We start from the raw sequence: 57,671 nt of genomic DNA on the forward strand, positions 1-57,671 counted from the left end.
TGGTGAACCTGCTCAACCCCGAAGCGATCATCTTGGGCGGGACGATTCCAAAGGAATGCCCTAGCTATGTGCAGACAGCCGTCAAAGTGATGCGACAGCGAGCCATGAGCCAGCTGTCGACGGCTACTGTCGTCCATATCGGCGAATTCAAGGAAATCGGCGGCGCATTGGGCGCGGCCAATATGGCACTCGACCGCCATATGTCGTTTTCTTTCTTCACCCAGCAGTCCAGCTTGGCCAAATAATGACAAAGGAGGCGCAACGGAAACGGAGGCGCACTCCTTTTTTTGTTGCCTCCAGAGCTTCGGATCTTGATACGAATTCGTTGAGACCAACGTCGTATAGTGTTGATTTCGCAGTACCCGTAGGGTAAGATTGGTAAAATTGTACGGCTGCTCATTGGGAGGACGACAGGGTGTCGAATGACATGGACATGAATTATCCCATGGTATTGATCCCGGCGGGAGAAGTGGCATTGCGGGACGATAGAAAGAAGACCGAATGGAGCGTACAAATCCAACCGTTCCTTCTTGCCCGTTACCCTGTAACTGCGGATTTCTACTATGCTGTTACTAATCAATCGCCTCATTCCATTGACGGAAACCGGAAACCGGCGGTTAACATTTCCTGGAATGATGCCATCCGCTTTTGCAATCTGCTGTCAAGGAAAGCCGGGCTGAAGGAGTGCTACTCCATAAGCAACGGCGGCGAATCTATACGGTGTCATTGGGAAGCAAACGGATATCGGCTTCCTGCGGAAGCGGAGTGGCAATATGCATGTAAGGCAGGAACCGTCGGTTATCGGTACGGCGAGCTTGATAAGATTGCCTGGTACAACGAGAATTCGGGGGACGGCACTCATGACGTTGGAACAAAGGAGCCTAATGCATGGGGACTGTACGATATGCTAGGTAATGTTTGGGAATGGTGCTGGGATTTATACGATGAACAAGAGTACGGCTCTTACCGGATTTTTCGGGGAGGCAGCTGGGCCGAGGAGGCCCGGGGCTGCGGGGCTACGGTTCGTCGCCGCAGCCATCCGACCTTTTGCATAGAGGACCTTGGCTTCCGCCTTGCCCGGTCGGTTTAAAGTTTATTTCGGTCAGCCGATAAGTAAAGAAAAAGCCCATGCTCCATAGAGGAGCATGGGCATAGGCCAATCAATTAAATAAAGCAGGAACGAAGAACAATGACTAGCAGAATAAAAAGAACCAAAATAATGGCACTGTTTGTAAACAATCCGCCTACTCCTACTCCACAGCCGCTCATAGTTGATATCTCCCTCCAATTTGACTTGAGGTGTTTACCTCAAAATCAAGTTATGCCGGATCCATGAATAATGTATGGACGTTTGCCATGGGGTTATATTTGTCATGCAGGAAAATCCTCACAGATTTTACTTTTTTCAGTTGCATCGGCACCCATCCTATAGGGAGTGGATATATTACATTGTACCGAAACCACACCTTCGCTTTTTGATTCCTCATATGAAGTGAAATGAAGCATTCTGCATCGGGCGGGTGCTTCATTTTTTTGAGATGATTTGCTTCGTTTGAAACGCTTGATGACGAAGCATTAAAATGTTCACAGACTGTTCACTTATGAGAAATTTCCGCCATCTCTATAATTACTAGAGTAGAAAGGATGATGGAAATTGCCGACAACGAAGAAAGAACAGGTTTATTTTGGACTGATGATGTGCTCCGGGATGGTCGTATTCATGACATTGTACAACCTCTATACCAACGGCTTGATAGGCACGATCACCTTGAAGGAAGTGTTGCTGCAGCTTATTCTTGTCTTTATCATTGCTTCCGTAGTGGAACTCTTTCTTGTCGGGCCGGTAGCCAAGAAACTCGCTTTTTCGTTACCGTACGACAAGTCCAGGAAGGGGCTGGTCATTGTGTCCCTTGCGTTTTTCATGGTGAGCGGAATGGTGCTCGTTATGTCCCTGTATGGATTGGGGACTGCATATGTTACCGGCAACTTGCATGGAGATTCTTTACTCGCGAGCTACTTTTCTTTTGTATTAAAAAATTTTGTATTTGCGTTCCCGCTTCAGCTCATCGTTGTGGGACCGACTATACGGTATGTATTTAATAGATTTGTTAAACATAGCGGACCGACTGCAGCCTTCAACGAGTAGTCCAACCTAACAGGTACAAAGATGCTGCAAAAATAAAACAGCCGCCGGCTTCAAAAAGCCGGACGGCTGTACATATCTTACTTGAGCTCGTTCAAGCGCTCTTCCAAACGGTCCCAAGTTTCGGTGATGCCCTGCAGCATGCCCATGTCCATAACCGTCTTAAGTGCTTCCGCGGATACATATTCCCCACGGTTAATCAGCTTCGTTTGGCCGCCCAGATCGACGAATTCCAGCGTAACATCGGTCGACGGCATTTCTTCGTTGGAATTGCCTTCGGCATCCGAGAAATAATCGGTGTAGGCGATTTTCTCCGGCTCTACAATGTCTTTGTAAACGCCTTTGCCCCAAGATTCCATACCGTAAAAATCGCCTTGGTTTTTGTCGACACACTTCATGCAGTAATGCCAAACGCCACCCGGACGGAAATCGATAGTACAAACCGGAATATCCCAGCCTCTTGGTCCCCACCAGTGCTTCAGATGCTCAGGCTCTTTAAACATCTTGAACACCAGCTCGCGCGGTGCATTGAACACACGCTCCAGTACCAGCACCCGATCGTTCTCTACTCTCGAAACCATTGCATTGTTAGACATTGTAAATCCTCCTCTTATTTGAATGATCTTATAATTTATCTTTACTCTGCAGCTCGTGCAAGTAACGTTCCAAACTTTCAAATCGGTCTTCCATATCAAGCCGAAAGGACTTCACCCATGAATCGAGTGCTTGGAAAGGCTCGGGTCGGAGCTTGTAAATTCGGCGGTTGGCTTCCGCCTTCACTTCCACAATTCCACTGTCGCCAAGCACCTTCAAGTGCTTCGAAACCTGGGGCTGGCGAAGTCCCAGCCGGTCTGCGATTTCCCCTACGGTCAAGGGACCGTTGCGCAAGAGCTCGACGATTTCTAACCGATTCGGTTCGGCTAAAGCGCTCAGCGTCGTCATATCCATGCCCGGATTCTTCCCTGACATGTCATTCACCTCGTTAAATTATGGTCTCTTGGTAAAACCATCTCCTTTATCTTTAGTTTATCTTCCTTTCGTTAACAATATACCCCAAAAGGAATATTCCTGTCAAGGAATATTGAAAAAAGTTTTTGTTCCGCCAATTTATCCCTACATGGTTCCTTGTTTATCATTTATTTATCAGCGCTAAAATATGGTAGATACAGGAAGACGGATGTATAATGATTCTGTTCGTGATGTACATATTCGAACCCTGAAAGATAGAAAGTCGAGGTGGATTCATGAAGCAAAAGCCGCAAATTCCCAAGGAACCTGAGGTTCCCAACCTGACTCAACAGCAAGTCGATAAGCTGACTGCTATTGTCTTTCTCGAACAACAGGAGCCTGTTCCTTGCGATGCCATTTTTGTATTTGGCGGCACCCATCCGGGGCACTGGGAAAAAGCAACCAAAGCCTACCATGCCGGTCTTGGAAAGACCATTATAGTAACCGGCGGAGTTAGTCCGACAGCTGTCAGGCATTCCGAATGGGAGAACGCCGCGTCTCCGGAATCCCATGTAATCGTCTCCAAGCTCCTGCAAGCCGGAATTCCTGAGAATGCTATCGTATATGAAGACCGTTCGAGAAACACCCTGGAAAACGTAAAATTCGCCAGAGATGTTTTCGATTTTAGCGCTATCCAAAGCTTGTTGTTTATATGCAAGGCGCACGGGGCCGGCCGTCAGTACCGTACCTTGGCAAACTATTTGCCGCAGACTGTACATTGCATCCCGTATGTTTTCGATACTGTCTATCAAAACGACCTGATAACAAGAAACAACTGGATGAACCTTGAAAAAGGCCGCTCTCGTGTATATGGAGAATATATTAGAATATGTACTTACGGCGATCGGGGGGATATAGCAGCCCTAACCGAAAAAATTGAAGGACTGTGACATGATACGGCCACTACAATGCCGGTTATAGCCGTTCGTACATACAGGGGGCCCATCAAATTCTACTTTCATTTAGTTCCGGAAATCGGGTTCTCAATCATCCCCCACTGGTTTATTGCCTGGATGATTTATAAGTCGGAATATTGCAAGCGCTTGAGGGCGGCAGGCATCCAGTAAGCACTCTGATTTCCTTCATCCCTTATTACGTGTACAGCAATAAAGTAAAGTCTCAACTGCAGCCACGGTAGCTGCCTTCACTCCCGTCGCTATCGCCGGCGAAGTGCCAATAAGGTCCAAGCCGCTCCAGCCAGGTCCATCAACGATAACCCGAAAAACAATGAAGGCATGAGCCCCATGAATACGAAGCTGACGATGCTCAAAAAAACAAGGACCCGCAGCACGACGGAGACATAAAAAAATTCCGTCCACCGTTTCCAAGCAGCCAAAACATAATACACCCCCAAGAAAAAAAGCAGCTCCCCGATAAACCGCAGCCATACGGTCGGCAAATCGGCCAAACGAAGCAGCTCCCGGAGAAATCCGGGGATAAGAAAGAGCGCTATGCCAAGCAAAGCAAGATAAGCCCCAAACACTCTCACACTCCTCGAAGCTTGAAACATCCATGATCCTCTCCCTTCCGTTTTAAAAAATGCTCTCATTAGGTAAGGTTTGACATGGCTCCTTTGTAAACCTGCTCTCGTAAATTTTTATTTCTTTTTGTTGAAAGCGACTGAAACAGGGAAAAAGGGGACATAAGAAAGCCCAGTCTTTTTCCAAACGCTGCACAAAGAAAAACAGGTACCGACCTCTCAAAAGAGGTCCGTACCTGCCTTGTTGCAGCGTATGCTTATGTTATTTTTTCTCGTCGAACAGCCCTGCAGGGATTTTGGCATCCCAATTGGACGGGATATCCAGGCGCAATGCGTGAGCTACGACAGCCGCCGTGTCGATGTTTCTCACTTCACCTGCCAGCACGGTACCGGGCTTGATCGAATTTCCTTTCGCCGCCCAGAATATCGTCTGTTCTTCCGGAGTACTGCCGCCATGGCCTGTCCCTTTACCGCCGTGATCCGCAGTAATGACAACCAGCGTATCCTCCGTCAGCCCTTTTTCTTCCAGTGCCTTAAGGATCCGGCCGACATATTGGTCCGCTTTTTGAACTTGCTCATAAAACTTCGGGGTGTAGTACCCATACGTATGGCCTGCGCCGTCCACCTCATCCAAATGGACAAAAATACTGCGGGCGTTCAAGCCCTCCGACTGGATGTAGTCCACTGTCTTTTGCGTTGTCGTCTCGTCTTTGCCGCCGTTGACCTTATAAGCGCCTGCCGAATCCTCGATGATCCCTTTGTTAATCGGCGACCATGTAGCGAACGAGGCCTGCTGGAGCATCGGACGCTCCTGCTTTAATAGCTTCATGAACGACGGGTAGTCGTTAACCTCCGGATAAGGAACGGCATCGGCGATTTCATTGGTCAGTTTATGCTTGGACGGATCGACGCCATGGAACATGGAGCCCCAGTTTTGCCCACTGATGGTCGGAAGCATCGCTTTCGCCTCATAAGTTGCAGCGCCTTCACTGATCAGCTTCTTGATGTTCGTTGCGTTGGCTTGCGGATCCTTGACTGCATTCCCGGCGCCATCGATTCCGATGAACACGACCCGCTTATACAGGAAATCCTTTTTATAAGGCTCCAGCTTGTCCTCCATGATTTTAACATCGGCGTGATCGACTTTTTTATCATCGTTCAGATCGGCCGTTTGCGCTTTGTCCCACCGCTTGTCGCCTTCGCTGCTGTTTTGATTTTTCAGCACTTCTTTCAAATCGTCTTTCGTTAACAAGCCGTCTCCGTCCACATCGATAGAGTTCGATACATGAACCTTTACGGAAGCGGTTTTGCCGCCGTCGGTCGTTTGCACCGTGATGGTTGCGTCGCCAGGCTTGCCCGCGATAACCGTCGGTCGGCCGTTGATCGTCTCCACCTTCGCTACCGCTTCGTTGCTGGAGGTCCATTTTACGTCCTTCACCGTCGCATCAGTTGGAGAAATCGTCACATTTAGCGGCATGGGAGCCCCGGCTTTCAAGTTGAGCGCAGTACGATCCAACGTAACGGATTGAACCGGAGTCGGCGGCAGCGGAGGCGCGCTATCGAATAAGCCGCGAACCTCCGAATCGCTAAGAGCCTTTCGGTACATTTGCAACTCGTCCACCTGTGCGGTCAACGTAGAGCCGTATTTGCCGGTGCCGTCCTGACCGATTTTGGTCGTATAAGGGGAATCCAGCGTTCCCTTCATTGCGGAAATATCGATGGTATTAATAAGGACGCCGTCTTTGTAAAAGCGGGCTTTCCCGTTGATCCGGTCATGCGAGACAACGATGTGATGCCACTTATTGTCGGCAACATTCGGCATGCAGTAATCCATCCGGCTGCTCTGCGACGTTTTGTAATTCCAAATCAGCGAACCCGAGCCGTTGACAGCCAGAATCCAACCGGTGTTGCTTCCCGAGTTCCAGTCTTTGTTGGAAATAACCGACGGATCGCCGACGATTCCTTCGGATTTAATCCAGAAGGCAACCGAAAAATCGGTGCTGTCCCCAAAACGGAACTCGCTGCGATTTCCCAAATCAACATACTGTCCCTTCGTTTTAAAGCGAATGGCTTGTCCGATACGTCCCTGCACAAACTCAGGATTTCCATAAACCGCAGCAGATACCGCGCTTGCTGAGCTGTCGACCGCATTATTGTCGAATTTCAGGTCCAACACGGCATTGGACAGGACGGCCGGCGCGACGGCCGTACCGGACAGGCTTCCTTGTACCGATGCCTCTTGCGCTTGTACGGTAGGTAAAGAGAGTGGTGCCGATGTGACGAGCGTAGCGGCGGAGATGGACGAAATGACCAACAGCTTCAGATGGTGCTTCATGATTTTCCTCCTTATTAGTTCAAATCTCCCAATAAAAAGCAATTAATTTCATTTCAATTTATACTTTTTACGTGGGATTAATTTCATCTTACAATACACTTGTAAAATGGAATCCATCATTTGGTGAAGATTTTATTAAGGAGGATGCAAAAAAAGAGCCCGTTTAAGACCGCACCCCATATGGAGGTTCATAGGTCCTTCCCGAGCTCGCGTCGATACCTGATAATGCAATAACCTTTAACTAGGCTTCGTATTCACTTCCAGCATCCATATTCTCCCTCTCGTATCTACACCGTAGTCGAAGCCCAGCTTGTCGATACCGGGAAAGGAGGCGGAAAGTATCCGCATGCTCCGATAAGATAATGCTCTCAGCTTCCGTACCTTCTTCTCGGGAGCAACGGATAACGATCGGCGAATCGCATCGCGTGCTTTAAGCAGAGTTCCTCCCTGGCATATGTTCGTGACGATCAAGCCGGGTCTGGCCCATTTGGCCACGATGGCTTTCGTAATCCACCGCCCATTGCGCACGATCAGCTTCACCCGAAAATCAATGGGACGGCCGTCGATTTGGGCCAGGCTGATGCCCCGCTGCACCAGATACGCCCTGCCTCGCCGCAGCCGGTTAATTTCTTTAAGCATTCCCCGAAGGGTCCGTTTCCTCGTAACGGATTGCTTATGATGAATCATATAGGATGTTCCTTGCTTGTATATGAGAATCACGCCGTGTCCTCCGGTCCCCAAGCTGGGCTTGATGACCACTCTGCCGTATTTGTTCAGCATGCGGGCCAGCTGCGGGCCGGTAAACTTTCTCGTTTCGGGAATATGTCTTGCTATTCCTTGGTGCTTGAGCAGCACATTCGTTTTCAGCCATTTGTCAGGAACCAATCTTGACATGGTGGAGCCCCCTTAACAGCCAGGAATGAAAATACTCTTCTTCTGCTGTTATAGTATTCATCCGGCCAAGACAACTCCTGTACCTTTGTCCTAAAAGGGCTAGTATTCAGGGAGGCCGTCTGCCCTCAAGTACGGACCGGCAGTATCGTCCTGCCGTCCGTTAAGACTTTGTCCACTGCAGCTCGATTTCTCGCTGCCCCCGGTACACCGTCAGCTTCCAGGCTTCCCCGGCCGTAATTCCCTCATACAGCTCCATCATCTGATCTACATGCTCGATTCGCCGGCCGTTGATAGTCCACAGGACATCGCCGACCTGTAGTCCCGCTTCAAGCTGCCAGCTGCCCCAAGAAATGGCTTCCATAACGACTCCCGACTCCTCGGGAAGTCCTGCTGCCGATACTTCGCCTAAGCCGACGATGTTCTTGGCCATCGCCTTGCCCCACCGCACCAGCTTCGCATCCCGGCCCGATCCCGACGATGCTGCGGGCGCCGCATAGGAAGGCAGCTTCGGCGTACGGGCCACAGCCTTCAGCTCCGGCTTGCGAACGCCGAACCGGTCCATGTCAAAATTGACGAAGCCGGTGCGCATCGCTGCGGAGTCCGGCGCCACCCGGTAATCCCCCGCCGCAGGGTCGATGAACCCGGCATCCCCTCTGACGGAATGCTCGTCTCTGCCGGATAGCTGCTGCAGCTGAGAAGCCGGCTGTGCACACCCAAGCCCCGGCACGTGCAGGAAGTTCCCGTCACATTCGAGCCCCCATGGCTGAGGAACGCGAATAGGCAAATAATCGGCGAATACGATGTTATGCCGGAACACATCCCGGCTCCCCTTGTACCACACATGGGGATGAAATGAATTGTTCACCATGATGTTGTTCTCGCATATACGGTAAAAGCCTTCTCGCAGCTTGATGCCGCCGGCGAGGCACAGATTGTTGTAAATGTGGTAGTTCGACGATCCGTCGTCCAGATCGATATCCCATCCGTTATCGCATCGCCATCGGTTATTGCGGATGATCGTCGTCTTCACCGCGTCCAGCAGAGGTAGCGAGCTGCGCTCCCTCTCCCGTTCCTCCTCCGCAGCATCCGCATTCAACTCGTTCAGGTCGTTCAGGTCGACATCGGTCAGCCCCCAATAGCGGTCTCTGCCCCATGAATTGAACGAGCCGTGATCTCCGGTTTCGAGCACGGTATCGAATATGTCGCAATGCTCGATCAGATGCCCGCCCCATGTCCCTTCAGATATGTTAATGCCGGCTCGGGGCGCATCATATATCGAGCAATGGCGCACCGTGATGTCCATCGCCATGGACAGCTGCACGGGTGCGGACTGCTTCTCCACCGTTCCGCAGCGGGTGATGAGGCAGTCCTCGACGAGACAATCCGCCGGATAGTCGTCCGAGAGCGGGCCCGGCTCCATGTCGAGCTGTCCGATGCTCTGGCGCTCCTCGTACTCGAACAGCGGGCTTCGCACTGCATCGGCGCGTCCGACAAATGCAATCCCGCTCGCTCCGATCTGGTCCAGATGGCAGCCCTGCACCGTCAAGCGGCGGTTGTATCCGTTGGCGAAGATCGCATTGCCTCCCAGCTGCTCCAGCCGGCAATCCGCTATAGCGCAGTCCTCGCTCCCCTGCACCGTGACGGCGCCGCCCCGGTAAATCGTCCAGTCGCTGCGCAGAAGCGGCTCCCGGTTGTCCATGAACGTCCGCGCCGCATGGCGAAACGTAATCCCGCGCAGCTCGACGTGACGTACTGGCTCCTGCCTGCTTCCTGCGAGCTCCACCAAATGAGGCAGCCGGACCGCCTCAATGACTGCGCCTGCCAAGTCCGTCGCTTCATCGGGGAATACGTACAGCATTCCTTCCTTGCTGTTCCAATACCATTCGCGTGGGGCATCCAGCTCCTCGAAAATATGCTCGACAAAACGGTATTTGTCGTGCATTCCTTTTTGCCGGTTATTTTGCCAGCCGCCTTCGTACAGCAAGCTCCCTTGCTCGTCCTTTCCCGTGATACGGTAATGATGGTCTCCCCATAGATGCTTGTGCATCACATGGAGATATCCTCCCCCCGGATCGTTCCATCGGCCCGCCCGCTCGGGGCTCACACAATCCGCCGCATAACCGTTAAAGATCCGCACATCCGGGTTGGCGTTAGGGTAGCGCGCCATATCCCACTTTTCTCCGTTCACAAACAGCTGATCGATAGGCAAGCCACGGGGCACACGTGCTTTGCGTAGGCTGCCCTCATGAGCCTCCCACTGCAAATCAAGGCGGATGCCTCCGTTGAGGACGACTTCCCCGCCATGCACCGCTTCATAGACGACAGGGGCTTCGGCGCTGCCTGAATCTTCCGCCGTAAATCGCAGCGGCTCCTCCAAATAGTAGACGCCTGGCTGAATGCGGACGTTCACCGCCGCACCGCCGGCTGAAGCCAGCCTGGCCGCTTGCTGCGCCCTGGCCAATGCAGCGAAGGGGTTCCTCTCGCTCCCGTCACCGTTGTCGTCTCCTCCATTCGAGACGTATATCGTTACCCCTTCCGACCGATTCATTCGCAATCGAGCTCCCTTCCTGATTCGCTGACGTACATTCTGTCTACATTGTAAGTCAGCGGCCGGCAAGGAACCATGCACATTCCTCCGCCAACTATGCACAATTCTACGATTGCGGTTGCAAACAAACCGCTAGGTTACATCCCGAAATGCATTTATGCTATGCTATACTGGACTCGGCGTCGTAACGCCCATTACGATCAAAAGCAGGGATATCCGATGAATGACGCATGGCTTGGGAACTACTTGAAGAAGCTGCAGCTGGAGGTCCTCACCGTAGGCCACAGCAGCGTCACGCCGCAATGGAGAAATTGGAACGTGGCGCCGCCCTTCAGCTGCCTGTACTATATCGAGGAAGGGAATGGGTGGTTTAAAATCAAGGGCCGTGAGCATGCACCCGAGGCCGGATATGTCGTACTGCTGCCCGCAGGCGTCGTCCATTCCTACTCTACTTCATCCGAACGGCCGTACACGAAATATTGGTGCCATTTTCAAGCGAAGGTCGGTGAAATGCATCTGTTTCATTTGATCTCTATGCCGATCAGCTTCCCGGTTCGTCATGCCGGGCGCTTTGCCGATACATTCAGAGAGCTGCTGCAAGCTTACCGGAGCACGGATGCACTTGCGCCCCTTCGCGCCAAAACGGCTCTAGCGGTACTGGTTACGCACTTGCTCGAGGAATGCTTGCCGGATGGGATCGAGCCTGCCTCCAATCCTTCGCTGCAAAAGCTGAATGAAATCATAAGCTATATCGAGGATCATCTGTCCGAGGACTTGTCGGTGGAAAAGCTGGCGGCCGTCGTCAATTACAGCCCCAATTATTTCATCCATTTTTTCAAATCCATGCAAGGCGTCTCGCCTATCCAGTACATCAACAACAGCCGGATCGAAAAAGCGAAGCGGCTTCTCATGACGACGGATCGGAGTCTGGCGCAAATCGCCTCCGAGCTTGGAATGGAGCCCCATTACTTGTCGCGGATGTTCAAGCGGCACGAGCAGTTTTCCCCGCAGCATTACCGCAATATGAACCGGGAGAAGGAGTAGTCACTTTAAACTACCGTTCCGCTGTACAAGCTCCGTGGCTCCACACTCTAGCTATCACTATAGGAATGGAGTGTAAAATTATGGTATATTGTTCTTTAAACGGATGTTAAAGGGGTAATGACCATGATTATTAAGGTAGTAGTGACCATTCTGTTCGCAATACTATTGAGCTGCTTCACGATAAAATACCGTTTATGGAAGCGGCTTTGATGAGAACACACGGTCTGGTTCACAATCCCTCATCATAGCGCCAAGCGAGGCTGCTTCCCTTCACTTGGAGTCCCCTTGTCCGTCCGGGCATAATATTCCGCGACGAAGTCTCTGAACTTGCGGGCTGCAAGGGACAAATACCTTTTTTCATGCCATGCCAGCTGAAAGCTGCGCTGACAAACCGGCGTTTCAATATGAAGCATGTGGAACGGAGTGTTCGGCCCTCCGCAGTTGCCTACCAGCGCAACGCCAAGCCCTGCGCGCACCAGGCTCGCAATGGCCGAAGGCTCGTCGACCCGGCACACAAAGTTAGGCGTAAACCCCGCCTCACGGAAAAATGAGTCGTTCAGCTGCTGGAACAGCGCCGTCTCCTTGTAGCCGATGAACGGCTCCTTCGCCACTTCGCTTAACGCCGCGCTCTTGCGGTCCGCTAATCGGTGCCCCGGCGGAACGGCGAGATACACTTCTTCGTTCAGCACGGGCATTGCGCAAATACCGGGACGATCGATCGGAAGCGCCGTAAAGCACAAATCGACGTCCCCGTTCTCGACAAGCCGCTCCATCTCATCCATTTGCACCTGCGTTATGCGAAAGTTGACGTCCGGATGGAGTTCGAGGAACTCCCCCAACGGCTCGGACAGCCGGTCCAAGGTCGACGTCGCCAGATGAACGCTTCCATGCTCCATGCCTGCCAGCTCCGCAACTTCCTTTTGCCCCTCCTCCAGCAGCGTTAAGGCTGCCTCCACTTTGTCCAAGAACGTTTTGCCGAACGTATTCAGCCGAATATGTCTTCCTTGCCGGTCAAACAACGGCACCCCTACATGCTCCTCCAGCCTCGCAATTGTTTTGCTAAGCGCAGGCTGTGCGATATGCAGCTGCTGAGCCGCCTTCGTCATATGCTCCAGCTTGGCAACCGTCCGAAAATATTGCAATTGCAGAAGCTCCATAGTGCAGCCCCTCCTATTCATATACTCAAGTGTATATATTGTATGCTTTAAAATATATTTTTGTTTATAATAATTCGATTATAAAATAAAGCACATAAGGAAAACAATCGCCTTCCCGGGAAGAGGGTTTGCCGTTTCGCGCCGTTCCGACGGCTGAAAAGAAGGGAGATGTATGCTGCTATGGAGACAAAAGCAACAATGGATGCGGTCAGCTCACAGCATGCCGGAGAAAAACTAATACGCATTTTAGCGTTTACGCTGGTCATTTCCGTGATGAGCGCAACGATGTTCAATATCGTATTGCCTGAAATCCGCGACGACTTTCAGCTTTCCTTCGCACAGGTTAGCTGGGTATCGTCCGCATTTCTTCTGATTTACGCACTCGGAACCGTTATATACGGGAAGCTGGCGGACACCTTTAAGCTGAAGCACTTGCTTACGTTCGGGTTGATCTTTTTTGCCGCCGGCTCCATGATCGGTCTGGCCGCTCAAGCGTACTGGATGGTTATAGTCGGCAGAGCTTTGCAGGCTGTGGGAGCTGCCGTCATTCCCGCATCATCGGCTTTGATTCCGATTCGTTATTTTCCGCCTGAACGCAGAGGGAGGGCGCTGGGAATAGCAATGACCGGCTTGGCCATCGGCAGTGCGATAGGGCCTGTCGTCGCGGCTCTGGTCGTCAGTCTCGTTCATTGGCGGTGGCTGTTCTGCATGCCTCTGTTCACGCTAATTGCGCTGCCTTATTACCGCAAATATTTGAACGACGAGCATCAAGCAGCCGGGCGCATCGATTGGCTTGGGTGCGGCTTGCTGGCGGCAGCCGTCGCCGCGCTATTGCTCTCGATTACTTACGAGATCTGGCTGCTTGGCGCAGCCTTTGTTCTGCTGACGCTCCTGTTTGCCATAAGGATTCGATCGGCGGCGGAGCCATTCATCAAGCCCGGCCTGTTCGCCAACAGGAGCTTCTCGTTCGGACTCGTCATTGCCTTTGCGGCAACCGGGATCGGCTACTCCCTCGTGTTTCTGAGTCCGCAATTGTTAACCGAGGTCAATCGGCTGGCTCCTGGCCTTGTAGGCTTTGTCATGGTTCCCGCGGCCGTTACAACGGCAATCTTGGGCAGAAAAGGCGGCAAATTGGCGGATGCAAAAGGCAATTCGTTTCTGTTTTACTCGGCTTCCGCCCTGCTATTGAGCTGTTTCCTGCTCTTATCTTCCTTTGCCGGCACGTCACCAATATGGATTGCTTTGATTCTTATCTTCGGCAACGTCGGACAATCGTTCTTATATATCGCCTTGTCCAATGCGATTTCGCGGACATTACCTCAGGAGCAGAGCGGAGTAGGCATGGGGCTGCTTTCGATGCTGAATTTTATTGCCGGCGCGGTCTCCGCGAGCTTATATAGCAAAGCGGTCGATCAAGGCTCCGGCTCCAGCTGGAATCCGCTTCATCTGCACCCCGACGCCGCTGTGTTCAGCAATATTTATCTCGTGCTTGCAGCCTTATTCGGGATCGTCCTGCTGGTTTATACGGTTCAATTCGGCAAAATCCGGCGAAGGAATCGCAGCACAGAAGCGTTCGATGCCGCACTTGTTCCGGCTGTAGGCAGCAAAAGCATGGAGATGGAATCGGAATCACCAAACGGGAGCTGAAATGAACGCTTCTTATATTACCAGCTCCTAAAGGACGAAATAAATAACAACTTAGCTGCTGCCGGGAAAAGGATCAGGATTTCTTCCTTCATCCCGCAGCTAAAAGGAGGATTACACTATGAAAGCTGCAGGTGTTTATACCTTTGGACCGCCGGAGGTGCTGCAAACCATCGAAGTCGATACACCCCAAGCAGAGGCCGGAGAGGTGCGGGTTCGTGTGAAGGCAGTCGGAGTTCAGCCGGCCGACCTCGCTGTTCGGAGCGGATGGACGCCGCCCGGAGGTTCGATACGCATTCCGCAAATTCCCGGGAATGAATTCGCCGGAATCATCGACCAAGTCGGAGAAGGTGTTACTTCGATCTCTGTCGGAGACGAGGTACTCGGCTTCCGCATTCTGCAATGCTATGCCGAGTATTTGACAGTTCCGGCCGGGCAGGTCGCCCTTAAGCCGCGACAAATGCCCTGGGAGGTGGCGGGCTCCTTATCCGCTTCCGGACAAACGGCGCATACCGCCTTAAAGGAGCTTGGCGTCGCGAGCGGGGACACCGTATTGATTCATGCGGCTGCCGGTGGCGTCGGCTCGATGGCCGTCCAGCTGGCGCATGCTTGGGGCGCCAAGGTCATCGGAACCGCGAGCGTGAGAAACCACGATTACCTCCGTTCGCTCGGTGCGATCCCCGTCAGTTACGGTGACGGGATGACGGAACGAATCCGTGCCCTCGCGCCGAACGGCATAGACGCCGCCCTGGATGCGGCGGGCAGCGATGCGCTTCGCGCCTCGGTCGAGCTGGTTGCGGACCGAAGCCGCATCGGCACGATTGTCTCCTTCGATATCGCGGAGGAGCTGGGGGTCCGCTCTATCCGCAGCCAGCGGTCGGCAGCGCGGCTCGCCGAGCTCATCGACTTATACGAGCAAGGAAAGCTAAGCATTCATATCCGCAAAGTATTTTCCCTTGATCGGGCTGCCGATGCCCATCGGGAAATCGAACAAGGTCACGGCCGGGGGAAAGTCGTCCTGACAATCGATTGAGGCAGCACGGTATACGCCTGGCTAAATAGCAAAAGAGCTGTCCTGCAGAAGATCTTCTCTTCATCGGACAGCTCTATTTTTTGCGTTCAAACTATTTATCTTTTCACCGATGTATTGGTGACTGTAGGATTGTACTTGACCGTCTTCTTGATCGTCTCGCTCATTTTGCTGTATTTGTTCCCCGCCTTCAGCTCAATGACGTTGTCCCCGGCCACGAGATTCACCATCGTTGTGACGGAGCCTTGCCCTACCGCCTGATCGTTAACATAAATCGTCGGGCTCGGATCGTTCGTATCCTTCGCATTCGCCGTGATCGTAACGGTAGCCATCTTCGACGTTTCGGCAATGGGGCCGTGCGTCAACGTGGGCGAAGGCATGCTGTACATGACTTTTTTGGTAATTACCTCGGAGACGACACCGCCACGGTTTTCCGCCTTAAATTCAAACACATTCTCCCCGTCATGCAGCGAGACCGTCGTCTCGATAGCTCCGTTCGCAACGTACTGGCCGTTCAAGTACATTTTGACCGATGCGCGCTTGCTCTCCTCGCCTTTGACGCTCGCCTTCAGCTGCACATTCATCGTAGTCGACGTCGCCGGCAAATCGCCCACTTCGATCTCAGGCGGCGGTCCGAAGCTGGCGAACCAGTTCAGCAACGGATTCCACAGCAGGAACAAGAGCAGAGCAAGGACAGGCACAGCAACCAGCCCCGATCTTATGAGCTTGCGCTTATTTCGGACGAAAAAACGGATCAGGCTTCCCGACTGCTTCAGCTTCATCGCTTTGAACAAGACGGCGAAAGACTCGTTATCCGTTGCCAGCAGCTTCTCGCGGACCGCTTTATTGCGGAACGCACGTGTGTCGTAATGATCGAAATAACGGCTGAGCGCCGCTTTATAGTTCGGGTCTATATTGCCTTTGCCGTCCAGGAAGCGGCTGTTCTCCGCTGTCCATAAGATGAAATCGTAAATGGTTTCCGTTCCCGAGGTGTTCGTGAACACGTACTCCAAGATCCGGTGGTAATCAAAGTCCGAGGAATAGCCCGCGCCTGAACCCGAGGACGGAAGATAAAAGCCGAACGGAATCAACCGGAACCGGCTTGCATCAATCCGATCCCTTAACAGCCGTCTCAACGCTTCCTGCACCTGCTCCAAATCGACGGGCCCAAGGTCCCGCAGCGCCTCAAGCGCCTGCTCCTCTTCCTCCGGCTCCAGCTTGAGCACTCTGTACAGCAAACCGACGACGATCAGCGTCTGCCTCTTCGCTTTATCCGCACTTTGGAACAGCTCCCGGTCTATCGGATCGACCATGAAGCCGAGGCGAACCGTATCCTCGTAGCTCAAGCCGGCTGCATCCAGCCCGTTCAGCAGCTCCAGCTCGATTTCGAGCTTCCATTGCCGGCAAACCTCGTCATACCCGCCTTGCTCGAAGAGGTCGGACAAGCTTTCAAAATAAGCGAACAGCGCTTCCGCCGTCTCCACTCGCTTATGAGCGGATTTTTGCAGCAGTATCTTGCATTTTTTGGATATTTCCTTAATGAAAAATGGAATAAGGACGATCGATCCGGCATGCGTCAGCCAAAAATCGATTTCGGCCTGCAGACTGTCCGCCGAGTTGGCTCTGCTCATCCGATACGCCATGTATTGCTCCGCGGACGATGCATTTTGCTTATAGAGCTGCTTCATAACCAGCCCAAACACGTCTTGCTGCTGCAGCAGCAGCTCGAACAGCTGCACCGCGTCGTTGTTCCCCTCGCCCGTACGGCCCGCCGTCCGATTTATGAAAATAACAAAGCATTGAATGAGCAGCGCCTTGGCTCCCTCATCCGCTATAGGATAGTACGCCAGCAAGCTTTTCACGTAATCTCCCGACGGCGAGCCGCCGGTTTCGGACGCTTCCTTGCGCAGCATGCGGATGAACAGCTCCTTGAATCGCGGCTTCTTGTCGATGGTCTCCGCATTCAAGTACGTCAATATACCGTGCATAATGCCCGCAGGGTTGTTGTCATACAGCGCTTCGCTGCCTTGATCTATCTCATACAGCATGCACAGTTGATAGTAGGTCGGTATGGACAGAGCCGCCTGGGCAGGCATGCTCTGCAGCCCTTCCTCGCAAAAATCGAACAGCTTCTCAAGCTGCTCCGGCTCGTTCCTGAGCTTCCATATCGTATCGAACAACAGGTGCTCTTGACCCGGCAGCTCCGTATTCACAAACTTGCCGTTCGGGAAATCGAACAGCATGTCCTTCTCCAGCCTGCGGTCCGGCAGACGGAGACTTCCTTTTTCTACAAAAACGACATGCAGATTCTGCTTCCCTTCCGGCTCGCTGTTGAAGGTCATGAATCCCAGCTGGCGGCGGAAAGCGTAAGGAATGCAGCGGTATATGACCTCAAGCAGCCGCTTTGCCTTGTCCGAGCTAACGGATACCTCCGTATCCAATGTGATATACACCTTCCGTTTGCTCGTTACCGAAGACATTACGGCGTGAAGCAGCTGCTGAAACAGACGGGAATCGATACCGAGCTCCGTCAGCAGAAGATCCTGATCCGCAACCGGATAGGCCGGGTCATAGTCTATCTCATCAAGCTCCGGAATCGCCTTTCCATCCCGAATATCATAGCTGCTGCGGAAGCCGCGGATACGAAACATCCGGTTCGGCTCCCGCAGGAACGACTCTTTTCTATCCTTAGGAACAATGTACTGATGGGTGAACGATGCGCTGCGCTGTCCCGTAAAATCGGTTCCTATGTAAATGCTGCGCCCGATCACCATATCGCCGTTGTCCGCATGGAAGACCACGAACGACTCGGGATACAGCTCCTCGTCCGATTCATCCCGAGAGAGCAATTCTTGCGGCGCCTTGTAGACGCAGTAAGGATGCAGCACCGCTTTGATAAACGTATTGTCGAGCGCCGCCGATTTGGCTACCGTATCGAAGCCCTCGCTGGTGCGGAAGATCCCTTCCCGGTCACGGGTAAAATATTGCTGCTGTATGGCTCTTGTAATCATCGCGGCGCCTCTTTCCTGGCCACGTAATCGAGCTTGTGCAGAAGCCATATGAACGGCTCATCCACACGGGTCGGATTAATGACCCCTGTAATTTGCTTGTTGACCGGGTTGGCGCCTAACGCCGATACGGCAAAATAGGCCGTATTCGTGAAATAGACGTCAATCGCATCCTTGAACGGCCGATCGACCTTCTGAATGAAACGGCTGATTTCGCCGTTAATATTTTCGAATTCGGTTTGGTTCAGGTAGCCTTTATGGACGACATTGCTGAACACATTGCTGTTCGGCTGGATGTACTCGCTGTCTTCCTCTTTCAAATATTGCAGCATATCGCTCTTCGTTAATACGATGGCCGTAGGGATATCCGTCTTGCTGTTGTGCTGATGGGCGATGAAATTTTCAAACAGGCTGATTACGACCTCGCGCGGCTCATCGTACCGGTTGGCGAACTCGCCCTCTTCCTCACCCAGGTTAATATGGATGCGGTCGCGGATGGTGCGGATTTGCAGCGGATCGACCAAAAAGAGAATGCCGGAGGAATTCTTGATGTGCGAGGCATAAATGTCCAAATAATCCCGCTCGACCATTCCCTCGCCTGCTACGTCGAAGAAGACGAGCGTTAACGGCGCCTGCTCCGGGTCCTTGAACACGAATTGAAAAATAAACGGCTCCTGCTGCTCGTTCGGATTCGTCGACTGCAGCATGCTGCCCCGCTCGAAGATCGGCTCATGGTAATTTTGCCGGAATTTGCGGCTGATCTCGGCGCTTAACGGCATGCATGCCGCATCGAAGTTCGAAGCGGTAGACTGCTGCAGCGTATGGATGAGCGATGTCATATAGACGGATTTGCCGACCTGGGAGGCGCCTACAATCGAGATGATGTTGCTCGGCACCTTGCCGGCGGAAATCGGCAGCTCGTTATGGCAATTCGGGCACAGACGCCGTTTGGTCGTCTCGCCGTATCGGTCGGTAACCGCTACGAGCACGTTTTGGGAGTAGATTTTGTTCTCCTCCGGGATGGTGTGCGGCTCGATCACCGCTTCCATATCGACCTCGGACAGGTGAAACTTGCGGCGCCAATCGTTAAGCCTGCGGTCTTCCTGCAGCATAAAGTCGTCGTCGTTGTCTTTAATATGGCTGGCGCGGAATTGAACGTCCTCCGGCTCGAATTTGCTGAAGCAGTACGGGCATACGATGCTGTAGTAGGGAGGCTTTTCTTTGACCGGCGCTTTCGGTGCAAACCATTTTTTCAGGTTTCCTAACATGCTTATCCCTCCTAAAACATTTTCAAAAAAAAGCCACGGTCTTACCGGTGGGGTATCCCCTTCTCCTTCCCCACAAAGTGAAGCTTGCCTCTGAAGCTTATTCCGATTACTTTGCGTGGACCCCAATGAATATAGCGGTTATTTACGATAACAAAGGCGGGCGCTATCGCTCCTCCAGGGGACACCCCACCTTCGCCAGGTGGCATCGGTTAAAAGAACAACTACCATTTTGAGGTGTTCCTCCATAGTTGGGAAACCGACTAAAACCAATGGGAACACTCATTAAACATTCATTCCATACTAAGAGAAAACAACTCGCTGTACTTTTTATCCGTAAAAAAGATCCGTATAAAATCGTTCCTGCCGATCTCAATTTCCTGCAAAACACTGCGTCCGACCGGAAAATCACTCATAAAAGGATAAGCGATACCGTCGTCCTTGTTAGACGGATTGGCCCCTTCTTTCTTAACATAGCAAAGAGCGTCCTGCGGAACCGCAATTTCGCAAAACAGCTGAATGCGCGCCGTCTTGAACTTGCTGAACAGCTTGCTGCCGTATTTAAGCGAGTAAACGATGCGCGCCCTGCCCCCGTTCATAAGGACCAGGTTGCTCTCATCCGCCTGCATCAGCAGCACGAGCCTGCCGTCCCTCCGCACACACGGGAATATACGGTAGCCGCGCAGGCCGATATAATCCACCTTGTCCCGGTACCCGGATTTGGACTTGTACTCCTCCCGGGTGAACAGCTTGAGCTGCTGCGGGCTCAAGTCCTCCGGGTGGCGCTCGGTCCCGGCTTCGAAGCTGTATATATAGACGTATTCGACATCCTTCGGCCACTGCCAGGTCAAAATGCACTCGCCATCCTGACGTTGGCTCACGACTTTCGTAATACGGTAACCGTCGCTAGGCTGTTCCCACTGCAAACAACATCATCTCCCTGAATCCATACATTCCGTTCATGGGGCTTGTCTAAACCTCCAGCGTCCGCATCCGAATCGGAACCGGAAGCTCCCGTAAAGCTTGATTACCGGAATCGTTTGCCGACAGGGCCGTCGCCCCGGCTTCCGAATCGGCTCTTATTCGGTAAAGCGACATCCCTTCGGCTGCTGCGGAAGCCGCTATGGCCGCCTGAATCGCTCTGTACCGCAACGATCAGCGTAGAAAGCGAGAGCACCAAGGCAAGCACCACATCGGCATAAGCCCGGTAAAGGGAGGGATAGAGCGCTCCATGCAGCCCGGTTTCCAGAATCAATCCGGCCAGCAAGCCGGAGATCGTCCCTCCGATAGTGAAGCTTTTGGCCAAAAATCGGTTGTCGAAGACGATACCGAGCGACAAGCCGATCAGCGTTCCGATGAGCATGATCAGAACGACTCGGAGCAAGCCGTATGCGCCGTCCGACGATAAAACGTCGAAACGCTCGTTAACCAAATGACGGTGGTTCGTCTGCTCGTAAATTTGCTCGAACGCTCCGGCGATCCGGTCCGCCCGCCCCACATCCTGGAACATGCCTCCGGTCTCGTTGGCAATGCGTTGAAGCACGGCGTTGCCCTTCTCTTCCGTCGAGACGATCCCGACGGTATGTATGCGTATCTGCTTCTGAATATAAGGAGAAAGCACGCGGGAATAGTCTACGTCGCTGTAACCGTCCGAGATGAGAATAACCGCCACATTGCGGCCCGGATCTCCCTCTTTGTTCAAATAATCCATAACCGTGCTCAGCGCTTTGCCGATATCGGTCGTTCCTACAGGCGGCTCAATGGAGTCCAGCTTCGCCGTCAGCTGCTCCCTGCTCCCTGTTCCGGCCACCCGGGTTAGCGGAAACACCTGCTTCGACTGCTCATTGAACGTAAACAGCGCCGCGCGTTTCGTATTGTCCATCCGACGGATCAAGGCTTGCGCCGCCTGGATGCTTTGCTTGCCGGGATCGGTTTCCTTCATGCTCTCCGACATGTCGAGCAGCAGCACGTAGTCCTGCGGCGCCTTTTTCCCGAGCGAGAAGCCGTACACGAATTGAAACAGCGCTCCCGCAGCGAATAAGAGCACCAGGGTTGCGGGAACGAGAAGCTTCCAGCCGTCGCCTGCATAGCGAAGCCTCCAGCTCTGGCCATTCAGCTTGGGAGAAATCATCTCCGCCAGCAAACAGAATAAGCCGATCCATAACGCGAGCTGCCCGAAATATATTCCCATCAGCAGCGTCTCGTGCATGCTTCCTTCCCACCGGTTCAGGATGATTTCTCCTATGAAAAAGCCAACCAAACCGCCGATTACACTAAAAAGCGTCAGCAGTGCGTTCCATTTTCGCTGCTTCACCTTGTTCCCCTCTTTCTGCTTTCAGGCCGTGCTGAGCAAGCCTTCCTACGCCTTCTCCGCCGCATCCGCCGAAACCAAGTCGATTCCGTGGAATTGGTACCCGTTCTGCACGTATGTGTCGTAATACAGCTTGCCGTTACGGTAATACATCAAATCCTCCAGACGGAATCCGCCCATCAAGTTCAGCTTTTCAATACCGCTCGCCTTTTTCTCATGAACGCAGCCCAGCTTGTAGGTCCGGCTGCCATGGTCGACGGCAAACGCGTACTGCACGAATTCGCTTTGAAAATCGCCGAATATATATTTTTCCTCATATCGGTGACGATGCGTAGAGCGGTAGACGTCCGCCCGGATGGCCGCTTCGTTCTCCAGCGTCGCGTACAAGTCGCGGAACAAATCCTCTTTGGACAGCACATTGCGGTTGTCGTAGCTGGCCACGACATTCGCTCTCTCCAGCAGCTCGCGCTCGAACGCTTGATCGAACAACGGATGAGGGAACACATCCTTGCTTACCGCCTCCATCAACCGGTGGAGCAGCTTGTCCTCGCCTTGACCGAGCAGTTGAGACACATGGCCGACACACCGTTCGTCCCAATAAAATTGCTCGCCGCGGCGTTCCTCAAGCTCAGTAGTGATCTTATTCACCACATACTCGTAATACTCGTTAATATTGCGCCCCAAATATTCATTGGCGTAGGAAATGCTGCTCCGGCTTGCGTCGCGCAGCTGCCGTTCCAGCTGATGAAGGCGTTCCGTCTGCACCTTCATTCGCGAGTGAAGCTCGTCGAGCTTGTAGACATACTGCTCCAACAGCCGCCGCTTCGTCTCCAAATACAGGAGATCCAGCTTGAGGCCGTAGATCTCATCGATCACGTGCTTGACGACCTGCTTCAACGGAATCTGATTCGTGAGCCGGTTCCATAACGATCCCCGCTCCACGGATTGCAGCTCGATTCGCTCCTCGTACTTCGACTCAAGCTCCGCTCTGCACTGCGCAAGATTCGCCGCCGTCTCCTTCAGCTGCGCACGCAGCTCGGAGGCCAAGCTATCCGGCCGCTCGACCGGCGATGTCCAAGCCTCGCCGCTCACGTAGCCGTACAGCGGGTTCGCGATAACCCGCTCCTCGAAGCGCCGCTCGAGTTCGCGGGCCGGCTCTTGCCCGGCGAGAGCCGCTTCGACGCGGCGGGCTACGTTCGTTTCGAAGAACGAACGTGCATTGGCTCCATAGAACGCTTCCTCCGCTTCGCGCAGCGTCATCGATTTCCACTGCGCGGGAGATACGGTATGATACAGCAGCCCGTACATCCCATCCAGCGCCTTCGCCGGCTCCGCCATCAGCGAGCGGACGGTTTGATCCGATTGCCGGGCATCGAGCTCCAGCATGTCCAGAAGGTCGTTAAGCAAAACCGTGCCGCTGTTATGCTGCAGCTTGCGAGTGACCGAGCGGTACCAATGGTACAGCACGGTCAGCGCTATGGCTTGATTCGGCCGCTTTATCTTAGACATTCCGGCCGACACATACCCTCTGCCGTCACTTTCCGGCGGCGTTATATTCTGCTTGAACTGCTGATTGTTATATGTGCCGTGCTGCGGATCGAGCTCGTTAAGCACTTTGCGGTTTTTCAGCAGATTCAGGCTGCAGATCATCTCGCTTGCGCCCTGCATGCCGCTCTCGGCAAAAATGCCTCTTTCGTCTTTATCGCTCAGCAGATACACCATATCGAATAGCGGCGCCGGACCGTGCTGGACCGGCAGACGAATGCCTTCGCCGGTTACCTGCAGCAGCTCGCGAAACTGGTAATTTCTGGTTTGATATACATCCACTTCTCGCAAAAAGCCGACCCCTAACGAAGAGGAGAAGGCATAAGTCTCTCCGACCTGCTTCTCCTCCATAAGCCCGTAAAGATCGATCATTACGGAGCGGAACTGCTCGCCGAAGACGGTCTTGAGCAGCACCGTCAGCTCCGGCAGCAGCACATTGCACGGGTCGTCCACTCTTGTGACGACTGCAATGTTCAACCGCTGCAGATTCGAGTACATGCGGCCGAATTCGGCAATACGGCTGTTCATCCGGCGCAGCGTGACATTGAGCTCAAGCAGCTTCTCCTCATCCCGGTAAAACTGCTTGTACATGTCGGTCCGCAAGCTCTTCTTATCTTCCACAGGCCGGGGCGCCGTCCAGGAATACACGCTGTCTCCGGCCTCGGCCGGCCTTGTCCCGACATGCAGATATACGACGCCGGCGCTGTTGTTCCACTTTTTCTTGTTTATCTCGTAAACCTGCTTGAGGGCCTCCTCGGTCCTATCGCCAAGAAACAGGAACACGAGCGGATGGTTAATGCTGCGCAGCTCGTCGTCAGCATGTCCGATGTGGTCCATCCGCGCGTCGTATTCATTTGCAAAGGCGAGCAATGCTTCCCTCATGCTTTCCTACCCCACTTTCTTGTTCTTAACGCAAGCTCCGTACCATATCGCTCACTTTGCCGGAAACCTGCTTATAGAACTGGTACATGTCCTCGCCGTTCTCCCACTCTATACGGTCGTAGTCGAGAGCCGATTTCGCTTCCGCATACGTCTCCGCCATTTGCTTGAGCGTATCGACGAGCACGCTGATATCGGCGGAAGCCGTCAGCTGCTGCACGCGTTTGGCGGCTTTGCGCTGGAGCAGGCTGCGTTTTTTCTCATCCAGACTGCGGATTTTGCCGTACATTTCGTACTCAGGGAACTTGGTCGTCTGCATCAGGTTGACGAACGGCTCCCAAGGATCTTCCTCCGCATCGTGATCGTAGACGTACAGAGCGCCTTTTTTGGCAATCGTGCCCGTGTAGATCGCTTCGATGAACAGCTGCATCAGCTTCTCTTCATCCTTATGAGAGCCGAGCAGCGTTTCCAGCTCCGCAATCTTCCTTACAATGGCGTCGTATTTGGCCGCCTCTTCCTTCACCCGCTTTAGCAGCTCGGGAGAGCGAATCAGGTTTTCCTTCGCCATATCCTCGCTCACGCTGCCGAAGATGTCCTTGGTGCTCTCGACCGGAAGTCCTTGCTCCAGCAGTCCCTTCAGCTCGCTCACGCAGCGCTGCAGCTCACCCAGGTTCGGCTTTTGCAAGCCCAGCTGCAGGTTGTACGAATCAAGCACCCGCTGCAGATCGAACGGCTTCGTAAATACGCATTCGTAGCGGTTGATCGTACCGCTGTCGGCACCTTTGACCCGAATGACGCGATAGGCTGCCGCCTGCTCGAACAGCCCGCGGACTTCCGCGTTATATCGTTTCACGCGCCGGTTATCGTACGTATCGCCCCATGATTTCTCCGGGATCGGCGACGGCAAATAGGTCCAGTTGATCTTATCCGTCTGCACGAGATGGCGTCCGATGCCTTCCGGCTCCAGAATCGTGTTTTCGTAGCTTGTTTCATATACTTTCAGCGGCGTATACAGGAACAGCGGAATGCCGTTTTGCGTGTTTAGCCAGAAAATCCGGTTTTTCACTTGGCTCTCCTTGATCGTAAACCGCGAGTTCGCGATGGCGTTATCCTGGAAATTGCGAATGCCCTTAAAGATGTTCGGCGCCTTGACCGGAACCGACACGAAGCCCCACGAAGGGAAGTTAAAGTGGCCGGAGCTGTTGCTCAAATGGAATACCGGCTTCGCCTCCTCATACAGGCGGCTCGCGATTTTCTGCTCCACCAGCTTCTCCATCGAATCGTCGTTGCCGTATTTGATGACCAGATAGTCTTCCATCGACTTCGTAATCAAATCGCCGAAATGATCGGTCAAAAACTCCGATATCGAGCTGATCACATCGACTTCCTGCTCCTTGATCCATTGGTTCGACTTGTTCAGCAGCTCGTTCGTAAAATCGCGGATCAGATCGTTCACGTTTTTCTCGTCCGTCACTTGCCCGATCAGCTTCGCGATATCCGGTACGCTAACCACATTCCAGTAGTAGGTGCGATTCCCCTTATGATCCACCTCTTCCTGGCCGTTCGTCAGGATGTCTCCGTTTTTCTCGAATATTTTGTTCAGCTCGTTCAGCACTTCCGTGAACACCTGATAAATGCGGGAATTCTCCTGGTTGATCAAATGATACAGCTCTTCGTAAAATTCGATCATTTGCTCCATACGCTCGCGATCGGCGTGAAGCAGGTACTCCTGGATTTTGGCTTCGATGTACGCATCCTTCTTTTTGTCTTTGGATATGAATGCGCTTCGCGCCTCGGTCATCTTTTGCTCCGAGCTTTCTTCGGCCGATTCAATGTCGCGAGGGATGCGGTAGATGCTCTCCTTGAGCGCTTCGATATACGAAGAAATCAGCTTGAGCAGGCAGAAGCCCTTGTCCTGCAAAATAATCCGCGAAACATAGAACGGCCCCTGCTCGGGATTGCGGAAAATCTTAGTTACCTGCTCGGAGAACAGCTCCTTCTTCTCTCCCGGCAGCTGTCTGCGGCACTTGATGTATTCCTCGCGCGCCCGTGACAGGAACGTTTGCTCCAGCTCCGTATCAATGTTGACCGTCTGCTGCTTGACCACGTTGGCGTAGCTTAGGCGTTCGCTGTTTTGGTAGCCCGCCATCGGCTCCGGCACTCTCTGTCCAAATTCGCGGTGAATGGAATCGGGATCGATCCCAAGCTTATGGGCCAGCTTCTCCACGTCCTCCTGGGACGGGCCCGCATCAAACATTTTCTCCATCCGCTGGAACACCTTGAACGCCAAATACGTCGTCATTTCCTCAATCGGCAGCACGGCCGACGAAGCGCCCAGGATATTGTATTGATAGTTGGCCGCATACGCCTTCGGCATCTGGTTGATGTTCGTGCGGATGTTGCTTATATAGTCGTGTATCGCGAATTCCTCGCCGGAGCTCTTATCCTCGCTCGCCATGAAGTTCGTAATATTCTCCGCCGTCACGTTCATGCAGTAATCGTAGGCATTCTCGAGCAGCTTGCCTTCCAGATTCGTGGCCGAAATCAGATGCGCCAGGTTGAACGGAGGCATAGGCGAGTTGACGTTCAAAATGCTCGCGTACTGCTGCTTGAACCGCTCGTTCCGCTCGTCCACGTTCATCCAATAGTCGAGCTCCTTGAGCGCCGCGTACCCGTTCTTCTTGATATATTCCCGGGAATGCTCGGTCAAGCTCTTATTCGCGAGATTCACGTCCGGCGTAAACAAATAGCCGAGCAGGTTCACCTTATCCACTCCTGCGGAGCCGTAATCGCGCTCGATGATGCCGCGAACGATGTAGGCGATGTCGAGGAAGCAGCCGCTGCCGGTACCGCCGGACAAGCCGGTCAGAAGGAACACCATCAGCTTCTTGTTCGTGCCGACGGACAGCGTCTTGATCTTCCGCTCGATCGTTTGCACGACCTGCACGATCTTCGTGAACAGCAGCAGGCGCCCGGCTTGCCTTACGCCCGATGCTCCGTTGATGCCGTCGGTGATCGTGAGCTCCGGCGACAGCCATTCCTTTATGTACTCCTCGAGCACGCTGCGGTTTTGCAGCACGCTGCCGATTTCCGCATTGGACAGCAGCACGAACTCGGTCAAAGGATCGAGTCCGATCCCTTTATACTTCTTGTTGCGGTCGTGCTCGTTCGTCTCCAGAGCGAGAAACTCAACGTTGTTCGGCTTCTCTTTCTTTTTCTTCGTAAAAGGATCCTCCGGCAGCTTGAACCGGCGGTTGATCTGATATTTCAGCCGGAGCAGCGCATCGATGCCCGTGCCGCCGAGTCCGATGATCAGCATCGGGTTGTCGATCGTATCGACGCGAATTTTTTCGCTTATAATGCCGCCGCCCAGTGACACATCCAGCTGCTGTATATGTTCTCTGACTACTGCTTTCATGGGATAGCCTCCATTTACCGTTGCAGCCGTTGCACCGGGTTCGCCGATGCAGGCCGGCTGTCAACTGACTTATTTTATATACTCGATATGGATGGATTTGTTTACGTTTTGCAGCGTTACCTTGATTCGGTCGTTGCTCTTGAGCTCCTTGCCGTTCGCTGCGTCAAACACACGGCCGCCCTTCTCAATTACACAGCCCGACTCGTTGAGCAGCACGACCGTGTCACCCGCCCCCGGTTTGAATACGATCTGCTTCGTCTCCGCGAATTCCGGAGCCAGCTGAAGCAGCTGGTGAAGCTGAAACTTGCCTTTGAATGCGTTCAGCTTCTTATATTGCGGATGCGTACGTTCCCCTGTATCTTCATCCTTGATTTCAATGACCATTTGCCCTACAAAGCCTTTGTTCGCTTTGTTCCAGGAGGTCCACGCAAACCATGCGGCAGCCAGAAGCACCAGCACTCCTGCTATCGACCCGCCTGTCACAGCCCAATTGACCGGTGCGGCGGGCTCCGCTTCGTTGTTACCTTCTGTAGCAGGCTTCGCCCCCGTTTTTGCGGAAATGTTGGCAGGCGGCGATTCGCGGACAAAGCTGGCGTTCTCGAATCTTACCTTCAGCTCGTAATCGTGAGCTTCCGCGATCTTCATCGAGCCTTCGATGCCCTGCGCCGACGTAGTCAGCGGGATTTGCTCCGTCTTGCTCGTATCCAGGTCGGTCACGATCAGCGTCGACTTCGCGTTTTTGTACAGCTCGGCATCGGTCGCCTTCTGTCCGTTCGACTGCAAGTACGCCTTGACCGGAACGGTCGCGCCAGGCCCATAAGATATAGACGACGAAAGTTCCATCGACACCTGCAAATCGTAGTTATAAATTAAATTGATATCGATTTTTTCCTTGGCAACGCCTTTCACCTTCAGCTTCCAGTCGCCCTGCACCGGACTCAATATCTTGATCAGCGAGTAGGCGTTCGACGTGGAATAGACGATTTTGTCCGAAGGGATGGTCTGCTCCTGCCCTGCCGGATTCAACAGCTTCACCTCGACCGGCTTGTTGGACATGATCGAAATGTTCGCCTCTTGAACGCTCGAGTTCGGAATCGTTACGGTCACATCCTGAAAATCCCCGTTAGCCGTAATCCCGGTCAGCGGCACGACCTTCAGCTTCAGATGGCTCGCATATATTTCGCTCAAAATTTGCGGCAAATTGTCCGCCGTGCTCGTAATGAACAGCTTGCCGTTCGTCTCTTTGGAAATTCGTTCGAGCGTATCCTTATTCAGCTTCCCGTCCGCATTCAAGCCGATCGTATAAATCGGGATGCCCTTGTCCTTCACCTTCTTCACGGCGTCGTTCAGCACCTTGTCCGATTGCTCTTGCGACTTCCCGGCATTCAAGGAGTTGTTGCCATCAGTTAACAGCACGATCAGCGGAACATGGCCTTTCTCCGTGCCGGATTCCAGCACTTTGACCGCCTCGCTCACACCGACCGCAACATCAGTGTACGGCCCTCTCGTCAACTGATCGATGAACGCTTTCAGATCCTTCTTGTCCTGCGGGCTGTTCATCTTGAGCAGCGCCTTTTCCCTCAGCACTTGATCGGTATAGGCGACGACCCCTATTTTGTCGCCTTGCACCGACGCCATATCTACGAACATTTTCATAGCCTCGTAGCTGACTTTATTAACGTCGCTTTCGTTCATAGATGTACTTACGTCGACCGATAGAACGGCGTCGATTTGTGCAGTGCTATTCGTATCGGCGGCCCAGGCCGCTTGCGAGAACGAAAGCAGCATAGCCAACAGCGCAAGCAGCAGGCGATAGGCTGATATGGTATTATTCATTGTGTCGATTCCTCCAGAGCTTTGCAATATTGTCGAATCCGATTGAAAAGATAGTACGTACATAGGTCTTAAAAGGTGTCACATCACCTGTGCTTGCGATTGGTTTCGCGTCGTTTCGCTGTCATTAGACAGGCAAAAGTGGTAAAAAGCGGGACCTTTGTTGTATATTATGTCTACTAACCATATTAACTTTTTGATATGCAAAATTCCACTAACAGAATCTTAATAGAATCTTAAGATTAGGAGAATCCGATGCCGACCATGATTGGAATTGCCTTTGCCGCCGTGTTTGTCGCCGTCCGCTGGATTAATTTTCATACCAGCCAAAAGCAGGCAGTGAAGCCGCAGGCGATCGACGCGGAGTTGATGAACGCGCTGAACCAGGGTGAGCGCCATGAGTAAAAAAATCGCCGTCCAGTTCCGTAAAAGCGCCAGAACCCGACATGCTTATGAACGTTTAAGACAATGCAAAAGTTGCGGCAATTATACCGCGCTGTGGACCGATCATTGCCTTCAATGCGGCGAGACGGGACAGCTGCGCACTCTGAACGAGATCGCGCAGTCGATTCACCGGCGAAATACGGTCCGCGATGCGATGATTGTCTTCTCTATCAGTCTTGCCGCCTTTTTCCTTGCGGAAACATTCGCGCAAATGGCGATAGCGATTGTGGCAGGCATTGCGTTCGTTGCAGGCTATATCTTCTTAAGCAGACGCTATGCCTTGGCGGTCGAAAGCCGTCTGCTGCATCAGATGCTGGTGACGGAAAACCGCGCGATTCGCGACGGGCTTCTGCTCGATATCGAGGATGCTGCAGGCGACCTGAAAGCGGACGAGCACAAGGCAGCCTATGAGAAGCTGCGGGAGATCGGGTATTTGATTACGGGCAACCAGGTGAAGGTGCTGAAGCTGATGTGCCTGAGCCATTTTATTCTCCGCAGCGATATGGATTTGGAGCTGTCGGCCCTGGTACCTACAGGGTTCGAGCCGGATTTCGTCCGCTATTTGAACGAGGTGCTCAAAATCAGCCCGCAGCTGGTCAAGCGGGATACGCTGAATTACGTAGTGAAGCACCGCAGCTCGATCGAAGCTTCCGAAGGCGGCCGGGAGACGCTTATTTTGGCGGCCGGAGCGGCGCTGAGGGTGAAGAGCTATGTGGTGCAATATCAGCATCTCATTGCGGATTTCGTCGAGGAGCTTCCGCGGGAACGGCTGCTGCGCCTATGCAAGCTGCTGCAGGGCAGCCATGAAGAGGCTCCGGAGCTGTACGACAAAGCAAGGGACACGGTGAAGCTGAAACATGACTTCGATCCCGAGTTTCAAGGTTTAGTGTAAGGAGGAGCGACGACGATGGCGAATTCCATGTACAGCCGTTCCAAGCATTACCGGAATGCGTCGGCACTGCTGCTTGCGGTCATGCTCGGACTGGCCGGATTTAAAGGCTACTACAGCTGGGAAAAAACCGACCTGTACGCAAAGGCGATGAAGGAGCTGGCTGACGGGCGGGAGCTGGAAGCCGAGAAGCTGTTCCACGACGCGCGGGGCAACAGCATGATTCAATATAAAGATCAGGAGATAGACGAAGCACTGGAGAAGCTCCAGCCGGTAACGGAGCTGAAGCGCGAGCTGCTCTCCATGGCGGGAGATTTGCAGAACGCTGCTGCCGTCAACGATGTTCCCTCGCTGGTTAAAGTCTATGAATCGTTTCAAACTATGAAAACGAGTATTGCCAAGCAGGATGAAGCGGCAAAAAAACGGTTCGCCGACGCGGAAGCAGTGTACCGTGTGGAGGAACAGCTGACGACGGCGTTTTCCAACGTCAAAGCCGCTCTGCTTGGCAATCTGGAAGCAGCCGCAGCGAAGAAAACAAACGTCACCGACAGCACGGTAGCTTATTTGCTGCAAATTCCGGCCGTTTATTTCAAGGATGAAAAGACCAAGAAGGCGGAGCTGAACGAGCGGCTGAAGGCATACGATCAAGCCCGGATGGATACGTTGTTTAAAAAGAAATCGTTCGCAGAAGTCGTTGACGAAGCAGCCGTCATTCGCAAGTTTTATACCGCAAGCGGCGTTCAGGCGGAATGGTTCGTGCCGATGGTCGAGACGTACGCCCAGAACACGCTGGCGGGTCTGCTGAAAAATAACGACATGAAGACGTTTATCGACCATGCCAAGAAATATCAAGGGGTCAAGGAGTTCGCAGACAGCCGTTCAAAGGTGAACACGTATATCCAGACGACGCTCAAGGGGCAATTCACCCGTGCCGAGCAGTTGACGGCGGCCAAAAAGTTCGAAGAGGCCATCGAGCTGTACGGGGTGCTGAACGCCTACCGGGATACGAGCAAGGAGGTTGCCGCGGTCGAGCAGCGCTGGCTGGAAGCCGACCCTCTGCAGCTGCTGCGCAAGGTGACCGACAGCAGCGTCAAGCTCGCCAACGTCCTCGGCGCCAAGGCGCTGTGGGGCTCGAAGCAGGCAGCCGTCGGGATCGCGGACGGCAAGTCGATCATTGTGGCCCGGCTGCTGCCGGACCAGAAGGTCGACAAGATCGAGGCAGGACTGGACGGTAGCTTGACCGTCAAGTCCATGCAGGTTTCCGAGCAGCTGAGCGTGCAGAATCAGCCGGTGCTGTTAATCGAAGCGGCCTCCAAGACGCGGAAAACCCGGTTCATCGTCTACGTCTACGATGCCAAATCCGCGGATCTGCGCAAGGCGCTGGATGTTGAAGCGGACAGCCTTACGCAGGATAAATCGCGCAGCGTCATGCTGGTCGCGGATAATCCGGCCGGAGAGCGTGCGGGAGAGAAAGCGTATTACGAATACCGCAACGGCCAGTACGTGACCGTAGATGTCAAGCCGGAAGCGGAGGACATCGTGCTTACCGAGCTGCCGAAGCAGAAGACCGGAGCCGTCGTCCGCTTTCAGGCGAGCATTATGTCGGCGGAGGGCAACACTGCTATCGTGGCGCTGAACGACGACTTCGTGCTGCTGAGCGGCAGCTTCCGGTTCAAGACAGGTCCCGCCGTCATTACGGGTACTTTAGTCGAAAAGGGCAGGGCCAATACGAACAACGGCCAATCCGCCGTTACTTATAAAATTATCGTGACCGGGCTGGATCAAGGGCAAAGCGAATCGCCCCCTACTTCTACTCCCCAGCCGGATAATTCGAAGAACCGCCGGACCCTTCCTTGATCCGGCGGTTGCCTCTTTCATGCGCTTAATGGTTAGCTTCGTTTACCATTTTGCGCATTATTTTTTTATATAGTTTACATTCCGACCGTTGCTCGATATAATGGGTTTCTTTCTGAAATGTGGTTTTAATTCCAATAGTTGGTGAATCATACTTCGGAAGCGGAGGAGCTTGTATGGATATTATTCCTGTTCAGCAAACGTTTGAAATTACGGAGGTGTGGGAGCCTTTATACCGAATGCGCCTCAAGGCGGCGCCTTTTGAACAAGAGCTGTTTCAAAGCGCTCCACTTCGCAGATTGAAGCATCTGCATCATTTCGGGGCAGGTGCTCTATTCAGTCCCGTAACGCATTCGCGCTACGAGCATACGGTCGGCGTCTGGGCGCTGGTGAAGCATTTTTTCCCGGAAGACAGGGAATTGCGGGCCGCGGCGATTGTGCACGATACCGGTCATCTGCCGTTCTCCCACTCGATCGAGCAAGCGTTTGGCTTAAGTCACCACCATATGACGGAGGAAATGATCGGCTCATCTCCCCTTACCACCATATTGATTCGTCACGGACTGTCCCCCAACCGTATCATCGGACTGCTGAATGGAGACTCTCCATTGACCCATCGGTCCGATTTTCTCGGCATCGATCATTTGGACAGCTTTTTGCGGGACACGCATATGGCCGGCCGAGGAACGGCGCACCCGTACGAGCTCGTTCGCAGCCTTCGCTTTCACGGACATTTTGTCGATACCGACGAGAAAACCGCCGTGCACCTGCTGAATGCCATTGTGAACGACAACCTTATCTTTTTGCAGCCACAATTCTTGGCTATGGATGACCTGTTGTCCCGGGCGGTTAAGGCTTATTGCAGCGAGGTTGCCTCAGACTCATTTATCACAAGCGGTGATAACGTTGATAACGTATACTGCTCTGCATCGGCTTCGGCTGCGGCGAGAAATATTGCCCGCATGACAGACTACGAGCTGCTGTGTCTGCTGCAATCCTGCTCAGCCCCGGACATCCGCGAGCTGCTGCACGTGCTTCTTGCAGAGCCTCACCGGATCGTGCTGTGCGAAGCTCATGCGCCGGGAGCCCATGAGGTGACGGTGCGAAAAGCATACTGCAAGCAGCCCCTGGTGCAGGGTTTGCCGCTCCGTGACGTTAATCCGGCAGCCCGTGAAGCTTTGGATCGCGTCTCAGCCCTCGCCGGCACGTATTACTACCGGATCCGGGAGTAGACGGGCGCGGATCGGCCTGGCTCGACCATGATCGGACATAGGATCCGTTATTTGTGTAAAAATGCTCCAATCGGATGCTTGATCGGACAAGAGGTCCGCTATTGGGCAACTTTGGGGCATTTTTTCAGCCATTTGAGCGGAATAACGGATCCAGTGTCCGATGAACGGTGTTTTTGGACCGTTTTCGAAGGAATAGCGGATCGTATGTCCGATCGGGGTTCGGGTTCGGGTTCGGGTTCGGGTTCGGGGTTCGGGGTTCCGGGTTCGGCGTTCCGGGTTCCGGGTTCCGGGTTCCGGGTGCCGGGTTCCGGGTTCCGGGTTCGGGGTTCGGGGTTCGGGGTTCCGGGTTCGGGGTTCGGGGTTCCGGGTTCCGGGTTCGGGGTTCGGGGTTCCGGGTGCCGGGTTCGGGGTTCGGGGTTCGGGGTTCGGGTTCGGGGTTCGGGGTTCGGGGTTCGGGGTTCGGGGTTCGGGGTTCGGGGTTCGGGGTTCGGGGTTCGGGGTTCGGGGTTCGGGGTTCGGGGTTCGGGGTTCGGGGTTCGGGGTTCGGGGTTCGGGGTTCGGGGTTCGGGGTTCGGGGTTCGGGGTTCGGGGTTCGGGGTTCGGGGTTCGGGGTTCGGGGTTCGGGGTTCGGGGTTCGGGGTTCGGGGTTCGGGGTTCGGGGTTCGGGGTTCGGGGTTCGGGGTTCGGGGTTCGGGGTTCGGGGTTCGGGGTTCGGGGTTCGGGGTTCGGGGTTCGGGGTTCGGGGTTCGGGGTTCGGGGTTCGGGGTTCGGGGTTCGGGGTTCGGGGTTCGGGGTTCGGGGTGCCGAGCTTACTTTCCAGGGCTCGGCATTTAAGCAGCCTAGTCCATGTACTGTCTCTGGATTCGGCTGTAGCCTATCGAATAACCAATAACAGAGCGAAGCCTGGACGCTCTTTTCGGCACAACGAGGCGGCCGGTTTAACCCCGCTGTTGAGCACGATCGCTTTTTCCTAGCCTCTGTAAAAAGCCTCTCATCGAACCGACCGATTACCTCAGCAGTCCTATGCGTTCTCAGATAAGTCGATCACATGGATCATCGGCACGAAGACCTTCCGCTCAGCAGCATTGTTGTACCTACGAACCGTTCCACAGAACAACAAAACCTCCATTTCCGCTAATGCGAAGCCCATTCTGAGTTCATCGAAATAACCAAAGAATCGGTTACCGATGCTATCCCAAAGAGCTCCATACGGAAATGGAGGTTTATATGCTTGAAGTCCAACAGCCGGAGCCAGCCATTTAGTGACATAGCCCTGCTGGCTAAATGCCGTCCGGATTAACGGTTGTCCACTTTTTCCGGATACATGTCGTGGTTCATCAAGCGGTGCTCGGCCATCGCTTCATACTTCGTTCCGGGACGTCCCCAGTTGCAGTACGGATCGATCGAAATGCCTCCGCGTGGAGTGAACTTGCCCCACACTTCGATGTACCAAGGATTCATCAGGCTAATCAGGTCGTTCATGATGATGTTGACGCAGTCCTCGTGGAAATCGCCGTGGTTGCGGAAGCTGAACAAGTACAGCTTCAACGATTTGCTTTCGACCATTTTGATATCCGGAATGTACGAAATATAGATCGTTGCAAAATCCGGCTGTCCGGTCATAGGACACAAGCTTGTAAATTCGGGGCAATTGAACTTGACGAAGTACGGACGGTTCGGGTGTTTATTGTCGAACGACTCCAGCAGCTTCGGGTCATAGTCGAATATATAGCGGGTTCCTTGATTGCCCAATAGCGTAATGTCTTTCAGTTCTTCATTAGTTCTTCCTGCGGACATACAAAAATCTCCTCCTTGTTTTCTGTCGGCCGCTTACGCCGTAACGAAAAGAAGAACGAGATTTGTTGGAGAACGTGCCTGCTCTGTTAGGATGAACTAAAGACGAAATAAACGTACCGGTAACGGCAACGTCTGTCCTTAGTTTTTTATAGAGGGAGTTCGCGAACCTCTCCTGGAACGGGCGGGTGCTCGTGCCAGCTTCTTCTTTTTTCTATCGTACTATACCATAGCCTGTGCGGAAATGCACGTGCAACATGCTGGAATCGCCGCACAGCCCAGAGACAAAACTTCAACAGCCGGGACCAAATTGGACCCCGGCTTTGATCTTCGACGTCCTCCGCTTCAGTCAGCGCGGGTGGATGCTACGCCCCCAGGACCAATGGTACCTCGGGTTTGATCTTGCTGACCTTCTCTTCCCGCACCCAATCAGCCGGCGGATGCAGGATGCTCCAGCATTCACAGTCTAATGACCCCAGCTTTAACCTTTCAGACTTTCCTATCCCTCACCGATTCAATCAGAGGCATGCAGGATGCTCCAGCACCCAGTATCTAGTGGGCCCCGGCTTTGATCTTGCTGACCTTCTCCTCACGCTCCGATTCGGTCAGCCGCGGACAGGTAAAGCAATAGCCGTGTCCCGTATCCGTCTTATATGCAAGACAACACACCGCCTTTATTCGCATTTGCTCTCCCGGGATCCGCGGATTTTCCATCATCCGGAATCTGATGTCGAACGGATTTTTTTTGCGCCCGAACACTTCCGGCTCAAGACCGTAGAACAGCGTGTCAAAATCTTGCCGCACCCGCTCGCGCTCCTCGTCGGTTTGCGCTTCCTGCAGCCAGCGGTCCATAGCGTAATGCATCCGGGTACCCATCACACCCCACAGCTGGCCTACGTTAATACCGGCCGCTTCCGCTACACTTTCAAGCAGCGGCTTCACTTGCTGCCCATAAAAAGCTTCCATGGCCGCAAGAACAGCAGCCTCCCGGTTCTCAGCCGGCAGCGGCTCGGCTTCCCACGAATTGACCCGAAAAGCTACCCCCGTGCGATGCTCGATCTTGAACAGCTGCACCTCAACCCGGTCCAAAGACAAGCTGGCAACTGCATTATCATGCCATAACGAGTATTGAAATGCCGCACACACAGCTCCGAACCAGCTTGCAAAATAGGTTCCGGCCACATCCGTCTCCAGCGCTTTAATAAGCGGCGCATAAGTGCCTATGAACGATGCGGCTCCTTCCTGATGGAGCAGGCTGGACAAGGTGGCGCCATACATCGTATCCGGTTTGTCCTCCAACGTAACATAAAATTGTTTGTCGTAGTACGCGGCATCAAAGCGCTCCATAACTTCCGTTCCCCACTTTCTGAATTAAGTGATGGTCCATCATCATGATCTAACGTGCGCCTAGCTAGGCACATCCCGGGATTAACCGGGGTTTATATTGATCAGCCGTCTGGCTAAATTATGCTCTATATCGTGATAACGAGAATCATTATCATTATAAAGACCCTTATAATTATTGTCAATCAATACCACGTCTTTTTCGAGCCCCCCATCGGGAAAAGACACAAAAAAAACGCACAAAGTGGAGCTTTGGCATCGAAGTCAATCAGATACTTTGCGGGGAGCCCCGATTATAAATTCTATATGTGCAAAAAAAACCGCACTCTCTGCGGCGGAAGATGCGGCTTCCATCCACAGGATGTGCGGTTGTTTCGTGTTGAATAACTGGCCATCTGCTCTGCTCACCATAGAGGCAGAGCAGTGCAGACCTTCGGATCAGCTAAACCGGGGATTACAACGTTTTTTCGCCTTTTTTCCAATTTGCAGGGCACAAGCCTCCGGACTGCAGAGCTTCAAGAATACGAAGCGTCTCATCTACACTGCGTCCTACGTTCATATCGGTGACCACCTGGTAGCGGAGAATACCCTCCGGATCGATGATGAACAAGCCGCGGTGAGCCGCTCCGCTCGCTTCATCCAGGACGCCGTAGGCGCGCGCCGTTTCTTTCTTGAAGTCCGACGCCATAGGGTAGCTGATCGCTCCAATGCCTTGCTGGTCGCGCGGCGTGTTAATCCATGCGCGGTGCGTGTAAATGCTGTCCACGGAAATGCCGATTACATCGCAATCTAGCTCCAGAAATTTATCGTAATGATCGCTGAAGGCGATAATTTCCGTCGGGCATACGTACGTGAAGTCGAACGGCCAGAAAAAGACCATCAGCCAGCGGCCGCGATATTGCTCCAGAGCCACGTTCTCCTCCAGTGTTTCCAGATTTTTCGTCGATGGAAGGTCGAACGAAGGAGCTTTCAACCCGATTCTTACCGTTTCCGTAACTGCTGCAGATGCTGTTGTCATATTAGTTCATCCTCCAAATGATTTATAAGGTGTATTTTGCTGTAGCTATATCAAGCTTTGCTTATTGAGCCAACGCTTTTTTGATGCGTGTCGGATTCAAGCCGAGAATTTTCGTTTCTCCGATGACGGTAACGGGGATAGAGCTCATTCCCATTGCTTCGAGTTCATCGCGGTATGTCTCGTTATGATCGATGTTGCGATCTTCGAAGGGGATGTTTTGCTCGGTCAAATATTTTTTCAGCTGGCTGCAATAGGTGCAAGTTGTGCTGGAGTAGACGATAACTTGGGATGCGGTTGTAGACATGGCATGATTCCTCCTTGGGTTCGCGTTGAATTAGTTTATTTATACTGCGGGATTAATTGCTCCCGCCTGTGAATGAACTTGTCCACCGCCATCGCGGCGATAGCCCCGTCGGCTGCGGCGACAACCGCCTGTTTGACAGGCGATTTGCGCACTTCTCCGGCTCCGAACACGCCGGGCACCGGCGATTGCATATATTCGTCGAGCACCATGAAGCCGTTCTCGTCAAGCGGAACCTGATCCTTCAGGAAGTCGGTTCCCGGCTTGCTGCCCGAGAGAAAGACGAACACGCCGTCTACGTTTAGAAGCTGCTCTTCGCCGCTCGCCTGCTTTACGCGGACACCTTCCACATGTTGTTCTCCCACGATTTCCAAAGGGCGTGAGCGGAAGTACACATCCGTGTTCCCCATCTGCGGCAGCTCGGATACCCCTTGCAGCTCCGCCCGGGGCACGATAAAGTGGATTTTCGCGGCGATTTTGTTCAGCGCAAGCACCTCATCCAACGCTTCCTCGGAATCGCCGATAACAGCGATCTCCTTGCCCTGATAGAATGCTCCGTCGCAGGTGGCGCAGGTGCTCACCCCTCTGCCCAGCAGCTCCTCTTCGCCCTGCAGCATCCGGTTGCGCCCTTTGGAGCCGGTCGCAATAATGACCGCCTTTGCCTCGAACATGCCGTCGGCGGTGAACACATACTTCGTGTCCCCTTCCAGATCAACCGCCGTAATGCTCGTCTGCTTGAACTCGGCGCCGAAGCTTGCCGCCTGGCTGCGAATCCGGTCCAGCAGCTCCTTGCCGCTCAGCTCCTCGGAGATTCCCGGATAGTTAGCGATCTTATGCGTAAGCGCGAGCGCTCCGGTACCCGGGGCCTTGTCCAGCACTAGCGTGGACAGACGCCCTCTCGCCGTATACACGGCTGCGGATGCCCCGGCCGGTCCGCCGCCGATAATAATGACATCGTACATCCTCACTCCTCCTCTCATCATCCAACCTAATTTATATTTGAACTTAAACTAAATCTAAATAACTTATAAATGAATACTACCATGGATAGGCTCCCCCATCATGAAGGTTTCGTGAAGCTCTAATTAAGGTTTCATGAAGGTCCGATGAAGATTTCATGAAGACAACGCCGCCCTGCAAAAAGCGGGTTTAGCGCACAATATGCGCTAAACCCGCTTGTCATGGAGAGGTCAATCGGCAAGCCGATAGCCTACTCCGCGTACTGTTTCAATATATTGCGGCGCCTTCGGATTATCCTTCAGCTTATGCCGCAAGCTTTTTACATGAACATCGACCGTATTGCTGCCTCCGAAGTACTGGTCTCCCCAGATGCGATCCATCATCTCTTGGCGGGACAGCACTGTCCCGTTCGTCTCCAGAAGCACCCTGAGCAGGTCGAATTCCGTCTTGGTCAGATCAACCCGGGCATTACCGAGGTGGACCGACATTTTCTTGAAATCGACGACCAGGTCTTTGCGCTGCACCTGGTCGGACCGTTCCTCGGGCTGCCTTCCGCTGCCCGACAGCAGCGATTGAATCCGCGGCAGCACCGCCTCCGCCGGTGCCGACCCTGCAGGCCATACTAGCGATTCGTCATAGGACGATGCAGCCTGCTGCTCCGACAGCTGCTCTGTCCTTTTGACCAGAAGCAGAGCAGGTGCGGTAATCGCAGCCGGACGGCTTCTCAGCTGGGACGTGCCGTAAGTTGCATCCATGATCAGCAAATCGATCCGCAATGCGGCGAGCGCTTGTTCATCCAAATGATGAAATACCAGCACATCGTAGCATTTTGCCGTTAATTCCCGGACCAGCTCATGCAATGCATGAGGGAACGGGCTAATGATTACAATCGAATGCGTGGTCTCGCAGTAAGCACCGATAGGCAAGTCCGCGTCGTTGGACCGAACGCTCACTTCTTCTCTGAACTGCTGCTGCATGCAGGGCACACCCCTTTCAGCAAAATATGTTCTTCCTCGACCTTATACCCCGTCTCCTCAGATACAGCTCGCGCCCATTCCGGCGGGAGATGAGTGAACACTTCGTCCACTTTGCCGCATACCCGGCATACGATATGCTGGTGATCCTCCGTCCGGGCATCGTATCGGCTCGCATCGCCCTCCAGCTTCAGCTCCCGGATCAACCCCTCCTCCGTCAAATAACGCAAGGAATTGTAGGTCGTAGCATAAGCGAATTGATGTCCGCGCTTGTTCAATCTCTCAATAATTTCGCCGGCCGTAGGATGATCCGCGCTCTCCATAATAATCTCATAAATCGCTTTGCGTTGGGGTGTAAGCTGTCCTTTTCTACTCATCGTGATCCCCCCGTTCTATCTGTTATATTTAGATTAATTCTAATATTAGATTTAGTCTAAGTCAATATGTTTCTAGAAAATAGATCCCAGGTCCCTGCACCTGTGCAACACAAATCCTAAAAGCAAACAGCCCGCCGCATCTATGCGGACAGAGCTGTTTCATACTCTACCGTATTATTTATGATTCCCAAATAAGGCTTCCAATGCATCCCGCTGCGCAGGCTTAATGTTGACCTTGGGGCGAATCGCTTTGGCTGCCGCCTCAGCTTCGTCGATTGTTTTGTACATGCCCAGCTTCAGCAGCGTTCCCACGGCTACGGAACCGGCTCTTCCGCCTCCACCCGCACAATGAAACCCGACCTTTTTGCCGCTGTTGTATGCTTCTATCACATGATGTATCGCCTGCTGAAGCAGCTGGTCCTGAGGCTGCTCGGCGTTGTCCCCGAGAGGCACTCGAATCCATTCCACATGCGGTGCCGGATAAGCGCACTCCGTCGCCTCCGCGCGCAGATCAACGATGACCTCTACGCCTTCATTGTTGATCATCCCCTCCGCATCCGCCGCTCCGCCAATAAAGATCCGGTCATCCACCAGGTTCTGGTATGGTTTGTTCATGGCTCTACTCCTTTGCTTGCCGGCTGAACGGCTTCCATTCCATCATCACGGGCTCGGACGGAGGAGCGCAGCACAAGGCAACGTCTCTCTCACCTGCGGATTCAAATTCCGAATCTTCCTTGGTATAAAAGATTTCCCACGCATTTCCGTCCGGATCATGCACCCATACTTTGTCCTGAACCGCATAACAGCACGTAGTATTCATCTCGTCGATCAATAGAAGCTTCGACTGGCGCAGCCGCTCGCCGATCGCAAGCACTTCCTCCGTGTTGTTCACCTGAAAGCCGAGATGGTTGAGCACCCCGCCCTTATCGAAGGGCCGTACATTCAACGAAAAGTGCAGCGCCGGGCTATCCAGCTCGAACTTGGCATAATTGTCTTTCACTTTGGCCGGCTCCGTACCGAAAAAAGCACGGTAAAAATCCAACGACTTCTCCAGATCACTGCAGTTCAACGCGACATGCATACGTTTTATCATCGTAATCCCCTCCTTATTTGCCTTCCGTTAAAAATTGCTCGATCCGCCGTTTGATGCTGTCGCGAACCTCGCGAAATTGATTCATAATCTCCTCTTCGCTGCCTGTCGCTTTGGCCGGGTCGTCAAAACCCCAGTGCCATTTCACCACACTGTTGTTGGAAATAACGGGACAATGCTCATCGGCATGGCCGCACAGCGTAATGACGTAATCCGCGCGGTTCAGCAGCTCCAGAGACAAGACGTCGGATGTATTCACGCTAATATCCACGCCGTCCTCCTTCATCACCTGAACGGCCCGAGGATTGAGCCCATGCACCTCCAGACCGGCGCTCCGCACCTCATAGCGGTCCCCGCCTAACGACTGTAAAAAACCGTCCGCCATTTGGCTTCTGCAAGAGTTTCCTGTGCACAAAAAATAAACGAAAGGCTTCGCATTCATGCTTGGATCGGCTCCTTTTATTATCAAATGAGAATGAACTAAACACCTTGATGTCTGCCTTTGGCTTGCTTCGTCAGCACAGCTTTGGCAATTAAGGAAACCGCTGTGACAGCTGCCGTAACTGCCGCAATATAGAGCCAAATGCTTGCATGAAGCGTCTGAATGAAATACAGCCATAAATAAAGCCCTGTAAGAGTTATAAACAAAGTCGGGACCGTTAAAATAACGCCGATTTTGAAATAGTAGCCCCAGCCGATCTTGACGTCTTTTTTGGCTAATACGTGCATCCACAGCAAGGTCGCGAGCGAACCGATCGGAGTGATTTTGGGACCGAGATCCGAACCGATGACATTGGCATAAATGAGCGCTTCCCTCACAACGCCTTCCGTCTGTGTCCCGTGAATGGCCAGGGCGCCGATCATCACCGTCGGCAAATTGTTCATCACGGAGGATAAAATAGCCGCGATAAAGCCTGTACCCGCCGCCGCCGCGAACAGCCCCTTATCCGCAACAAACTGGATAACGCCGCCCAGCGCATCCGTCAAGCCCGCATTTTTCAAGCCATAGACGACGACATACATGCCGATGGAGAAAACAACGATGGTCCATGGCGCTTCCTTAATCAGCCGCTTCGTTTGAATCACCGGGCTTTTGCGCGCGGCAAGCAGCAGCACTATCGCAGCAACGCCTGCAATGATCGATACCGGAACGGACAGAAATTCACTCAAGAAGTAAGCCGCCATTAATACCGCCAGAATGACCCACGACAGCCGAAACAGCGCTTTATCCTTTATCGCATCATTAGGATTCTTGAGCTGGTCCGAGCGGTAGGAGTCAGGTATGCTTTTGCGAAAATATAGATATAATACGAGTAAACTGGCGGCGATGGCAAAAAAGTTCGGCACGATCATCCGGCTCGCATATTCCGCAAATCCGATGCCGAAATAATCGGCTGAGACAATGTTGACCAGATTGCTTATGACGAGCGGAAACGACGCGGTATCAGCTATAAAGCCGCTTGCCATAATAAACGGCAGGATCATCGCCTTTTCGAACCGAAGCTCCCGAACCATCGCAAGAACGATCGGCGTCATAATGAGCGCCGCTCCGTCATTCGCGAACAAAGCGGACACCGCTGCGCCCAACAGGACAATATAAACGAACATCAGCATACCGTTGCCCTTCGCCAAACGGGCCATATGTAATGCAGCCCACTCAAATAATCCGATCTCGTCCAGTACGAGAGAAATAAAGATGATGCCTACAAACGCCAATGTGGCGTTCCACACGATGCCGGTTACCGTACCGACGTCCGAGAAGCTGACGATCCCGCACAATAGAGCCAAAATGGCGCCGCCCGTCGCGGACCAGCCGATGCTTAATCCTTTGGGCTGCCAAATAACAAACGTTAAAGTAATTAGAAAAATAACAAACGCAAGCCACGCCATGCGTATAACTCCTCCACTCTATTCAGCAACAACGATTCGACGATGAGAATTCCCCATGAATGGAGGGAATTTGGTTAAGCACCTCCCGAAACGGCGGATTGTCCTCCACTTTCAAGGAGTAATATATCCATTGCCCTTTCCGGTTTTCGTTAACCAGCCCGCCTGCCTTTAACTTCCTTAAATGCTGGCTAACTCCTGGCTGCGAAATACCGACATGATCCACGATATCGCAGACGCATAGCTCCCGGTCCTTCAGAAGGCCGACGATCGTCAGCCTCGTCTTGTCCCCTAGCAGTTTAAACAGCTCCGCCATTTCTTGGATCGGATCCTCCATTGTAACGTTACACCTCGCTCCGCTCTTTAACTATACAATTAATATATAACGATTCACTTATATAATCAATTACTTATTTATAATTTACAAAAATATAATCAGAAGGCTATGTTTAATCTTAATGTTGATTTTTGACAAAAAAGAAAACCACCCTATTGTGAAAGGCGGTTAATATTGAGCTATCGTATCCCGTTAGATAAAAAGCTCTTTTTTACTCTCACACTTTTATATTGAAATAAATTGCTTGAAATACCCACACTTCGAAAAGTAGATAATAAATTGCAATTGTGATTAAACAAATTTTCGTGTTTAATTTAGTGATTGCTTTATAGAGAAGGAACCAGAAATAGAAGAATATTATGGGCAGAGCTACATGATATAAGATGAGTTCCTTTAATGGCAAATTTACGGGTGGGTCAGAACCTTCTCCAACAATAGAAAAGTCAATAATGAATGCATCGATTAACCCGTAAAAGATGGTAAGAAAAAGAATTGGTAAAGACCTAAAGAAATATTTCATGTAGCCACCCGATTCGTGTTAATGTTACAAACAGACTGTTAGTCTATGATGCAAAAAAGTATGTTTTTGAGAACATTTTACCACATTTTTTTGTGGGTGTAATTGCATTAAACTGCCAGTTAGTTCAGCATGAAAAGGCTGTTCGTCGTAGTTTGATGTTGGTCTCGTTTACAGTAAATAGGCAAGAATCGACTAGCATATTTTTCTTATTCGCAGCCGTATTCTCATATTCCTTACTGTCAATATAACGGAACCAAGCCAAATAGTGCTGCAAATATTTGGTTGCAACACCATTGAAACGGTCAATCCAGCGTTTCAAACGGCTATGGTAGCTGTTGACATTCTGAATATGGTAAACACCTCTTACACGCTGTTTCCCTTCGGACTTAAAGCGGTAATGGTCTAATCCTTTTGTCTTCGCATAAGAACTGAATGCCCTCCACGAATCGGTACAAAGCACGTTTGACTCTGTTAAATGACTGCCAATTACTTCGTCCAGTTTCGTAGTCCGAATACGCCCACGCCCAAGAAAGCCAGAGAAAGTCATCTTCTGGCGGTCGCGGGCGACCAATACGCATATTTGGTCGTTGCTGATTCCGCGATATTTAGCTTTGCCGCCGCGTTTACGCGACTTTCGTTCGGATATGTTCCGTTTACCCTTTTCAGAGTACAGGAAATAGGTCTCGTCCATCTCGACAATCCCCATGGAATGATTCGGTTGGAATTTGTTTCAGAGCTACAAGAATCTTATGCCTCCAGAAAAACAAGGTTACGTGTGTCACCTCATCATTTAAGAGCTCGGCACATTTCCTAAGAGAAAAGCCAGAAATTATGCACTCGATGAATCTAGCCCATAAATGAGGTCTCCGTGTACGTTGAAGAGGGGTATTGGTGAGGTCGTTGAATGTTTGAAGGCAAGATTTACAACGGTACCGTAGGCGTTTTACCTCCCAGTGCGCGTTTTAATCACGTATTTTCCAAAACGCACGACAGCGTGATTATTGCAGTAGGGGCAGACTAAACCAGCTTTATGTTTTTGCTCCTGAATTTCATCAATTGCACGAATTGGAGCCGCAAGTCCTTTAGTTCTTGGACTCTAAAAAGTATATAAGTTCGAGCTTGCCTCTTTCATCTAAGGCATCCGCGAGCTTCTTCAATTCCTTCAAATCCATAGGTAACCATCTCCGAGTCACGATTGTTACCTAAATTATAGAACATTAGTTCGTAACATTCAATTATCAACATTAGGAAATAACATAGCCAATCAGAAAAAGACTCTCTGCATCTTTTAACATAAAAAAGACAGCGCAAGCTTCGAACTAATAATAAAGCTCGGAGTCCCACTGTCTTATTTGCTTATTAAACTGCTGAGGATGCCGCGGTCAGATCCCTTGGCTGCCATAGTTCCTTACATCTTTAGAGTCAAATTCCTTAACAATAGCTCTCCTTCGGATTTGAACCGTTTATTGTTGCTTATAAAAGCTTCTACCTCGGATAATTTCGCCGGCCTATACCCCGGACCGCCGCATCCACAGGAATGATAAGTAAACCCGTTGCGATAAAGAAGCTCAACCTTCGACCACTGTTTCAGGTCGTTTTGCCGCGGCGCCTGAAAATCGTGTCCCATATCCTTCATTGTTTCGCTGCATTGCGGGCATTTATACTGTCTATTGTTACGTTCGCCTTCTTCCAAGTCATAATTGGAAGTTTGTTTGAATACTTTCCTACAATGAAAACAAGCATAGATGTCCTTGTAAGGCCCGTATATTGCGTATCTACACATTAATATCACATCCTCATTGGGCTCGCTTTGTTCTGGGTAAGCTTACGTCGTTACTTTAATCAAATAATATGCTTATCACTCTGCCGTTTTTGCGGTTCACTTCTAGCCGGTCGATAGTCGCGGTATGTTCATCATTCTGATCATTTCGGACCAGCTCATAAATATGGATCGTTACGCTTTGAGCATCGGAATGTTCGACCACCGTCCGGATAATGGATCCTATGTTATCCTGATTCCGTAAATTGTCGGAAATAGAGGTTGTTTCCTCTGCACCGGTAACGATGTAAAAGGCCTCGGCCTCCGTCAGTCGAAACTGATCGGGGTCGCCTAGCGTCAGGTCGCCGTTATCGAATCTTTGTATTTGCAGCTCGGTGAATCGATCGGCATATTCTTTATTCAGAAGCTCATAGATTAATTCCTCGCCTGCAGAAAGAGCCTCAAGCTTTTTGCTGAGATCATGCTTACTGGTACTCGTTATCTCTCCAAGAGGTTCAATACTTTGCTTTGCTGTATCGTAAATTGCCAGATTCCCGCTAATGACCTTAGAGCGGTTGAGACTGCTAAGCGATTGAACGAGCAGCACATCTTTCATACCACTTAAATGATAAGTGAATACATCGGTAAAGCCATACCGGTACGAATCGGGGATTTGCAAACTAGTAAACAGCTTCGTTAAAAACGGGGCCTCATTACTGCCTGAATTTTGCAGGTAAAATGTGCCTTTAGGTTCAGCATTAAATCCTCCGAATCCATCCCCCGGGTAATCGATGGTTATAGAATTTTCAGTAAATGTCGCAGTAACCTGGCTATATTCAGGATTGGAGAACACAATGTCTTTACCGTCCAACGTGAAATCGGATTCCAATTCGCCCATATTGCGGCTAAAGCCGTGTACTACGGAAACATGCAGATGATAGCGGTTATCGTCTAGCTTGCTCACTTCAGCCGTACCTGAGTTTAAAGGATTGGACCAAGGATATGAGAACATGCCGGTTATAATCGAATCGGTCGAGGCTTGTTCCGCTATCGGAGGCTGAGACCCATCGGGAATTGCCGATATCCGCACCGTTCTCGTATCGGCTTCCCAATCCACCTTTGCGCCAAGAGACTCTGCAATAAAACGAACAGGTACCATCGTACTTCCGTTCACAATTATGGGTGAAGCGTCGAGAGAGAGCTGCTGCCCGTTAAGAATTGCCGTCCCGGATCCAATAGTCAGGGATATCACATTCTGATCTTTGCTTGCAGTCACCGTCGAGGTATTGCCGTCCCATGCAACCTGGGCTCCCAGCGCCTCAAATATGCTCCTGAGCGGTACGAGCGTACTGCCGTTCATGATGACAGGCTGCTGCTCAAGCAGCAATAGATTGCCGTTCACTAGTACGGAAATCACTTCGATGGAAGTGCCCGGCTGCGGACTAGACGCTGTCTGATTATCTGAAGCGGCTTCTGCGATAGCTTGCGGGGCCGAACCCCCAGCAGCAGCTATAGCTAACGCAATCGCCAGCTTCCATGCGGATGCTTTTATCTTCATAGTATAAATGGAATCTCCTTATGATTTTAGCCGTTCAATATACCTATTCTTCGCACTTAAAATCCTCTATCTTTATTCACAATATATTCATCCGAAGCCAAGATATCCTGAACGATCTCCGACGTTTGTTTCCCTGTTGTGTCATATAGATAATTGTTATTGAAAGGCAAAGCGTCGAGACGCTGCAGCAAAAATAACGAACGGTCAAGCAGATGAGAATCCCCGCGTTCCCCGAGCCTTTCCTTCAATGTATCTTCGTTTGCCCGCAGCACGACGTACTTAATTTGAATGGCCGAGTCGGACAGCCGTTCACATATCCGTTCCAAATCATTTTGTAAAATCCACTCGATTACAACATTCAAGTCGTTACGCAGGAAGCTTTTTGCCAATAAAACCATGTTCTCCCATGTCAGCGAAAAGCGTTGATCCATGGGCAGCTCGCTTCCCGGCAATAACATCTTATTTACGTCATCACCCGTAATCAGTGCGGAAGGCTTGAGGCTTTGAGTCAATTCCTTAGCAAGCGTAGATTTGCCGACTCCACTGGTCCCGGAAATGAGATAAACCACTTTGTCCCCACTCATGTTTCGATAAACCTCCTATCCTGCTGTAACTATCGTTACTCCCATTTGAAGGTCAGGCTGGCGATGACGAAGGCTACAACCATCCAGCCGCCAAGCAGCGCGGCTTCGCGCCACACATCGCCAAGCGTGGCTCCAACGTTCATGATTTGGCGCAGAGCCGTGGACAGATGCGATATCGGAAGCAAATTGACTACAGGCTGAAGCCAGTCAGGCATGTTCTTGATCGGAAAGAAGACGCCGCCCAGAAAAAGCAGCGGAAACGAGATGAAGCCGGCGATCGGGCCGGCGCTTTCCGGCGTTTTGGCGAGCGCGGCGACGATAAAGCCGATCGACATGAAGGTCAGCGTCCCGATCACGACGAAGAAGAGCAGAAGCAGCCAGGAACCGTTCACCTGGGTTCCGAAAATCAGGCTGCCGATCAGCAGCACGATGAGCGCCTGCGCACCGTTCAATAGCAGCCGGGCTGTGATTTGTGCGGCAATGAAGCTCCGCGGCTGAAGCGGCGTGCTTTGGAGGCGCCTGAGAATCCCCCGCTCGCGCCAAGAGGCGATTTGACCGGCGACGCCGTTCAAATTGTTATTCATAATCATCATGGCGACGATCCCCGGTACGAGGAAATCGATATACTTCAGATTAAAGGATTGAATCCCTTGAGGCTGAACCGTGATGACCGGGTTGTAGCCGACAATCTGCTTGCTGATGCCATCGGCGATCTGTGACATGAGGGGCAGCCCGATCTGATTGGTGGTTTGGCTCATCTCATCGTAATAGACGAGGAGCTTGGAGCCAGGCATGGAGGCGGATTTCGCATTAACCGCGGCCTCGTAACCTTGCGGAACCGCGACGACAAGCTGCTGGTCGCCCTGCTTCAGCTCCTTCATCGCCGCATCGAGATCGCTGCTCTCCGATACTTTCAGTACGGTCAGCTGCTTCATAGACGATAGAAGGGCCTGCGACGCAGCCGTCTGGTCTTGGTCGATAACCTTGACGGACAATGTTGTGCTGTCCCCTTTTCCCAAGAACGAGCCTAACATCACCATGAAAAAGATGGGAAATACAAGCGTCCAAAACAATACCTGCCGATTTCTGCCAAAAAGCCGCAGCTGGGCTAAAGTCAATTGACGATATGCTTTCATTCCTCCCGCAAGCTCCTTCCCGTCATATGGATGAATACGTCCTCGAGCGTCGCAGTACGCGTCTGAAGATCGGCAACACGGATGTTCCGCTCCGCGGTCTGCTGTACGAATGCAGTCAGCGCATTTTGCAAATGATCCGTGTACAGCACGAATGTGTCCTTGCGCTGGTCCACTTGCTTCACGTCAGGCAGTGACTGGACAAGCGTCAGCATCTCCTGCTGGCGTACCTCATCCTCCCGAATCGGCTCCGGCAAGCGAAATTCAATGGCGCTGTCCGATTGCAGGCTGCGGACGAGATGCTCCGGCGTATCCAGCGCAATGACTTGCCCTTTATCCATCAGACAGATGCGATCGCATAGCACATGTGCCTCGTCCATGTAATGCGTGGAGAGCACCACCGTCTTGCCCCGCTCCTTCATGCGGAGCACGATGTCCCACAATGTCCGCCGGGCTTGAGGATCGAGTCCGGTAGTCGGCTCGTCCAGGAAAACCACCTTCGGGTCGTTCACGAGCGCCAGAGCTATGGCAAGCCGCTGCTTTTGGCCACCGGATAAGTTTTTGATGCGGTCGTTCATTTTGTCGCGCAATATCATGTCGTCGAGCAGCGGCTCGATCGGCACGGAGCTTGGATAGAAGCTTGCGTACATGCGGATAATCTCGTGAACGTGAAGCAGATCGAACAATGACGTCGATTGGAGCTGGACGCCGATGATTTCCTTGACCTTTTTCAGATCCTTTTTCGTATCGAAGCCTGCAACAAGCGCTCTCCCTTCGTCCGGCTGCCGCAAACCCTCGATCATTTCCATCGTTGTTGTTTTTCCCGCTCCGTTAGGCCCGAGGAGACCGAACACCTCCCCTTCCTGAACGCTGAAATGAATTCCATTTACCGCGGTAAATTTCCCATACCGTTTGACGAGTCCTTCCACTTCTATGATGGCGTTGGCCAAAGCCGGTTCCTCCTTTACGGCATTCCTGCCGGTTCTTTCTTGCGACGCGATATCGACTGCGGATGAATGCTTCAACTGATTACAAGAATTTCCTTCCTCTAAAGTTATCATACCATTGTTATGCATGTTCACGGTACTAAGGGCAATCGGTTGGAAGCATGAATGTGAGATTAAGACAAAAAATATGAATTTTCCAACAAAAACAACGGATATGTATAAAGAAATTATCATTTGCTTGAACTATACTATTTAGGAATTAAAGGAAAATATGTTCATTTAAGGAGGTTGGATTATTATTAATAGAAGATGGACGGGGACCGCAGCAGCTTTCAGTATCTTTGCCTACTTTCTGTCCGGATGCAGCGGGCAACCGGCAACCGATGTAAAAGAGCAGTCTCAGACGGTAGATTTCAACGCTCCGGTAGAGCTAATATTGACGTCGAGCGGCGGCAATGCTCCGGATTATTTTAATAACGCTTACACGCAATTCCTGCAAAAGAAATTTCCGAACTGGAAGTTCCAGTATATTCAACGGACGGCCGGAACGACGGCTTCCGAGCTCATTACGGCGGGTACGGCTATCGACATTACGATTGAAGCCCACACCGGGATCATCGATGGGGTCATTACACCAGGCATTCAATACGACATCAGCGATTTAATCAAGAAGCATAATATTGATCTGAGCCGCTTCGAGCCGGTCACGATTGACGCCATGAAATCGATGGCGGGAGGCCAACTTTGGGGATTGCCCATCAGCATGCTGTCGTTAGTCACTTTTTACAACAAAGACATTTACGATAAGTTCGGCGTGCCCTACCCGAAAGACGGCATGACATGGAACGAATTGGCGGACTTGACCCGGCCTCTGAACAAGCTCGAAGACGGGACGCAATATTTGGGGCTTGTCGGCAACACGGGGCATATGACGCTGATGAACAACTTCTCCCTTCCCTACGTAGACCCCAAAGAAGGCAAATCGACCTTAAACAACGAGAAATGGAAGATCGTGATGGAGTCGGTGTTCAAAGGCGAAGCCCAGGATCCCGGCTTTCAAAACTACGTGAGAGAGAACAAAAACAAAATGCCGGGCAAAGACGAGTTCACCAAAAAAAGAAATCTGGCCACTTACGTGTACTTCTCGGAGCTTGCGACCGACGCGAATATGAAGGGTATCAATTTCGACATCGTATCCTCACCGACATACAAAGAACTTCCGAATGTAGGAGCGCAGCCTATTCCCACCTATGCGATTCTTGCGAAAACGAGCCGGCATAAGGAGGAAGCGATGGAGGTCATCAAATATTTGAGCTCCGACGAATATCAGCTTGAGCGCGCGAAGCTCGGCTTTATTACACCGCTGAAAAACCCGGAAGTGCGGAAGGCGATGGGAAGCGGCTATGACCAGAAGCTGAACTGGAACGCCGTATTTTACAATCCTTTCGCTGCCGTGCCTGCCAAGGGCTCCTTTGAGAACATAGGGGAAAAACCGCTGGTCAGCCTCGTCCCCGATTATATTTTGGGCAATAAAGATTTGAATACGGTCATGAGAGAAGCCGAGGAAACCGCGAACAAAGCGATTGAGGCGGAGAAGAGGAAATAGCTGTTGTAATCACCATGCGGCTGCCGAGATATGCATCCGTGCCGCAGCCGCATGGGTTGTATCTTAAGCTGCCGTCGGTTATGCCCCTGCTCTATTCCTTCAATCGAATCCAGCTGTCATAATCGTGGATCGCCCAGCCTGAGAAGGAAGAACGCTTGTGAAGCAAGCTGGTCAACTTGTCCAGCTCCTGCATCATAACAGCTTGTCCCTTAGTGAAAAAGGTGATGGGCCCTTCGCTGCTCGGATTCGTTTCGACGGCGATAATAACGGATTTGCCGTTCCGTTCCGCTTGATCCAGCTCGGTCATAATACTGGAGAAGATGTCCTCCGACGTATCGCGATAAGCCATCAAGGTTGTTTGGTCCAACTGGCGGATCATCCATTCAGACAACGTGGTTCGCCCGCCTTGCCCATCCGGCACGTTATATTGCTCTAGCCAGCTCGGCAGAGCCGCTCCGGTGATCAAATCAGGGGAGTCCGCTCTAGTTTGCTGCACAAAACCGCTAATCGTGTCTCTCCAATTCCCAAGCAGCGCATCGCTTTGTTGGGACCAGCTCGGCATGGTGAACGGCTCGATGTCGAGCTGAATCCCCTTGAAACGGGCATCGGGTTTGACACCGGCATTGTATGTTTTCACCCAATCGATCATTTTGTACATTTTCGCCTGGTTGTCGGGCAGGATCCAATTCGGCGCTCCGCCCATAGCATGAACGTCCATACCGTTCCTTCCCGCTTCCCGGATAAAATCGGCGTATTGTCCGGTCGGAACATCCACGTCCACTTGTAAAAATATGAGATTGATCTGATATTGCTTCAGATACTGCAGCACCTCGGATTGGTTCTGCAGAAAGCTACCTGTATTCCATACATAAGTTGCCTTTTTCTGTGCGCTGTCTGCAGTAACCGCAGCAGACATCTCTTTCAACGCCAAATCGAGCAGTGCCGCCATTTCCTGCCGGGTCATCGTATCGTGGGGCCTGTACGACCACACGCCGGCGGCCTGGCTGACGTCCGGGCCAAACCAGCGGTGACCGATGACGGAATGGACTGCTTCCAGTGCCCAAGCTTGGGGCTTGTCGGTGAAAGCGACCTCCGGACCCACGGTCAGGCCGCGACTCTTTGCATATCTCCATACCATAGAGGCGGCTTCTTCACGTCGAACCGGTTGATCCGGAGAGAAGGAGGCTGCTGCTGTCCCTTCGACGATCCCAGCCTGAGCGGCCGCACGAATGTAGGTCTCTGCCCAGTGACCGCGGGTATCGGAAAAAGCGCTTGTTCCGCCTGGATCTTTCAGGCCGAAAGCAGATGCTGCGAATTTGGCGAATTGAGCGCGAGTCAACGTTTGTTCAGGCCCATATTGGCCCAGTGTAATACCGTCGGTGACTCCGAGCGCTTTTAAGTCTTCTATATATGCATGATAAGGACTTGTCTCCGGTACGTCCGTAAAGCTTGCGGCAAAGGCAGGATGAGCGGCCATGGAGCAGATAACGAAAGCAGCTAACAGCAGGAATGGCGTTTTTCTCATTGAGTGTGAATCCCTCCAAGCGATGAAACCCGTTTTAATACTTTTCGAAATCAGCAGCAGACATGGGTCGGTCCGATTTATAAATGTCATGGAGCAGAAGCCTTCATGCTTCATGATGAATTTTTTCTAAAAAAAGATTACTAGATTACCTTATCCGGCAGCATATTTGTTATATTTAAAGCAGCTGTTAGTTCAACGAGTTATGTACACCAAATATCATTGGGTGGTGAACATGGATGCAATCTGGAGATCAAAAGTATTTTTCAGACGAGGTGCTGCCTGTTTTGGAGGCCGTGGCCAATCGGATGATTCCGGAAGACACATGGCCATCGGCAGCCGATGGAGGGGTCTTGGAATATCTAAACCGTCACGCAGGCGAGGATCGCGCAACCTGGTTGGATTTGATCGTACCGGGACTTCGCGCAATGGACGCAATTGCAAGCGCTTTATATCTTCAGCCATTTACGAAGCTTTCAGAGAACAAGCAGGACGAATTGTTACGTGACTTGGAGCATGATCGTGTAAGTGACTTTCCCGTTTCGCAGAGGCTTTTTTTCACCACTCTATTGAGCTTGGTTGTTGAAGGTTACTATGGAAGTCCGGATGCTGGAGGGAACCGCGAGGGTACATCGTGGAGCATGATCGGTTTTCGGCCTGGCCCCATCTCCGGTCCCCATGAGCCTGTCATGGAAACCGATCTGCAGCAGCAGAACTTCAATCAACTCCGTGACCGGTACGATGCTATCATTGTGGGGGCAGGTGCGGGAGGCTCGGTAGCGGCGGCGGTACTGGCCGAATCCGGGCTTCAAGTGCTTGTCGTCGAGCGCGGGAGCTGGCTGCAATACAATGAAATAGGCCGCGATCATGCGCGCAATCATCGCTTTAGCAAATACGGTCATAACACAGGACCTGCGTTGGAAGGCCATCCTCGCACGATTCTTCTGGCCACTGGAGACGAGCGGATTACAGCACCATTTGAAGGAGACTATCATAATAACGCGATGACGGTGGGCGGAGGTACACGTATTTACGGGGCGCAAGCGTGGCGATTTCATTCGGATGACTTTCGTATGGCTACTCGTTACGGGATTCCGGAAGGCAGCTCACTCAGTGATTGGCCGATCAGCTACGATGAACTCGAACCTTATTATGAACGGGCGGAGTGGGAGGTCGGCGTTTCTGGTGACGGTAACGCTCACCCTGGACGCGGGAACCGGCGGCTCCCTTATCCAATGCCGGCGATACCGAGGACACTGGAAGCAGAGCGCCTGGCTCAAGCGGCTTCAAAATTGGGATGGGATGCGGGACCTGTTCCTCTTCTCATCAACTCGGTTGAACGTAACGGCCGTCCAGCCTGTGGGCGATGCGGCCAATGTGTCGGATTTGCTTGTCCGACCGATAGCAAGAATGGCGGTCACAATACCATGCTGTTGAGGGCCATCGAATCCGGCAACTGTGACCTCCTATGCGACACCATGGTGGAGTACATCGACACCGAATCAGGGAAGCACGCCACCGGGGTTCGCCTGGTGACGGAGGTGTCCGGCTCAATCCAGCGTAGACAAGTGCACGCAGAGCACGTGGTGATTGCAGCCGGAGCTATCGAAAGCGCGCGCCTGCTCCTCCATTCTGCAAGCGATGCAGAACCATACGGTATAGGCAATCGAAACGGCCAAGTAGGAAGAAACCTTCAGGGGCACGTCTATACCGGTGCCTATGGTCTCTTCGATGATCCGGTTCAGGACGGTCTCGGGCCTGGAGTCAGCATTGCTACCTGCCGCTTTGCACATGGTAACGGCGGCGGGATTATCGGCGGCGGGATGCTTGCCAACGAGTTCACGCGGCTGCCGCTTATTCACTGGAATCGTGCGCTTGAGCCGGATGCCGCTCGCTGGGGAATGGCAGGCAAAGAAATCATGCGCGAGAGCTACTTGCGCACTAGCCATGTTCAGGGGCCGATCCAGGATATCCCGACCCCCGAGTCCCGAGTGCGGCTCTCCCCGACGGTCAAAGACCGTTTCGGAATCCCCGTGGCCCAGCTGTCGGGAAAGGTGCATCCCGAATCCCTTCGAGCTGCAGCCATGCTAGGGGAGCAAGCGGAGACCTGGCTCTGGGCTGCAGGGGCACGCAAGGTTTGGCGAACTCGGCCGGGCGGCGGACTCAGCGGCGGGCAGCATCAAGCAGGGACACTGCGCATGGGCAGCGACCCTTCAACCTCCGTCACCGACCCTTATGGCCGTGTACACGGATACGATAATCTCTGGGTAAGCGACGGCTCCGTGCATGTGACCAATGGCGGGGTTAACCCGGTGCTGACGATTCTTTCCTTGGCTTTCCGCACGGCAGAAAACCTGGTGAAACAAGCTTAGCGAGAACAAATCTATCTGCTTTTTGTGACTATAATGCAGCACAGCCCTGATGCGTCAGTCATGATTAGCTTTTATAAAAAATCCCGAGTCTAGCCTTCAACAAGCACCGCTTGATTGGAGGCTTTTTGTTGCCGGATCACTTCCTCATCCATCCGCCATCTCTCGCCGGTATCCGGATGAAAATACAGCGCATGCGACATATCCGCGTACAGAACAATAGGCTCGTCCTCTCGCGGCATATGCTCCGGTAAGGTTCTGGCGACCAGCATCCGGCTTTGCCCGATGTCGATGTGCAAATACCGGTCGGCTCCCATCAGCTCGCTGAATTGATAGGTGCCCGGGATGGCCTGCATCACTGAACTCAGCTCCGCTCCCTTTTGTGAAGCCGGGCTGAAAATGAGATGCTCGGGACGCAGCCCGATTTGGACAAGACGGTGGCCTTGGCGATGATGCTGGAGCATACGCGCCTGCACTTCGGGAATGCTCCATGCGAATCGGGATGTATGAAACGTCAGCGAGCCGTCCGGTGCCGTTTCCAATCGGCCCTCGATGAAATTCATCGGAGGGGAACCGATAAAGCTGGCTACGAACCGGTTGTTCGGCAGAGCATAGATGTTCTCCGGTGTGTCCGCCTGCTGGATCACCCCGTCCTTCATTACGACGATCCGGTCCCCCATCGTCATCGCCTCGATTTGATCGTGAGTCACATAAATGGTGGTCACCTTCAACTGCTTATGAATTCGCAAAATCTCGCTTCGCATCTGCACGCGCAGCTTCGCATCGAGATTAGACAGCGGCTCGTCCATCAGAAACACTTTGGGCTCCCGGACCATAGCCCGTCCCAGCGCTGTCCGCTGCCTTTGCCCGCCGGAGAGCATTCTCGGCTTGCGGTTCAAGTACGGCTCCAGCTCCAGAGCCTGGGCCGCCTTCTTCACCATGAGCTCGATGGCATGCTTAGGCTGCTTGCGAAGACGAAGCGCAAAGGCAATATTCTCGAATACGGTCATATTCGGGTACAGCGCGTAATTTTGAAACACCATCGCCATATCCCGGTCCTTGGGCTGAAGATCGTTAATCAGCCTGTCTCCGACATACAATTCGCCCTCCGTAATATCCTCCAGCCCGGCGATCATTCTTAGTGTGGTCGATTTGCCGCAGCCGGAAGGACCGACCAGCACCAGAAATTCCCCTTCCTTTATGTCCAAATGGAAATCGTTAACGATAGTTTGCTTGCTTTTGCCATACCGCTTGTATATATGGTTCAGTCTGATTCCTGCCAACACTCCTGCCTCCTATTCGTTTGCTCTGACTGATGCCGCGACGCGCAATTTCAATACATCCCTATATGGTAATGGAAAAAGAGAATTCCTTCATCAAATTCCAGTTAAAGGTTTTGTAAAGACGAAAAAGAGCACAGCCGCCGGATAGCCGTGCTCTTGCGTATTAACGGGATTCCTTTACCCCGCCTCGGGCGGAGCGAAGAGTCATCAGCCAGTACAGCAGGCCGGCAGCGCTGACGGAGGCTCCAAGCAGGCAGACTCCGTTCCAGCCGGCGTAAGCGTACATACCGGTCGATGCGATCGAACCGGCGGCGCTGCCGATGGAATAGAAGATCATATAGCCTCCG

General features: G+C 52.5%; 47 protein-coding genes, 1 pseudogene and 1 riboswitch (2 of these 49 cut by a window edge). Of the genes and pseudogenes, 13 read left to right on the top strand and 35 right to left on the bottom strand.

Translation table 11 applies throughout. The features are described from left to right. From DVH26_RS32975 to DVH26_RS32985, 3 genes are all read left to right on the top strand, one after another. Positions 1-245: the 3' portion of an ROK family transcriptional regulator gene (locus tag DVH26_RS32975; protein ID WP_239629858.1), read on the top strand. The gene continues 979 nt to the left of window position 1, outside the view; 245 of the gene's 1,224 nt are visible here — the last part of the coding sequence; its start codon lies off the left edge, out of view; it ends in the stop codon at positions 243-245. A gap of 200 nt (positions 246-445) precedes the next feature. Then, positions 446-1,090: a formylglycine-generating enzyme family protein gene (locus DVH26_RS32980; protein ID WP_239635568.1), complete on the top strand. Its 645-nt coding sequence runs from the start codon at positions 446-448 to the stop codon at positions 1,088-1,090. Between the two features lie 564 nt (positions 1,091-1,654). Beyond that, positions 1,655-2,146: a DUF2798 domain-containing protein gene (locus DVH26_RS32985; RefSeq protein WP_239629859.1), complete on the top strand. Its 492-nt coding sequence runs from the start codon at positions 1,655-1,657 to the stop codon at positions 2,144-2,146. 77 nt (positions 2,147-2,223) lie between these two features. On the opposite strand, the gene DVH26_RS32990 is transcribed toward DVH26_RS32985, so the two are convergent. Next, the gene (locus DVH26_RS32990) at positions 2,224-2,739 is read right to left on the bottom strand and encodes an SRPBCC domain-containing protein (RefSeq protein WP_239629860.1); all 516 of its coding nucleotides are present in this window, start codon (positions 2,737-2,739) and stop codon (positions 2,224-2,226) included. 28 nt (positions 2,740-2,767) lie between these two features. Then, positions 2,768-3,112 carry an ArsR/SmtB family transcription factor gene (locus DVH26_RS32995; RefSeq protein WP_239629861.1) on the bottom strand — a complete coding sequence of 115 codons (345 nt, stop codon included), beginning with the start codon at positions 3,110-3,112 and terminating at the stop codon, positions 2,768-2,770. A gap of 275 nt (positions 3,113-3,387) precedes the next feature. On the opposite strand from DVH26_RS32995, the gene DVH26_RS33000 reads away from it, so the two are divergent. Further along, positions 3,388-4,041, top strand: a complete 654-nt coding sequence (locus DVH26_RS33000) for a YdcF family protein (RefSeq protein WP_239629862.1) — start codon at positions 3,388-3,390, stop codon at positions 4,039-4,041. Positions 4,042-4,307: 266 nt separating this feature from the next. Here DVH26_RS33000 and DVH26_RS33005 read toward each other — a convergent pair whose 3' ends face one another. The 4 genes from DVH26_RS33005 to DVH26_RS33020 form a co-directional block, all read right to left on the bottom strand. Next, positions 4,308-4,661, bottom strand: a complete 354-nt coding sequence (locus DVH26_RS33005; protein ID WP_239629863.1) for a hypothetical protein — start codon at positions 4,659-4,661, stop codon at positions 4,308-4,310. A 232-nt stretch (positions 4,662-4,893) separates the two neighbouring features. Continuing rightward, positions 4,894-6,966 (bottom strand): alkaline phosphatase family protein, encoded by a 2,073-nt coding sequence (locus DVH26_RS33010; protein WP_239629864.1) that lies wholly within the window; start codon positions 6,964-6,966, stop codon positions 4,894-4,896. Positions 6,967-7,203: 237 nt separating this feature from the next. Further along, the gene (locus DVH26_RS33015) at positions 7,204-7,860 is read right to left on the bottom strand and encodes a YheC/YheD family protein (RefSeq protein WP_239629865.1); all 657 of its coding nucleotides are present in this window, start codon (positions 7,858-7,860) and stop codon (positions 7,204-7,206) included. Positions 7,861-8,020: 160 nt separating this feature from the next. Beyond that, positions 8,021-10,408: a PDZ domain-containing protein gene (locus DVH26_RS33020; protein ID WP_239629866.1), complete on the bottom strand. Its 2,388-nt coding sequence runs from the start codon at positions 10,406-10,408 to the stop codon at positions 8,021-8,023. Between the two features lie 219 nt (positions 10,409-10,627). Between DVH26_RS33020 and DVH26_RS33025 the strand changes: the two genes are divergently transcribed. Beyond that, positions 10,628-11,452 carry an AraC family transcriptional regulator gene (locus tag DVH26_RS33025; protein WP_239629867.1) on the top strand — a complete coding sequence of 275 codons (825 nt, stop codon included), beginning with the start codon at positions 10,628-10,630 and terminating at the stop codon, positions 11,450-11,452. Between the two features lie 242 nt (positions 11,453-11,694). Here the strand turns inward: DVH26_RS33025 and DVH26_RS33030 are convergent, their stop codons facing one another. Further along, on the bottom strand, positions 11,695-12,609 hold the full coding sequence (locus DVH26_RS33030) for a LysR family transcriptional regulator (protein ID WP_239629868.1): 915 nt from the start codon (positions 12,607-12,609) through the stop codon (positions 11,695-11,697). A 198-nt stretch (positions 12,610-12,807) separates the two neighbouring features. Here DVH26_RS33030 and DVH26_RS33035 point away from each other — a divergent pair, with 198 nt between their 5' ends. Together DVH26_RS33035 and DVH26_RS33040 are read left to right on the top strand one after the other, a co-directional pair. Then, the gene (locus DVH26_RS33035; RefSeq protein ID WP_239635569.1) at positions 12,808-14,256 is read left to right on the top strand and encodes an MFS transporter; all 1,449 of its coding nucleotides are present in this window, start codon (positions 12,808-12,810) and stop codon (positions 14,254-14,256) included. A 118-nt stretch (positions 14,257-14,374) separates the two neighbouring features. Further along, entirely contained in the window at positions 14,375-15,286 is a 912-nt protein-coding gene (locus tag DVH26_RS33040; protein WP_239629869.1) for an NADP-dependent oxidoreductase, read from the top strand. A 95-nt stretch (positions 15,287-15,381) separates the two neighbouring features. On the opposite strand, the gene DVH26_RS33045 is transcribed toward DVH26_RS33040, so the two are convergent. The 7 genes from DVH26_RS33045 to DVH26_RS33075 form a co-directional block, all read right to left on the bottom strand. Then, complete coding sequence (locus tag DVH26_RS33045) at positions 15,382-18,294, bottom strand: GAP1-N2 domain-containing protein (RefSeq protein ID WP_239629870.1); 2,913 nt, start codon at positions 18,292-18,294, stop codon at positions 15,382-15,384. Then, positions 18,291-19,559, bottom strand: coding sequence for a TRAFAC clade GTPase domain-containing protein (locus DVH26_RS33050; protein ID WP_239629871.1), 1,269 nt, complete (start codon positions 19,557-19,559; stop codon positions 18,291-18,293). Before DVH26_RS33050 ends, DVH26_RS33045 begins: the two co-directional genes overlap by 4 nt. A 290-nt stretch (positions 19,560-19,849) precedes the next feature. Then, entirely contained in the window at positions 19,850-20,482 is a 633-nt protein-coding gene (locus DVH26_RS33055) for a hypothetical protein (protein WP_239629872.1), read from the bottom strand. 101 nt (positions 20,483-20,583) lie between these two features. Then, positions 20,584-21,870 (bottom strand): vWA domain-containing protein, encoded by a 1,287-nt coding sequence (locus DVH26_RS33060; protein WP_239629873.1) that lies wholly within the window; start codon positions 21,868-21,870, stop codon positions 20,584-20,586. 45 nt (positions 21,871-21,915) lie between these two features. Next, positions 21,916-24,294 (bottom strand): hypothetical protein, encoded by a 2,379-nt coding sequence (locus DVH26_RS33065; protein ID WP_239629874.1) that lies wholly within the window; start codon positions 24,292-24,294, stop codon positions 21,916-21,918. Between the two features lie 25 nt (positions 24,295-24,319). Next, positions 24,320-27,709: a tubulin-like doman-containing protein gene (locus DVH26_RS33070; protein WP_239629875.1), complete on the bottom strand. Its 3,390-nt coding sequence runs from the start codon at positions 27,707-27,709 to the stop codon at positions 24,320-24,322. 69 nt (positions 27,710-27,778) lie between these two features. Continuing rightward, positions 27,779-29,545 (bottom strand): vWA domain-containing protein, encoded by a 1,767-nt coding sequence (locus tag DVH26_RS33075; RefSeq protein WP_239629876.1) that lies wholly within the window; start codon positions 29,543-29,545, stop codon positions 27,779-27,781. A 252-nt stretch (positions 29,546-29,797) separates the two neighbouring features. On the opposite strand from DVH26_RS33075, the gene DVH26_RS33080 reads away from it, so the two are divergent. From DVH26_RS33080 to DVH26_RS33095, 4 genes are all read left to right on the top strand, one after another. After that, the gene (locus tag DVH26_RS33080) at positions 29,798-29,947 is read left to right on the top strand and encodes a hypothetical protein (RefSeq protein ID WP_239629877.1); all 150 of its coding nucleotides are present in this window, start codon (positions 29,798-29,800) and stop codon (positions 29,945-29,947) included. Continuing rightward, positions 29,940-30,878 carry a hypothetical protein gene (locus tag DVH26_RS33085; protein WP_239629878.1) on the top strand — a complete coding sequence of 313 codons (939 nt, stop codon included), beginning with the start codon at positions 29,940-29,942 and terminating at the stop codon, positions 30,876-30,878. Before DVH26_RS33080 ends, DVH26_RS33085 begins: the two co-directional genes overlap by 8 nt. Positions 30,879-30,893: 15 nt before the next feature. Next, positions 30,894-32,732 carry a hypothetical protein gene (locus tag DVH26_RS33090; RefSeq protein ID WP_239629879.1) on the top strand — a complete coding sequence of 613 codons (1,839 nt, stop codon included), beginning with the start codon at positions 30,894-30,896 and terminating at the stop codon, positions 32,730-32,732. 173 nt (positions 32,733-32,905) lie between these two features. Further along, on the top strand, positions 32,906-33,961 hold the full coding sequence (locus tag DVH26_RS33095) for an HD domain-containing protein (RefSeq protein ID WP_239629880.1): 1,056 nt from the start codon (positions 32,906-32,908) through the stop codon (positions 33,959-33,961). Between the two features lie 1,296 nt (positions 33,962-35,257). Here DVH26_RS33095 and queF read toward each other — a convergent pair. The 18 genes and pseudogenes from queF to DVH26_RS33195 all read right to left on the bottom strand — a co-directional run bounded on the left by queF (position 35,258) and on the right by DVH26_RS33195 (position 50,547). After that, positions 35,258-35,758, bottom strand: coding sequence for a preQ(1) synthase (gene queF, locus DVH26_RS33110; protein WP_239629881.1), 501 nt, complete (start codon positions 35,756-35,758; stop codon positions 35,258-35,260). A gap of 132 nt (positions 35,759-35,890) precedes the next feature. Beyond that, positions 35,891-35,934: riboswitch (PreQ1 riboswitch) on the bottom strand. Between the two features lie 373 nt (positions 35,935-36,307). Further along, complete coding sequence (locus DVH26_RS33115; protein ID WP_239629882.1) at positions 36,308-37,102, bottom strand: hypothetical protein; 795 nt, start codon at positions 37,100-37,102, stop codon at positions 36,308-36,310. 451 nt (positions 37,103-37,553) lie between these two features. Continuing rightward, positions 37,554-38,117: a peroxiredoxin gene (locus DVH26_RS33120; RefSeq protein ID WP_239629883.1), complete on the bottom strand. Its 564-nt coding sequence runs from the start codon at positions 38,115-38,117 to the stop codon at positions 37,554-37,556. 61 nt (positions 38,118-38,178) lie between these two features. Continuing rightward, on the bottom strand, positions 38,179-38,421 hold the full coding sequence (locus DVH26_RS33125) for a glutaredoxin family protein (RefSeq protein WP_239629884.1): 243 nt from the start codon (positions 38,419-38,421) through the stop codon (positions 38,179-38,181). A gap of 35 nt (positions 38,422-38,456) precedes the next feature. After that, positions 38,457-39,380: an NAD(P)/FAD-dependent oxidoreductase gene (locus DVH26_RS33130; protein WP_239629885.1), complete on the bottom strand. Its 924-nt coding sequence runs from the start codon at positions 39,378-39,380 to the stop codon at positions 38,457-38,459. 228 nt (positions 39,381-39,608) lie between these two features. Continuing rightward, on the bottom strand, positions 39,609-40,355 hold the full coding sequence (locus DVH26_RS33135; RefSeq protein WP_239629886.1) for a winged helix-turn-helix transcriptional regulator: 747 nt from the start codon (positions 40,353-40,355) through the stop codon (positions 39,609-39,611). Next, entirely contained in the window at positions 40,328-40,729 is a 402-nt protein-coding gene (locus tag DVH26_RS33140; RefSeq protein WP_239629887.1) for a Fur family transcriptional regulator, read from the bottom strand. Before DVH26_RS33140 ends, DVH26_RS33135 begins: the two co-directional genes overlap by 28 nt. A 174-nt stretch (positions 40,730-40,903) precedes the next feature. Continuing rightward, positions 40,904-41,344 (bottom strand): protein-tyrosine phosphatase family protein, encoded by a 441-nt coding sequence (locus tag DVH26_RS33145; RefSeq protein ID WP_239629888.1) that lies wholly within the window; start codon positions 41,342-41,344, stop codon positions 40,904-40,906. A gap of 4 nt (positions 41,345-41,348) precedes the next feature. Continuing rightward, positions 41,349-41,822 (bottom strand): ArsI/CadI family heavy metal resistance metalloenzyme, encoded by a 474-nt coding sequence (locus tag DVH26_RS33150; RefSeq protein WP_239629889.1) that lies wholly within the window; start codon positions 41,820-41,822, stop codon positions 41,349-41,351. A gap of 13 nt (positions 41,823-41,835) precedes the next feature. Further along, a complete protein-coding gene (gene arsC, locus DVH26_RS33155; RefSeq protein ID WP_239629890.1) occupies positions 41,836-42,261 on the bottom strand; it encodes an arsenate reductase (thioredoxin) in 426 nt (141 codons plus the stop codon). 38 nt (positions 42,262-42,299) lie between these two features. Further along, entirely contained in the window at positions 42,300-43,709 is a 1,410-nt protein-coding gene (locus DVH26_RS33160; protein ID WP_239629891.1) for an arsenic transporter, read from the bottom strand. Positions 43,710-43,731: 22 nt separating this feature from the next. Next, a complete protein-coding gene (locus tag DVH26_RS33165) occupies positions 43,732-44,043 on the bottom strand; it encodes an ArsR/SmtB family transcription factor (protein ID WP_239629892.1) in 312 nt (103 codons plus the stop codon). 644 nt (positions 44,044-44,687) lie between these two features. Then, positions 44,688-45,735: pseudogene (locus DVH26_RS33170) on the bottom strand (IS1595 family transposase). A 236-nt stretch (positions 45,736-45,971) separates the two neighbouring features. Beyond that, positions 45,972-46,346 carry a hypothetical protein gene (locus DVH26_RS33175; RefSeq protein WP_239629893.1) on the bottom strand — a complete coding sequence of 125 codons (375 nt, stop codon included), beginning with the start codon at positions 46,344-46,346 and terminating at the stop codon, positions 45,972-45,974. A gap of 55 nt (positions 46,347-46,401) precedes the next feature. Further along, positions 46,402-47,880: a copper amine oxidase N-terminal domain-containing protein gene (locus DVH26_RS33180; protein ID WP_239629894.1), complete on the bottom strand. Its 1,479-nt coding sequence runs from the start codon at positions 47,878-47,880 to the stop codon at positions 46,402-46,404. Positions 47,881-47,936: 56 nt separating this feature from the next. Continuing rightward, positions 47,937-48,464 (bottom strand): P-loop nucleotide/nucleoside kinase family protein, encoded by a 528-nt coding sequence (locus tag DVH26_RS33185; protein ID WP_239629895.1) that lies wholly within the window; start codon positions 48,462-48,464, stop codon positions 47,937-47,939. A 35-nt stretch (positions 48,465-48,499) separates the two neighbouring features. After that, on the bottom strand, positions 48,500-49,600 hold the full coding sequence (locus tag DVH26_RS33190) for an ABC transporter permease (protein WP_239629896.1): 1,101 nt from the start codon (positions 49,598-49,600) through the stop codon (positions 48,500-48,502). After that, entirely contained in the window at positions 49,597-50,547 is a 951-nt protein-coding gene (locus tag DVH26_RS33195) for an ABC transporter ATP-binding protein (protein ID WP_239629897.1), read from the bottom strand. Before DVH26_RS33195 ends, DVH26_RS33190 begins: the two co-directional genes overlap by 4 nt. A 433-nt stretch (positions 50,548-50,980) precedes the next feature. Here DVH26_RS33195 and DVH26_RS33200 point away from each other — a divergent pair, with 433 nt between their 5' ends. Then, positions 50,981-52,150, top strand: a complete 1,170-nt coding sequence (locus DVH26_RS33200) for an ABC transporter substrate-binding protein (RefSeq protein ID WP_239629898.1) — start codon at positions 50,981-50,983, stop codon at positions 52,148-52,150. 91 nt (positions 52,151-52,241) lie between these two features. On the opposite strand, the gene DVH26_RS33205 is transcribed toward DVH26_RS33200, so the two are convergent. Continuing rightward, complete coding sequence (locus DVH26_RS33205; RefSeq protein ID WP_239629899.1) at positions 52,242-53,675, bottom strand: S-layer homology domain-containing protein; 1,434 nt, start codon at positions 53,673-53,675, stop codon at positions 52,242-52,244. Between the two features lie 236 nt (positions 53,676-53,911). On the opposite strand from DVH26_RS33205, the gene DVH26_RS33210 reads away from it, so the two are divergent. Then, positions 53,912-56,044, top strand: coding sequence for a GMC family oxidoreductase (locus DVH26_RS33210; protein ID WP_239629900.1), 2,133 nt, complete (start codon positions 53,912-53,914; stop codon positions 56,042-56,044). Between the two features lie 89 nt (positions 56,045-56,133). Here the strand turns inward: DVH26_RS33210 and DVH26_RS33215 are convergent, their stop codons facing one another. Beyond that, positions 56,134-57,324, bottom strand: a complete 1,191-nt coding sequence (locus tag DVH26_RS33215; RefSeq protein WP_239629901.1) for an ABC transporter ATP-binding protein — start codon at positions 57,322-57,324, stop codon at positions 56,134-56,136. A 163-nt stretch (positions 57,325-57,487) separates the two neighbouring features. Continuing rightward, positions 57,488-57,671, bottom strand: the 3' portion of a protein-coding gene (locus tag DVH26_RS33220) for an MFS transporter (RefSeq protein WP_239629902.1). 1,235 nt of this gene lie beyond the right edge of the window; only the last 184 of its 1,419 coding nucleotides appear in the window; the start codon falls outside the window, past its right edge — the gene reads right to left on this strand; its stop codon occupies positions 57,488-57,490.

This window comes from Paenibacillus sp. H1-7, from assembly GCF_022354825.1.
Lineage (GTDB): Bacteria > Bacillota > Bacilli > Paenibacillales > NBRC-103111 > Paenibacillus_S.

What these genes read in the sequence shown, in the direction of transcription:
- queF (WP_239629881.1), bottom strand. Translation starts at nt 35,758, where the DNA reads ATGTCCGCAGGAAGAACTAATGAAGAACTGAAAGACATTACGCTATTG.
- DVH26_RS33000 (WP_239629862.1), top strand. Translation starts at nt 3,388, where the DNA reads ATGAAGCAAAAGCCGCAAATTCCCAAGGAACCTGAGGTTCCCAACCTG.
- arsC (WP_239629890.1), bottom strand. Translation starts at nt 42,261, where the DNA reads ATGAATGCGAAGCCTTTCGTTTATTTTTTGTGCACAGGAAACTCTTGC.
- DVH26_RS33050 (WP_239629871.1), bottom strand. Translation starts at nt 19,559, where the DNA reads ATGTTAGGAAACCTGAAAAAATGGTTTGCACCGAAAGCGCCGGTCAAA.
- DVH26_RS33005 (WP_239629863.1), bottom strand. Translation starts at nt 4,661, where the DNA reads ATGTTTCAAGCTTCGAGGAGTGTGAGAGTGTTTGGGGCTTATCTTGCT.
- DVH26_RS33160 (WP_239629891.1), bottom strand. Translation starts at nt 43,709, where the DNA reads ATGGCGTGGCTTGCGTTTGTTATTTTTCTAATTACTTTAACGTTTGTT.
- DVH26_RS33075 (WP_239629876.1), bottom strand. Translation starts at nt 29,545, where the DNA reads ATGAATAATACCATATCAGCCTATCGCCTGCTGCTTGCGCTGTTGGCT.
- DVH26_RS32980 (WP_239635568.1), top strand. Translation starts at nt 446, where the DNA reads ATGGTATTGATCCCGGCGGGAGAAGTGGCATTGCGGGACGATAGAAAG.
- DVH26_RS33080 (WP_239629877.1), top strand. Translation starts at nt 29,798, where the DNA reads ATGCCGACCATGATTGGAATTGCCTTTGCCGCCGTGTTTGTCGCCGTC.
- DVH26_RS32990 (WP_239629860.1), bottom strand. Translation starts at nt 2,739, where the DNA reads ATGTCTAACAATGCAATGGTTTCGAGAGTAGAGAACGATCGGGTGCTG.
- DVH26_RS33150 (WP_239629889.1), bottom strand. Translation starts at nt 41,822, where the DNA reads ATGATAAAACGTATGCATGTCGCGTTGAACTGCAGTGATCTGGAGAAG.
- DVH26_RS32995 (WP_239629861.1), bottom strand. Translation starts at nt 3,112, where the DNA reads ATGTCAGGGAAGAATCCGGGCATGGATATGACGACGCTGAGCGCTTTA.
- DVH26_RS33065 (WP_239629874.1), bottom strand. Translation starts at nt 24,294, where the DNA reads ATGAGGGAAGCATTGCTCGCCTTTGCAAATGAATACGACGCGCGGATG.
- DVH26_RS33180 (WP_239629894.1), bottom strand. Translation starts at nt 47,880, where the DNA reads ATGAAGATAAAAGCATCCGCATGGAAGCTGGCGATTGCGTTAGCTATA.
- DVH26_RS33130 (WP_239629885.1), bottom strand. Translation starts at nt 39,380, where the DNA reads ATGTACGATGTCATTATTATCGGCGGCGGACCGGCCGGGGCATCCGCA.
- DVH26_RS33145 (WP_239629888.1), bottom strand. Translation starts at nt 41,344, where the DNA reads ATGAACAAACCATACCAGAACCTGGTGGATGACCGGATCTTTATTGGC.
- DVH26_RS33190 (WP_239629896.1), bottom strand. Translation starts at nt 49,600, where the DNA reads ATGAAAGCATATCGTCAATTGACTTTAGCCCAGCTGCGGCTTTTTGGC.
- DVH26_RS33210 (WP_239629900.1), top strand. Translation starts at nt 53,912, where the DNA reads ATGCAATCTGGAGATCAAAAGTATTTTTCAGACGAGGTGCTGCCTGTT.
- DVH26_RS33085 (WP_239629878.1), top strand. Translation starts at nt 29,940, where the DNA reads ATGAGTAAAAAAATCGCCGTCCAGTTCCGTAAAAGCGCCAGAACCCGA.
- DVH26_RS33040 (WP_239629869.1), top strand. Translation starts at nt 14,375, where the DNA reads ATGAAAGCTGCAGGTGTTTATACCTTTGGACCGCCGGAGGTGCTGCAA.
- DVH26_RS33185 (WP_239629895.1), bottom strand. Translation starts at nt 48,464, where the DNA reads ATGAGTGGGGACAAAGTGGTTTATCTCATTTCCGGGACCAGTGGAGTC.
- DVH26_RS33010 (WP_239629864.1), bottom strand. Translation starts at nt 6,966, where the DNA reads ATGAAGCACCATCTGAAGCTGTTGGTCATTTCGTCCATCTCCGCCGCT.
- DVH26_RS33030 (WP_239629868.1), bottom strand. Translation starts at nt 12,609, where the DNA reads ATGGAGCTTCTGCAATTGCAATATTTTCGGACGGTTGCCAAGCTGGAG.
- DVH26_RS33025 (WP_239629867.1), top strand. Translation starts at nt 10,628, where the DNA reads ATGAATGACGCATGGCTTGGGAACTACTTGAAGAAGCTGCAGCTGGAG.
- DVH26_RS33165 (WP_239629892.1), bottom strand. Translation starts at nt 44,043, where the DNA reads ATGGAGGATCCGATCCAAGAAATGGCGGAGCTGTTTAAACTGCTAGGG.
- DVH26_RS33125 (WP_239629884.1), bottom strand. Translation starts at nt 38,421, where the DNA reads ATGTCTACAACCGCATCCCAAGTTATCGTCTACTCCAGCACAACTTGC.
- DVH26_RS33035 (WP_239635569.1), top strand. Translation starts at nt 12,808, where the DNA reads ATGGATGCGGTCAGCTCACAGCATGCCGGAGAAAAACTAATACGCATT.
- DVH26_RS33090 (WP_239629879.1), top strand. Translation starts at nt 30,894, where the DNA reads ATGGCGAATTCCATGTACAGCCGTTCCAAGCATTACCGGAATGCGTCG.
- DVH26_RS33095 (WP_239629880.1), top strand. Translation starts at nt 32,906, where the DNA reads ATGGATATTATTCCTGTTCAGCAAACGTTTGAAATTACGGAGGTGTGG.
- DVH26_RS33045 (WP_239629870.1), bottom strand. Translation starts at nt 18,294, where the DNA reads ATGATTACAAGAGCCATACAGCAGCAATATTTTACCCGTGACCGGGAA.
- DVH26_RS33015 (WP_239629865.1), bottom strand. Translation starts at nt 7,860, where the DNA reads ATGTCAAGATTGGTTCCTGACAAATGGCTGAAAACGAATGTGCTGCTC.
- DVH26_RS33135 (WP_239629886.1), bottom strand. Translation starts at nt 40,355, where the DNA reads ATGCAGCAGCAGTTCAGAGAAGAAGTGAGCGTTCGGTCCAACGACGCG.
- DVH26_RS33140 (WP_239629887.1), bottom strand. Translation starts at nt 40,729, where the DNA reads ATGAGTAGAAAAGGACAGCTTACACCCCAACGCAAAGCGATTTATGAG.
- DVH26_RS33070 (WP_239629875.1), bottom strand. Translation starts at nt 27,709, where the DNA reads ATGAAAGCAGTAGTCAGAGAACATATACAGCAGCTGGATGTGTCACTG.
- DVH26_RS33205 (WP_239629899.1), bottom strand. Translation starts at nt 53,675, where the DNA reads ATGAGAAAAACGCCATTCCTGCTGTTAGCTGCTTTCGTTATCTGCTCC.
- DVH26_RS33115 (WP_239629882.1), bottom strand. Translation starts at nt 37,102, where the DNA reads ATGGAGCGCTTTGATGCCGCGTACTACGACAAACAATTTTATGTTACG.
- DVH26_RS33120 (WP_239629883.1), bottom strand. Translation starts at nt 38,117, where the DNA reads ATGACAACAGCATCTGCAGCAGTTACGGAAACGGTAAGAATCGGGTTG.
- DVH26_RS33175 (WP_239629893.1), bottom strand. Translation starts at nt 46,346, where the DNA reads ATGTGTAGATACGCAATATACGGGCCTTACAAGGACATCTATGCTTGT.
- DVH26_RS33020 (WP_239629866.1), bottom strand. Translation starts at nt 10,408, where the DNA reads ATGAATCGGTCGGAAGGGGTAACGATATACGTCTCGAATGGAGGAGAC.